Origin of the sequence: Pseudomonas caspiana (genome assembly GCF_040224095.2) — a bacterium.
GTDB lineage: Bacteria > Pseudomonadota > Gammaproteobacteria > Pseudomonadales > Pseudomonadaceae > Aquipseudomonas > Aquipseudomonas caspiana.
Genome location: NZ_CP167995.1, coordinates 3,218,387 through 3,275,154, shown reverse-complemented (window position 1 = coordinate 3,275,154; position 56,768 = coordinate 3,218,387). Strand labels below are relative to the sequence as shown.

The window sequence follows — 56,768 nt, the reverse complement described above, 5'->3', positions numbered from 1 at the left end:
CTAACCCGATGCAGGTTCAAAACCACGCTTCGGTCGATCTCTATGTCGATGAGGTGCTGCGCCACGCCAAAGTGATTGTGATTTCCCTGCACGGCGGGATCGGCTACTGGCGCTACGGCGTCGAGCGTCTTATGGAACTGGCAGCACGGGGCGTGCAAGTGATCATGGTGCCGGGCTGTGATCGTCATGATCCCGAACTGACTGAACGCAGCACTGCGCCCGCCGAGGATTGCCACCGGCTATGGCAATTTCTGCGTCAGGGTGGCATGCACAACGCATTGGATTTCTACCGTTGTCTTGCTACTCGTATGCTGGATCGGGATTATCCGTGGTCCGAGCCAAAAGCCTTGCCGCGTACTGCGGTTTATCATCCCCAAGGCGTCAGCACCGATCCTGAAATATGGTTCGCTGACTGGGTGGCGGATCAGCCCGTCGTCGCGCTGCTGTTCTACCGCTCGCACTTGCAGGCCGCCAATACCGCGTTCATCGACGTGTTCTGCGCTCGTTTGCAGGCGCAAGGCTTGAACCCGTTGCCTATCGCCGTGGCCAGCCTCAAAGAGGCGGGTTGCATGACGGTGGTCGAGGATTGGCTGGACGATGTGGGCGCTGAGCTGATCCTGAATACCACAGGTTTTGCTCAGTCCAGCCCGGAAACCCCGCACCTGCGACCATTCAGGCGCAATGTGCCAGTGATTCAGGCGATTTGTGCCCAGGATAACGAACCCGGCTGGCGCGCAAGCGAGCAAGGCCTGGGTGCTCGCGATCTGGCCATGCACATTGCTTTGCCAGAGCTGGACGGGCGGATTATCAGTCGGCCGATCAGCTTCAAGGATCTGGCCTGGCGCAGCGAGCGTAGTCAGTCGGATGTGGTCTGCTATCGCCCGCAGCCGGAGCGCATGGACTTTGTTGCTGAGCTGGCGCGTCGCTGGGTATTGCTTGGGCGTTTGCCGAACGCCGACAAGCGCGTTGCACTGATTCTGGCCAATTACCCCACCCGCGACGGGCGAATCGGCAATGGTGTCGGCCTCGATACGCCAGCGGCCGCACTTAATATCCTGCGTGCCATGCAGGGCGAGGGCTATCCGGTTGCCGGGTTACCGGAAACCGGCACTGATTTGATTCACCAACTGCTCGGCGGCGTTACCAATGATCTGGACAGCATTGATCTGCGTCCCTGTCACCAAAGCATGGCGCTCGATGAGTACACCGCAGCGTTTGAGCAATTGCCTCTGGCCAACCGTGAAGCGGTGATTGCCCGCTGGGGCGCGCCGGATAAAGACCCGATGTTCCGCAGTGGGCGGATGATGATTGCCGGGATCAGATTTGGCCTGACCTTTGTTGGTATTCAGCCCGCGCGGGGTTATCAGGTGGACGCCAGTGCGGTCTATCACGACCCTGATCTGGTCCCGCCCCATGGTTATCTGGCGTTCTATTTCTGGTTACGTAAAGCCTACGGCGCACATGCGGTGGTGCATGTGGGCAAGCACGGCAATCTTGAATGGCTGCCGGGCAAGGGCGTCGGGCTGTCGGAAACCTGCTGGCCGGATGCGATTCTCGGCGCGATGCCAAACATTTACCCGTTCATCGTCAACGATCCGGGCGAGGGCGCTCAGGCAAAACGCCGCACGCAGGCGGTGATTATCGATCACCTGATGCCGCCGCTGACCCGAGCCGAAACCTACGGGCCGTTGCGCAATCTTGAGCTGCTCGCGGACGAGTATTACGAAGCACAGTTGCTTGATCCTCGTCGTGCTCTGGAACTGCAACGCGACATCCTCAAGCTGGTCCGCGAAACCCATATTGATCGGGAATTGGCGCTGGGTAATTCGTTACAGGATGAAGACGCCGCGATCTGGCTGCCACGGCTGGACACCTATCTGTGTGATCTGAAGGAATCCCAGATTCGCGACGGTCTGCATATCTTCGGTGAGTCACCCACCGGCCGCCTGCGCATCGATACTTTGCTGGCGTTGTTGCGTATTCCCCGAGGCGATGGCCGTGGCGCGCAGTCGAGTCTGTTGCGGGCCTTGAGTAAAGCCTTTGAGCTGGGTTTCGACCCGCTGGACTGTGAGCTTGCCGAGCCCTGGCTGGCAGCCAGGCCGCCAGCGCTTCTCGCCATCAGCGCAGATCCATGGCGAACGGCGGGTGATACCCGCGAGCGTCTGGAACTGTACGCTGCGTGGATGATTGAACAAGTAATCGACGATTTAGATTTTAATATTCCTTTTGAAAACAAAGATCTACTGGATATTGTTGATAGTTTAAAAGAAGTTGTGGCTCCGCGACTCGACGCATGTGGTCCGGCAGAGATTCAGGGTTTGCTGGATGCGCTAAGCGGGCGCTTCGTACCCGCAGGCCCCAGCGGTGCGCCGAGTCGCGGGCGTATAGACGTGCTGCCTACCGGGCGTAACTTCTTTTCGGTCGATGTGCGAAATCTGCCCACCACCACCGCATGGCGTATTGGCTTCCAGTCAGCAAACTTGTTGCTGGAGAGGCACTTACAAGACAATGGTGATCATTTACGTCAACTTGGGTTGTCGGTTTGGGGCACCGCAACCATGCGCACGGGCGGCGACGATATCGCTCAGGCGATGGCGCTGATGGGGGTGCGGCCGGTCTGGGCGACTGGCAGTCAGCGTGTCGATGACTTCGAGATTCTGCCGTTGAGCTTGCTGGATCGACCGCGTGTTGACGTGACGCTACGGGTCTCGGGTTTCTTCCGCGACGCCTTCGCCAACCTGATCCGCCTGTTCGACGCTGCGGTACAGGCTGTCGCTGCTCTGGACGAGCCAGACGACATGAACCCGTTGGCCGCCAAAGTTCGCGAAGAGCGTGCCGCGCTGTTGAAAAACGGCGTTGCTGATGACGAGGCTGCGCGTCAGGCAGGCTGGCGTATCTTCGGCGCCAAGCCCGGTGCTTATGGTGCGGGCGTGCAGGGCGCTATCGACGGTCGTTTATGGCAGAGCCGGGATGATCTGGCCGAGGTTTATCTGAACTGGGGCGGTTACGCCTATGGCGCGGCCGATGAAGGCACGCCCGCGCGTGAGCGCTTTGCCAAACGCTTGTCGCAGGTTCAGGCGGTGGTCCAGAACCAGGACAACCGCGAGCACGACCTGCTCGATTCGAACGACTATTACCAGTTCCAGGGTGGCATGCTCGCGGCCGCTGAAAGCCTCAGTGGCCAGAAGACCGCCAGCTACCATGGCGACCATAGTCAGCCAGACTTGCCGAAGATTCGTACGCTGAAGGAAGAGCTGAACCGGGTCATTCGCTCTCGAGCGGCGAATCCGAAATGGATCGACGGCGTCAAACGCCATGGTTATAAAGGCGCATTCGAGATGGCCGCCACTGTGGACTTCCTGTTTGCGTTCGATGCCACCACCGAATTGATTGACGACCATCAATATGCGCTTTTGGCCGATGCCTATCTGCTGGATCCGTCGACCCGGGAATTCATTCAGCAGCACAACCCTGATGCCTTGCGTGATATGACCGAACGCATGCTTGAAGCCCAGCAGCGTGGGCTATGGCAAGAGCCAGGAAATTATCGTGACGCGCTGGAAAGCTTGTTGCTGGACATAGAAGAGAGCTGATGACGTTGCCTGACACGATTTTGAGTGACACCCCGCATTTCCCGCTGGCTGCAGTGGTGGGTGCCGACGAACTGAAACTGGCGCTGTGCCTGACCGCCATCGACCCGAAAATCGGCGGTGTGCTGATTGAAGGGCCGCGGGGCATGGCGAAATCGACGCTGGCACGGGGGTTGGCGGACTTGCTGGCAAGCGGGCAGTTTGTCACGCTGCCGTTAGGCGCTACCGAAGAACGGCTGGTGGGCACCCTGGATCTGGACGCTGCGTTGGGCGCAGGTCGGACCGAGTTTTCACCTGGCGTGCTGGCCAAGGCCGATGGCGGCGTGCTGTATGTCGATGAAGTGAACCTGTTGGCTGATCATCTGGTTGACCTGCTGCTGGACGTTGCCGCCAGCGGCGTGAATCTGGTGGAGCGTGACGGCATCTCTCATCGTCATCCGGCGCGGTTCGTGCTGATTGGCACCATGAACCCTGAAGAGGGTGAATTGCGGCCACAGTTACTGGATCGCTTCGGCCTGAACGTGGCGCTGAGCGGGCAAACCTTGCCGACCGAGCGTGGGCAAATCATACGCCGGCGTCTGGACTTCGACAGCGATCCGCAGGCCTTTTGCGCGCAGTGGAGTGATCAGCAGCAGGCGTTGAAACTCCGCTGCGAGCAGGCGCGCAGTATTCTGGGCAACATCGCGCTGGATGATCAGTCGCTCACGGTCATCACCGAACGCTGTTTTGCTGCGGGTGTTGATGGCATGCGCGCTGATCTGGTCTGGCTGAGGGCTGCCCGTGCTCACGCGGCCTGGCGCGGTGTCTCGGCGATTGAAGAGCAGGATATAGACGCCGTGGCAGAGTTTGCCTTGCGTCACCGGCGTCGTCACTCTCCTCAAGATCGGCCGCCACCCCAGGAGCAGCAGCCACCGCAGCAACCTGAATCGCAGCAAAACCCGTCTACACACACTCAACAGTCCGCGCCGGATCAAGGGCAGGGCAGTTGGGGGGAATTGCCAGCGCAGGCCATGCCGACAGGCGTGCGTCGTGAAGTGCCGAGCTGGCCAAAAAAGCCTTAGGCATCCGTCCTCGCACAGTTGCGGGGGCGGATGCCAAGCCCCGGCGCGGTAAAGCGGCGGGTGGTCGAACCGGGGCGATACGCAGCGGTGCTAACGGAGCGATTGCCTGGTTGCCGACGCTGTTGCGCGGAAGGCCCAAGGTCCGCGCCGACCTGATCCGTCAACCACGAAGCCAGCACGCCAATGAGCTGTGGCTGGTGATCGTCGATGCATCGGCTTCCACCAAGCGCCATCAAATGCTGCGCGAGGCCAAAGGTCTGCTGGCCGAACTGTTTGATGACGCCTATCGCCGCCGTGTGCGTCTGGCGCTGCTGACGGCCAGCGGCAAAACGCCGCGCTGGCAACATCAAGGGCTCAAAGCGTCGCGGGCATTGCAACCCTGGCTGGATGAACTGGGTGCAGGTGGCGGCACGCCGTTAATCGCTGCGTTTGATCAGGCTCGCCAATGGCTGGATAAACGTCAGAAGCAGCATCCTGCCGAAAAACAGCGTCTGCTGGTCATGACAGATGGGCGGGTGAAAGACTCGGGCGGGTTATCGGCCTTCAACTGTCCGGGCTTGCTGATCGATATTGAAAGCGGACCGATTCGACTGGGGAGGGCGCAACAGATGGCGATGGGGCTGGGGATTGAGTATCAGCACATTAATGAACTGAAGACTCGTTAGGCCCTTAGGACTCTCGAACCGCTGCGATACGATCTATTAACTGTAATGCCATCCCGGTAGGCGCTGCCGAAGGCTGCGAAGCGTCTGTTCTGACACTCCGCCATCGCGGCCTGCGGCAGCTCCTGCCGGGTACTGCGATTGCTTCAGGCTGGCATGGTCCACGGCTCAAGGCGGTGGCCTTCATTGCTGATTTCAGCACGGGCCAGTTCAAGCTCGTTGGCCAGGCGTTTGGCATCCGAATAGGTGCTGCGTGCGATCTGGCGGCGACCAATACGATTGCTGGTACGGTCGATGACCGTCAGGCTCAGCTCGCCGTTACCGTCTTGCGGTGCCCAGGCGACGCATTGGAAAGGTTCAAAAGCGTGTCCAGCGATCAAGAGTGCATCGTTGAAGCGCAATGGGGCGTTCATGGTTATTTCCTCAAAGTGCCCGTATCAAATTTGAGCGCTGTCGGTTGGGCTTACCGTTCAGCGGGTTACTTGTGTTGATGACCCCCGATACCTTTCAAGTCACACAGCTCGCCGATTATTTTCAAATTTTTTTACATGCCCCCTGTATTCACGGCCTCCGGCACCGAGGTTCGACGAATATTCAGCAACCCGCGCCGGATAAAAAACGCCCGCCCGCCATTCATGAACAGCTAATTACCTTTCGATCTGAACCATATAGTCAAACAGTCCAAGCGACTGTCAAATATTTGCTAATGTTCAAATCGTTAGTTGCAACTACCTGTTTATAAAATGATTTTACTCATCTGATTTTCAATCGCGGCGCCAAGGAATCCCCATGCATGAATCGGCACCACCACTGCGACGCTTGTTAATTGTTGATCCGTGCGACGATTGTCATCAGCTTATTCCCGTCCTGCGTGCCGCGGGCTGGGATGTCGATAGCAGTACGGTTGAATCCGCTGTCAGTCGCAGTTGCGACGTGGGGTTGATTCGCCTGATGCCTTATCACTTCGAGCATCCGGAAGTCGTCAAGGATCTGATCACGCGCAGCCACACCGAATGGATCGCGGTGTTGAGCCCGGACGACCTGCGCCGGGAGAAAATCGGTGATTTTGTCTGCGAATGGTTTTTTGACTTTCATACATTGCCGTTTGACGTCGCGCGCATGCAGGTCACGCTGGGTCGTGCCTACGGCATGGCGCGTTTGCGTGCACAGGGCGCCGCCTTTGTATCGGGGCCAGAACACGAGATGCTCGGCGAGAGTCGTCCGATCCGTGAGCTGCGCAGGCTGCTGAGCAAGCTGGCACCTACGGAGTCGCCGGTATTGATTCGCGGTGAGCCGGGCACCGGCAAAGAACTGGTGGCGCGCACCCTGCATTCTCAATCGCAACGGCGCAGCAAGCCGTTCGTTGCAATCAACTGCGCTACTACACCGGAGCACTTGCTCCAGGGTGAATTGTTTGGCTATGAGAAAGGCGCGTTCGAAGGCGCAAACGAGCTGAAAATCGGCAGCATTGAGGCCGCCGATGGCGGTACCTTGTTTCTCGATGAAATCGGCGATTTACCCATGGAGCTGCAAGCCAATCTGCTGCGCTTTCTGCAGGACAAACAGGTCGAGCGCGTCGGCGGACGAGAAGCCATTTCCGTAGATGTGAGGGTTCTGGCGGCGACCCATGTCGATCTAGAGTCGGCCATCCGTAAAAAACGTTTTCGCGAGGACTTGTATTACCGCCTGAACGTTCTTCAGGTGGGGACCGCGCCGTTGCGTGAACGGCACGGTGATCTGGCGTTGCTGGCCAATCATTTTGCGCATTTTTATAGCCAGGAAACCGGACGTCGCGTGCGCAACTTCAGTCAGGACGCATTGGTCGCAATGGGTAAGCATGACTGGCCGGGCAATGTGCGCGAGTTGGCCAATCGAGTTCGCCGTGGGCTGGTGCTTGCCGAGGGCCGGCAGATTGAAGCGGCTGACCTGGGTTTGCTCGGTGAGGACGATATCGTCAGTACCATGGGCACCCTGGAGGACTATAAGTCCCGGGCCGAGCGTCAGGCCTTGTGTGATGTATTGACCCGTCACAGCGACAACCTGAGTGTCGCTGCCAAGGTACTGGGGATTTCCCGGCCGACGTTCTACCGGTTGCTGCACAAGCACCAGATTCGTTGAGCCTCAGGCGCGCTCGAGTAGTTGTTCGACCGCGGCGAAGGCCTGCTCACGGCGTTGCTGCCAGTCACCGCCAATCACTTGCCAGGTCTGCTGATGTTGTTCAAGCCAGTGCAGCGTGTCGCGGAAAAAGGTTTGTCGTGACACAAACTCAGGCTGGCAACGTTGGCCATCGCCGACCCATTCGACACCGCTCGGGTCGAGCAGGAGATGCAAGTGATAGTGTCGCGCCAGCAGGGCAGACTCGATCCACGCCGGGCAATCGCCAAATAACGTCTGACTCCAAAGAATATTGCTCAATAGATGCGTATCGAGAATCAGCAAATGGGGCTCAGTAGCGCGAGCAGCGTTTTCGTTGTCCAGTTGGCCTTGAGCGATTAGAGGAATGTCTGCGTAGGTCGTGTCCCGTTGATTCTGCTCGATGAAGAAACGCACATACTCACCCACCAGAACCCCGCCGAAGCAGCGCTGTATTTCTGCTGCCAGCCAGCTTTTGCCGCTGGACTCAGGGCCTGTCAGCACAACAACTTTCATCAAGTCGCGACCTTTTCCGGAACTAGAATGGCGCCTGCGGCCATTGCGGTGGTTTGGAGTCCGGGCATTGCGATTGCCCGGAGGTGGAAAACGGCCGCGATTGTAAGCGCATAGACCATCAAGCGCAGTGATTCATCGAAAAAACGTCCGATAGCGGCTACTGAAATAACTGCACCCGTTACGTCAATGGTTTCACGTCAAGCTTCAATGGCAGCGTCCGGCTTTAAGGTCTGTTAGGATCGCCACGCCTTGCCTTGGTCAACGATGTAAGCATCCGTTTTTAACGGACTTTTCACCTTTCGACGGGCATATTTGCGCGCTGTTTGAACATGACAATATCAAGAAGCCTGCTTCGAGCAATGCTTCACTTGGGGGAATGATGGATCTTTGGACCGCCGCTCAGGCACTGATTCTCGGGATTGTGGAGGGACTGACGGAGTTCCTGCCTATTTCCAGTACCGGACACCAGATCATTGTCGCGGACTTGATCGACTTTGGTGGCGAGAGGGCGATGGCCTTTAACATCATTATTCAGCTTGGCGCGATACTCGCGGTAGTCTGGGAGTTTCGGCGCAAGATCCTCGACGTGGTGGTTGGCCTGCCCAGGCAACGTCAGGCGCAACGCTTCACCATCAACCTGCTGATCGCTTTTTTACCCGCTGTGATACTGGGCGTAATGTTCGCAGACCTGATCCACGAATACCTGTTCAACCCGATCACGGTGGCGACGGCGCTGGTTATTGGCGGTGTGATCATGCTCTGGGCCGAGCGCCGGGATCACGTGGTGCATGCTGAAAGCGTTGACGACATGACCTGGCGTGATGCGTTGAAAGTTGGCTGTGCCCAATGTCTGGCGATGATTCCGGGGACTTCCCGCTCTGGCTCAACGATCATTGGTGGCCTGCTGTTTGGCCTGTCGCGCAAGACCGCCACCGAGTTCTCATTCTTCCTGGCCATGCCAACGATGGTCGGCGCGGCAGTGTATTCGGGCTACAAATATCGCCACCTGTTCCAGCCTGACGATTTTCCGGTATTTGCTCTGGGCTTCGTTGTCTCCTTCATCTTCGCCATGATTGCTGTACGCGGCCTGCTCAAATTCATCGCCACCCACAGCTACGCGGTATTTGCGTGGTACCGCATCGTCTTCGGTCTGTTGATTCTGGCGACCTGGCAGTTCGGCTGGATTGACTGGACCAGCGTGCAAGGTTGATGAACTCAGAGCAACGCGTCAGAACGAACAAGTCGACGACGGCTAAACAGCAGGCGTTGCGTTATCCGCGACTGAAGCTGGCTATTTTTCTGATGATCTGTGCGCTACCGGGTGCCGGCCTCACGTCGTTACTGCTCAATGGCGTGTGGGTGCCCGGCGCGATCTATGCAGTGATGAGTTTGTTGGCGTTCTTCCTGTATTGGCGTGACAAGCGTCAGGCCAGAACAAATGAATGGAGAACGCCGGAGAAAGCGCTGCACGCTGTCGAACTACTGGGCGGCTGGCCGGGCGCACTGCTTGCACAGCAAGCGTTTCGGCATAAAACCCGCAAACTGTCGTTCCAGCTGGTGTTCTGGTTGATCGTCTTGCTGCATCAGGCGATCTGGATTGATCGCCTGTTTCTCGGCGGCAACTACCTGACCAGGCATTTCTATTAAGCCGTCACAGCCTAAACCCGTCACAGCTTCAGGGCGATCTGCTGTTTCTTCGATAGCTTACTGACCACCAATTGATGAGACCGAGTCAGCAGGTCACGCAACTCGCCGTCGCTCAGGGAGTAGGGTGTAGCGACGCTGATCCAGTAGGCCCGTGCCAGATAGGGCGCGGGACGAATGCCCGGACGGTCGACGTAGCCGAGAAACAGTTCGGGTGCGACCTTGAATGACAAGCCTTTGCCCGCCAGATCCATCACCGCAAACATTTTGTTGCCTGCAATGGAAAACACACGGGTGCCGCCCCATTTGTAATCTTCTCGAGCGCCAGGCAGTTGCAGGCAAAACCCGGCGACCTCTTCAGTGTCCATCTGTCTGCTCCGTTGGTTTCTGGACATCGGTCCAGAGTGGTTCATTCTTGAACGCAAGGCTGACGTGTTCGATCCACGCGCGTACGGCGGGCAGCATGCCGCGGCGCTGGGTGTAAGCAGCTTGAACATTACCGCTCGGCAGTGACCAGTCGGGTAGCAGGCGGACCAATTGACCATTGGCCAGCTCTTCATGGCAGTTCATCAGCGGCAGTAGCGTCATGCCCAGCCCCAGCAGGGCTGCGTTCTTGCGAATCGGAAAGTCATCCACCACCAGACGCGGCTCGATCGCCACCTCACAACGCTCACCATTGCTATGCAACAGTTGAAAATGCACTTTGCGATCCGCCTCGATGGCGCCCAACGCTGGCAAACTGGCGAGGTCTTGCGGATGCTTGATACTGCGTCCGCGAAGCAACGCCGGAGAGGCCACCAGGGCTGCGCTGGCCGGATACAGCTGGCGAACAATCAGGCTTGGATCTTCATCGCCAATGTCACGGACCCGTAGCGCCACATCAATGCCTTCGTTGACCAGATCGACCCGACGATTGACCAGAATCAACTCCAGTTGCACCAACGGGTGGCGGATCAGGAATTCGTTGACCACCTCAGACAGATTCCAATGGGTCATCCCGACAGGGCAGGACACCCGCAAACGTCCTCGAGGTTCTGCTGATAGCGAGGCAACCGCCTCGTCGGCCATTTCCGCTTCCAACAGCATTGCCTGACAGTGGCTCAGGTAACGCTCACCCACAGCGGTCAGCGCCAGTTTGCGGGTGGTGCGCTGCAACAGGCTCGCCCCCAGACGCAACTCAAGTTCGGCAATGCGCCGTGACAGACGTGATTTAGGGATGCCCAGCAGACGCCCGGCCGCCGCGAAGCCACCGAACTCGACCACTTTGGCGAAATAGTAAAGATCGTTAAGGTCTTGCATGCTGATAACCGATTGTCCTGTAGGTAGAACGAACTATCGCATTTATGCCGACTAATCAGCTATTGGTTTGCGCTGTAGGATTATCCCCACTTGATCGCCAGCTGGCGACTTTTCATTTGGGAAGCACGTTATGAAACTTTTGCACATCGATTCCAGCATCCTCGGCGATCACTCCGCGTCTCGCCAGCTCAGCCGTAACGTTGTTGAAGCCTTTACCGCCGTCGAGCAAAACGCTCAGGTGACTTATCGCGATCTGGCCAGCGAATCGCTGAGCCACTTTTCCCCGGCAACGCTGGCCGCTGCGGGCACCCCTGAAGAAGGCCGTGATGCTGCGCAGAAGCAGGAAGTGGCGAACAACGAGCAAATCCTGCAGGAATTTCTCGATGCGGACGTGGTTGTGATTGGTGCGCCGGTTTACAACTTCACCATTCCAACTCAACTGAAAGCCTGGATTGACCGTATCAGTGTGGCGGGTCGTACTTTCCGCTACACCGAAACAGGCCCGGAAGGTCTGGCTGGCGGCAAGCAAGTGATCATCGTTTCCACAGCCGGTGGTGTGCACGTTGGTCAGCCGACCAGCGTCGGTCATGAAGACTATCTCAAAGTCCTGTTCGGCTTCATTGGCGTGACTGATTTGAAATTCGTCTTCGCCCACGGTCTGGCCTACGGCGACGAGCCACGTGCCAATGCACTGACCGCAGCGCAGAAGCAGATCAAAGAAGAGTTGTTCGCGCTGGCCTGAATGCCGCGGCGGGTCTGATGACTTCGCCTGCAACACGTCTGCAAAAACTCCAGCGTCCATTGGGCGCTGGAGTTTTTTGCGTTATAGCCCCCGTTGATCAAACATAAATGCAACGTTTGCCGCCCGTGGCGCTCTTAAAACGGGTAACACATGACTCAATCGGAACAGATGAATTCACTCCGATCGTTTCGCCCGATTCACGAGAAACGGATGATTGGAATTTATGACGACACCGGATAAGCAGTACGTAGAGTGGCTGGTTGAACAATCAATGCTCAATGCCGCACGCCAGCGGGCCAAGTTGTATTCGGGGCAGGGCAGGCTGTGGCAACGCCCGTTCGCCGAATCCCGGCCCAGAGACGCTTCGGCGATTGCTTCCGTCTGGTTTACTGCTTATCCAGCGTCGATCATCACCCGTCAGGGCGGCTCGGTGCTCGAGGCTCTGGGTGATGAAACGCTGTGGCACGCCTTATCGGAAATCGGTATTCAAGGCATTCACAACGGACCACTGAAGACCTCCGGTGGCCTTCAAGGACGGCAACACACACCGACCATCGACGGTAACTTCGACCGGATCAGTTTCGGCATCGACCCTGAACTGGGGACCGATGCGCAGTTACTCAGCCTGAGTCGCATTGCAGCAGCGCATAACGCGGTGGTGATTGATGACGTGATTCCGTCCCACACTGGCAAGGGCTCTGATTTCCGCCTGGCAGAAATGGCGTATGAGGATTATCCGGGCCTGTATCACATGGTCGAGATTCGCGAAGAGGACTGGCAGCTGCTGCCGGATATTCCGGCCGGTCGCGATGCGGTAAACCTGATGCCTGAGGTGGTCGACGCCCTCAAGGACAAGCATTACATCGTTGGGCAGTTACAGCGGGTGATTTTCTTCGAGCCAGGTGTCAAGGAAACCGACTGGAGCGCCACGGGCATTGTTCAGGGCGTGGACGGCAAGGCGCGGCGCTGGGTTTATCTGCATTACTTCAAGGAAGGGCAGCCATCGCTGAACTGGCTGGACCCAAGTTTTGCTGCGCAGCAGATGATCATTGGTGATGCTCTGCATTCCATTGATGTCATGGGCGCACGTGTTTTGCGTCTGGATGCCAACGGTTTCCTCGGTGTCGAGCGCAAGGCTGAAGGCAATGCGTGGTCTGAGAGCCACCCGTTGTCGATTACGGGTAACCAGCTGTTGGGCGGCGCGATTCGCAAGGCGGGCGGTTTCAGTTTTCAGGAGTTGAACCTGACTCTGGATGACATCGCCTCGATGTCTCATGGCGGCGCGGACCTGTCTTATGACTTCATTTCGCGTCCGGCCTATCAGCACGCACTGTTGACCGGTACCACCGAGTTTCTGCGGTTGATGCTGCGTCAGGTTCACGCGTTCGGTATTGATCCTGCGTCGCTGATTCACGCGTTGCAAAACCACGATGAACTGACGCTCGAGCTGGTGCACTTCTGGACGTTGCATGCCCACGACACCTACCACTATCAGGGTCAGACGCTGCCGGGCAATATTCTGCGAGAGCACATCCGCGAGGAAATGTACGAGAAGCTGGCAGGTGAACATGCCCCGTACAACCTGAAATTCGTTACCAATGGCGTGTCCTGTACCACCGCCAGCATCATTACGGCGGCGCTGGGTATTCGTGATCTGGACGCCATCACTGAAGAAGACATTCATAAAATCCAGCACATCCATTTGCTGTTGGTGATGTTCAATGCCATGCAGCCCGGCGTTTTTGCGTTGTCCGGCTGGGATTTGGTCGGCGCGTTGCCACTGCCTGCCGATCAGGTTCAGCACCTGATGCAGGACGGAGATACCCGCTGGATTCACCGTGGGGCCTACGATCTGGTTGATCTGGACCCGGAAGCGGAGGTTTCTGCAGGCAACATGCCGCGTTCACGGACCCTCTACGGCAGCATCGTCAGCCAGTTGCAGCGTCCGGATTCATTTGCTTCGCAGCTGAAAAAAATTCTCGCCGTACGTCGGGCTTACGACATCGCTGCCAGCAAGCAAATCCTGATCCCGGATGTTGAGCATCCAGGTCTGCTGATCATGGTGCATGAGCTGCCAGCCGGGAAGGGCACGCAGATTACTGCGCTGAACTTCAGCTCCGAGCCGATTGTGGAAACCCTGCACCTGCCGGGCATTGCGCCGGGTCCTGTGGTGGACATCATCAACGAGCGGGTTGAGGGCGATCTGACGGAACAGGGCGAGTTCACCATCACCCTGGATGCTTACGAAGGCCTGGCACTGCGCGTGGTCAGTGCAATGCCAGCGTTCTGAGTGGCCGATTCCAGCAGCTCCGTTGACGAAATGACGACATATCTGGCCTGATACTGCCCGGATGTAAAACGTCGACGGAAGTTGCATGGATATCAAACACAGTCTCAAACAGCGCATCGTCATCGTTTTCACGCTGATGAGTACTCTGGTCGCGTTGATATTTGCAGCGGGCATTGTCGTCACCGTGCATCTGGTGGGCAAAAAGCTGACGGCGCTTTCAATGAACGGCGATCTGCACCGGCTGTTGATGATGGATGACGTCGCTAACTGGAGCCACCGACCGGAGAAGGATTCGTTTTTCTACGTGCAGGATGCATCCGGGCTGTTCACCATGCCCGATGTCCTCAAACCGTTGAAACCGGGATTTCACCGGATAAAAAAAGACAACATTGATTATTACGCCATGGTTGATGTGGTTGATGATCGCCAGTACGTGTTGCTCCGTGACCAGACCGCGACCGTGCAGCGCGAACGTATTCTGTTCGCCATCGTATTGGTAGGCTTCGTTCTAAGCGTTCTGTTGGCGTTGTTGTTGGGGAGACTGCTCGCGCAGCGTGTTATGGCTCCGGTGGTAAAGCTGGCTAAGCAGGTGCGTCACAGGGATCAGATCATGGACGCCGCGCCAGCTCTGGCGCCGGATTATGCCCATGACGAGGTTGGCGAGCTGGCGGTGTCTTTCGATGACACGCTCGGTCGCCTGCGTGCCGCGCTGAGCCGGGAAAAAATGTTCACCAGTGACGTCAGTCATGAGCTGCGTACCCCTCTGATGGTGCTGGCCAGCTCCTGTGAACTGCTCCTGGAAAATCCTGCCGTTGATCCGCGCTCGCGTAATCAGGTTCTGCGGATATCCCGGGCCAGCGAAGGCATGCGCCAGCTGGTAGAAACCTTCCTGCTGCTGGCAAGGATCGAAACCGAAGTACCTGGCCAAGGCCCGCGCGCGACACTGGTTGCGGTCGCGGACGAGCTGGTGGATATCTGGCGCAAAGCTATTGAAGAAAAAGGCCTGACCCTGCGGTACGAGCCGGGTGTCGGTTCTGATCGCCTGTACAACGCAACGCTGTTGCATTCGGTGATGAGTAACCTGCTGCGCAATGCCTGGCATTACACCGACGAAGGTTTCATCTCTTTAAGCCTGCACGGTGACCGTTTTTCGGTGCAGGACAGCGGCATTGGCATTCCGCTTGAAAAGCAGCAGGCCATGTTCCAGCCTTTCGTCAGGGGGGATGAGCAGCGTGGGGAAGGTCTCGGCCTGGGTCTTTCGCTGGTGCAGCGCATCTGCCTCCACCAGGGTTGGTCGGTGAACCTGGAAAGCCGTGTGCCCCATGGATGCTGTTTTGAGGTGAGCCTCGCTGCCTCGGCGGTTCGTGCGGACAAGCCCGACAGCATTCGAAAACCTGATTCGGTCAGTCAGCCTGCCTAGGCGCTGATACGTAGTGTCGCCACCTGATCAACTCACTTACCTTGAGAGCAGCTCTGCATGACCACTCTGAAAATCACTGCCGGCGGATACGAGTTTCTCGCTGAAACCAATCCTGATGCCCCGCACACTGTTGCCGCATTTCTGAAATTGCTGCCGTATCGCCAGAAACTGATCCATGTTCGCTGGAGTGGTGAAGGCTGTTGGGTCCCGCTGGGTGAGTACCAGTTGCTATTGGAAAATCAGCCGATCGGTTTTGAAAATCACACCAGTCATCCATCGGTGGGCGACATCCTGTTTTATCCGGGACCGTACAGCGAGACAGAAATCCTCATTGCCTACGGTTCATGCTGCTTCGCCAGCAAGATGGGCCAATTGGCTGGCAACCACTTTCTGACCGTTGTGCAGGGCAAGGAAAACCTGCGCGCACTGGGTGTGAAAACCCTGTGGGATGGTGCGCAAGACGTACTCTTCGAGCTGGCCTGAGTCGATCGGGTCTAGCCGGTAAACATTTTCCAGACGGCCCAGGCGATCAGCAGCCAGATCAATACGATACAGGCGACCATCCAGCCGCGCCCCTTAAGCTTGATTCGCTCGCCTGCCATGGCTTCAGCTTCAGGGCGGCAGCGCTGCTGCAACGTGTCCGGAATCAGGCGCAGGGCGAGGGCGATCCCGAGTGGTAAAAGGATCACATCGTCCAGAAAGCCCAGCACCGGGATGAAGTCAGGGATCAGATCAATCGGGCTCACGGCGTAAGCCACGGTGACCAACGCAACGATCTTTGGCAGCCATGGCATGTCCGGCTGACGGCAGCACAACCAGAGCAGAATCAGATTGGCTTTGAGGTGGCGAGCCCAAAGCTTCAGTTGTTTAATCATAAAGGTTCTCGTTGATCTGGATGGGCTCGGCCGGCTAAAGGCAACGCAAGCCCTGTAGGAGCTCACCGAGGTTACGAGGCCAGCGATAGCGGTCTGTCTGACACTCCCCCTCGCTGGCCTCGTAACCTCGGTGAACGCCTGCTGGGATCGTTGTTTGCGGCTCAGTTGCGTCACCCTTCAACCGGTGTGAAGCAAACCTGCTTATGAAACACAAACGGCATGTCGGGTAGCGAGGTGAATTCGCGGATCAACGTTCGATACTCTGCATCCGGGTCGAGATCAGCAAATTGGTCAGGCCAGAATATTTTCGCCAGCCATTGTGCCCCAACTATGTTGAAGACACTGTTGTAAAACTGGTGATTGAGGCCCTGGACGCACGCTTTTGCTGAGCTCGCCGTGGCGCTGAAGCCGGGGCGGGACATCAAACGCTGCATTTCGCTGTTGATGCGCTCGGCATTGGCGCCGTAGCCAAAAGGGATCGCGGTGACGCCATTGCGCAGGCGCTGAGTGCCGGTCATCAAGTAGACGTCGGGTTTACTCAGGATCAAGGTTTCCAGCGCCACATCGGCGGACTCGCTGCGCAAGTAGCGTGAGCCCAGGTTGATTGCCCCGAGGTTCTCTATCAGCAAGCCCCAACCGGCGTGCGCTTGAGTGTGGCAACAGCCGCCAGCCCCGGCCTGTCCCGCTCGGGCTTCGACGAATACTTTTGGTGCTGGCAGACCCGCAGCTGTCTCTCGCAGTCGGGCCAGTTGCCGCCGATAGACCTGCAAGTAAGCGTTTGCGTTGTCTTCACGGCCCAGCACCTGGCCTAGCAGTTCCAGACTGCGCGGCACGTTCACTAGCGGGTCCAGCTCATTGTCGACGTAGATCAGCGGGATGCCCAAACGCTCAAGAACGCTATTGAGCACCGTGTTCTCGATGGCTGCCCGGCCACTCAGACGAGCAACAATAAGGTCAGGATGGGTACGCAACAGGCTTTCGATGTCCAACTGGCCGGTGTCGGGGAAGTCGAGGTCCTGAATTTTATTCGCCTGTGGCCAACGTTGACGGACCACGTTCCACAGCCCCGGATCGGAGCTGGCCAGATTGTTATCCCAGGCGACGACCCGGGCCAGCGGGTTGTCACGTTCCAGCAGGGCCAGGGACAAAAGAATATTGCTGTCCTGCAACACGATACGTTGCGGGGCATGGGGCAGGGTGACGCTACGCCCGGCGAGATCAGTGACGGTGATTGGGTAGTTGGCAGCTTGAGTGGCCGTGCAGAGTAGAAACAGCAGGCCCGCAATTATCAATGCACCGCTTTTCAGGCAATTGCGCGGAGTCAATGACACCCCGCGCGCCTCCTGTGGGAGCGGTGCTTGCCCGCGATTTGGGCACCGCGTTCCATCCGGTACATCGTGTAATCGTTTATCGCGGGCAAGCTCTGCTCCCACAAGTTCGGCGTCATCCGGCGTCAGGACCTGTAGAAGCAGGGACAGTTGTTGGAGCGAGGCTTTTGAGAGGTTCATGCCACCGACCCATCGACATGAATCTGCACCCGGCCCAGGCTGCAGCGCTCGACTCTGGCCTGAACCCGATAGACCTGCTCCAGCATGCCCGGAGTCAGGGTTTGTTCGGGCGTGCCTGCAGCGTTCAAACGACCGCGTTCAAGCACCATGATCTGATCGGCCCAGCGTGCTGCAAGCCCCAGATCATGGAGGACCACAACCACAATGCGGCCCTGATCGGCCAGTTGCCGGACCATGCTCATGACGTCGTTCTGGTAGCGCAAATCCAGTGCGCTGGTAGGTTCATCGAGCAACAGCAGGCGCGGCTGGCGAATGACCGCTTGCGCCAGGCTGACCATTTGGCGCTGCCCGCCGGACAGACTGTCCAGGGAGTGCAGTGCCAGGTGCAGAATGCCCAATTGCTCCAGCACAGCGCAGGCTTTGTTTTGTTGCTCCTTCGCACTGCCGACCATGGCCAGCGAATCTCCGCCGCGTAACGCGCCGAGCAATGTCTCCAGCACGCTCAAGGCAATGCCGTCCGGCAAGGTTTGCGGCATGAAGCCCAATACGGCGGCCCGTTCGCGACGCTTGCAGCGCAGCAGATCCAGTTCACCAAGACGGATTTCCCCGGTTGCCGACAACAGTCCGGCAAGGCTGCGCAGCAGGGTCGATTTGCCAGCTCCATTGGGGCCGACCAGCGCCACTACCTGACCTGGGGCAATGTCTGGCAGATCAATGCCATGCAACACCGCGCTGCGCTTGTAGCCAACACTCAGGTTGCGTACTTGCAACAGGCTCATGTCCGGCCTCGCTTGAGAATCAGGCTCATGAACAGTGGTACGCCGACCACTGCGGTCACGATGCCGATCGGCAGCACCACGCCCGGAATCAGCTGTTTGCTGACAATTGCCGATAGCGACATGATCAACGCGCCCATCAAGGCGCTGACCGGCAGGAAGAACCGGTGATCTTCGCCAATCAGCATGCGCGCAATGTGCGGTCCAACCAGGCCGATAAAGCCAATGGTGCCGACGAAGGCAACGGCGGTGGCCGCCAGTAGGCTGATACGCAGCAAAGCGCCCAGACGCAGGCGAGCGACATCAATACCCAGTGTGGCTGCACGTTCGTCTCCCAGGCGCAGGGTGGTCATTTGCCATGACGCGCGCAGGCTGAACGGCAAGACCAGAAAGAACACGACGGCCAGTGTCTGCACTGCGGGCCAACTGGCTCGGCTCAGGCTGCCCATGCTCCAGAACACCAATTGCTGCAAGGCATCCGCAGATGCCAGATATTGCAGCAGGGCAACCATGGCATTGAAGCTGAAGACTAAAGCAATGCCGAACAGCACCAATGACTGCACGCCACCGGTAAGGCTGGCGACCGCCTGCAACAGCAACACCGAGGCAAAGGCAAAGATGAAAGCATTGGCCGTGATCAACCAGCTGCCTGGCACCCCGGGAATCCCCAGGTCCAGCACAATCGCCAGCGCGGCACCAAAGGATGCCGCCGACGACACGCCCAGAGTGAACGGGCTCGCCAGTGGATTGTTGAGGATGGTCTGCATCTCCGCACCGGCCAGCGACAGCGCGGCACCCACCAATACAGCCATCAGCGCGAAAGGCAGACGCAATTCGCGGACGATCACCTGAGTATCGGGGTCGACGCTGCCGGGGTCGAATATCGCCAGCAAGACTTCGCTGGCGGCGAACCGGGTAGTACCCAGGGTGATGTCAGCCACCAGACAAGCCAGCAACGTCGCGACCAGCACGCCGCAGATCCACAGACGTTTACGCAGAATGTTGCGGTAGGCGACATGCAGGGTTTCGGCATTCAGTGTGGACGGCGGAGGACTCAAAACTTAGCGCTCACACTGGCAATGAACGAGGCGGGTGCGCCTGCGTAGTTACCATCGGTGCCCGCTGCGGTTTCGATGTACTTACGATCAGTCAGGTTGCGGCCTTTGAGGGAGACACGGATGTTCTCATCAATGTCGTAGAACACACTGGCGTCGATCCGGGCATATCCGCCCACATCATACGAATTGTCGATATTGCCCTGGCGTTCACCCACCGCGATCACGCCAGCACCAAAGCCCAGGCCTTTCATCGGACCGGTCTGCAGTTGATAGCTGGACCAGACTGAACCGCTGAGGATCGGTACGCCGTCCAGGCGGTTGCCAGTTTCGATTTCAGTGTCCTTGGTGACTTTGGCGTCCAGAGCGCTGACGTTGCCGATGATTTCCCAGCCTTCCAGCGGTGTGCCGCTGACATCCAGCTCAACGCCGCGTACGCGTTGTTCGCCGGTTTGCACGGAGTAATTGTCGTCAGTCGGATCGGGCGCCGCCACGTTCTGGCGGGTGATCTCGAATACCGACAGGGTTGCGCTGAGGCGATCAGGAATCAGATCAAATTTTGCGCCGACCTCATATTGCTCACCTTCTTCCGGGTCCAGCGTACTGCCGCTGCGTTGGACATCGCTCTGTGGGGTAAACGATGTGCTGTAGCTGGCGTAGAGCGCGAGCCAGTCAACGGGCTGGTAAACCAGACCTAAGCGCGGGGAAACCTTGGTAGGGTCCAGATTGGTCTTGGTGACTTCGTAGTCCGCATTGGTCGAGGTATTGCGCTGACGAGTGTCGTCATAACGCGCGCCGACAATCAGCTTCCATTGTTCGCTCAGGTCAATCTGATCCTGAAGATAAAAACTGTAGGACTCGACTTTGTAATCGTTTTCCTCATTGAACGCGAACGTATCAGGCCGGGCACCGTAAACTGGATTGTAAATATCGATAGAGCCCAGGGTCGCGCGATCACTGGCGACATTGCGCTTGCCGTCGATGTACTCGAAACCCGCCAGTGCCGTGTGATTCAGGCCACCGGTGGCGAAGCGCGCAATGGCTTCAAACTGCATGTCCAGGGTTCTGATGCGCTCATCACCATCGGTGGCACGACGGCGCAGGGTACGGCCGTCGGCCTCCAGGTCACGCAAATCGACGACATAACGATCTTTGTGAGACTGGTCCCAGCGGGTCATCTGGCGCAGGGTCAGCCAGTCGTTGACGTCATGTTCGGCGCGATACCAGACCGAAACCTTGTCAGCTTTGTCGCGCGACCACGATTCGTGCAAATAACGGTCGGCGCTCATGTTGATCTTGCCGTTGACCGGGATTAGCCCTCTGTCGAACGGACTGGTCTGGTTGATGTATTCCAGGCCAGCATCCACTCGCGTGGTATCGGTGGGTTCCCAGCGCAGTGTCGGCGCAACATAGGTGCGCTTGCTGTCGCGGAATGTGTCGCGAAAACCCCGCTCGGTCTGGGTCGCAACGGTCATGCGCCCGGCCAGGGTTTTAGCTTCGTCCATTGGTCCGCTGGCGTTGGCTTCAAGACGATAGAAGTCATAGGAGCCGGCCTGCGCTGTGACCTCGGCTTCGGGCGTGAAGCTTGGTTGCCGGGTCACCAGGTTGATCAGGCCGCCGGGATTACCACGGCCGTACAGTACGGACGCTGGCCCTTTGAGGACTTCCACACGTTCGACGTTGGCCAGATCACGCAGGGCTTCAGGGCGGGACACCAGCGGATTGATCAGCATGCCATCCACCGCATACGTAGTGGCTTTGAAACCGCGAATGATGAAGCTTTCCGAAGAACCGCCATGGCTGTTGCCGCGCTGCACGCTGCTGACGTTGGTCAACGCATCACCGAGGTTGTTGACTTGCTGGTCTTCAAGCACCTGACGCGAGACCACCTGGATGGATTGCGGAACGTCGCGCAGGGCCGTGTCAGTCTTGGTTCCTGTGGCGCTGCGGGTTGCGCGATAACCCTGGACCGGGCCGTCTGCGTGTTCGACAAAACCAGTGGAGGTAATCGTCGAAGGCGCCAGGTTGATCGATCCGCTGGCAGGCTGCGCGAACAACAATAGCGTGCGGTCATCGGTCAGTGACCAGCCCAGACCTGAGTCTCTGAGTAACTGCGTCAGCGCTTCGCGCTCACTGAGTTCACCGCTGATTGCCGGCGCAGTCTTGCCTGCCGCCAAGGCAGCGTCAAAGCTCAACTGCAATTGATTCTGCCGGGCGAACTGCGCCAGCGCCGAAGCCAATGGCTGTGCGCTCATGCTGTAGCGCAGGGTGCGCGGGCTTTCAGAGGCTTCGGCAGCCCAGCTGTTGCCCATCGGCAGCATGATCAGGAGGGCAAGAGACGGCAATGCAGATAGGCGCGGCATTAATACGATCCTTCATACGTCTTGGTTACGTTTGCGAAAAATTCTCAAACTGACCATCAAAGACGTAACGCTCCGGGATTTTTCTCAAAGCCGGTGAAAAAAACATAAAAAAAATGTCGAGGACGACGATCAGCACTCGTCCTCGTGGGGTTGTCAGTGCGTGGCAGCCTCTGGAATTCTGGCGATTACCTTGATCTCGAAGTCAAAGCCGTACAGCCAGGTCACGCCCACCCCGGTCAATGTCGGGTGCGGCGCATTACCCCAGAACTCCGGTACGATTTTCCAGATGGTCTCGAACCTGGAGGCGGGATCGACGATGAATACCGTGACGTCAATGACATCGTCAAATGTGCAGCCGGCCGACCCCAGAATGGCATTGAGGTTCTCAAAAGCGCGCCGGACCTGGTTCTCCAGATCAGGCTCGGGCGAGCCATCTTCCTGGCTACCGACCTGACCAGAGACGAACAGAAAACCGTTGGAGCGGATTGCCGGTGAGTAACGGTTGCGCTCGTAAAGCGCTTGGCGACCGGGTGGAAATACAACGTCACGTTGGCTCATGGTGGGCTTCCTTCTAGTGGATTGAGTGAGGAGTCGACGAAACAGACTCTAAGCACTTGCACCCACTGGATAAACGAGCAACCTTAGTCAGCACTGTTTGCGAATCCCAAACAATCCAGACGTTTTAGCCGGGGCAGCAATGGACCGTTTTGATGCGATGCAGGCCTTTGTACGGGTCGTAGAGGCGGGCAGCTTTACCAAAGCGGCCGATACGCTGCACATGAGCAAGACCACCGTGACCCAATTGATTCAGCAACTGGAAGCCAGGTTGCGGGTCAAGTTGCTCCATCGCACAACGCGCAAGGTCAACGTGACTGCTGACGGCGCCGTGTATTACGAGCGGGCGGTTAGGCTCCTGGCCGACCTCGATGACGCAGAAACCAGTCTTTCCAGTGCCGCAGCGTTGCCCAGAGGCCGGTTGCGCGTGGACGTGCCGAGCCCATTGGCGCGAATGGTCCTGATGCCAGCGATGCCAGCGTTTCACAGGAAATATCCGGACATTCAGATCGACATGGGCGTCAGTGACCGTGTGGTCGACCTGATTGGCGATAACGTGGACTGCGTCGTGCGCGGCGGTGAACTCACCGATCAGTCGTTGATTGCCCGCCGGGTGGGGGATTTGCAGCTTGGGGTTTATGCCGCTCCCGGCTATCTGGAACGCCTGGGCACGCCCGCGCACCCTCGTGAGCTGGAAGATTCACTGCACCGGATCGTCGGTTTTTTGTGGGCCCGTACCGGCAAAGCCCTGCCGTACGCCATGCATAACAATGACGAGCATCTGCACATCAACGGACAGCACGTTTTGACGGTGGACGACGGCAACGCCTATCTCGCAGCCGGTCTGGCCGGTATGGGCGTGCTCTGGCTGCCCGATTACATGGCAAAGCCGCACTTGGCAGGTGGTGAGTTGGTCCGGCTATTCGAGGGCTGGCAGATGGAGCCGATGCCGTTATACGTAGCGTTCCCGCCCAATCGACACATCAGCATCAAGGTCAGAGTGTTCATTGATTGGGTTGCAGAACTGATGGCGGTGCATGGGCCGGTCGCCGACCGGTATTCGGTTGAAGAGACAGAGAACCCCGCGACATGAACGAGCGACGTCAATTCAGCGGCGGCATGAAGGGCAAGAATTTCCGTTATCTCGGAGATGACTCAACGGCTTCAACTCGCCAGACGAGAGCCGGATTTTTGCTGCTCGAGTACTTCTCGCTGCCTGCATTCACTCAGGCGCTGGACACCATCATCACCGCAAATCTGCTGCGTCCCGGTTTGTTTACGACCCGTACCTTCGGGTTGCAGGAGGGCGAAGTCGTCAGCGATCTAGGGTTAGTGATTCGACCGGATGCGCAGCTGACCTTTGCGGAAATAAAGGGGCTGGACTTGCTGGTTATCTGTGGCGGCTACCGGACTGAGCTCAAGCATTACCCTGAGCTGTCCGCGCTACTGAATCTGGCGGCGGAGCAGGGTACTGCACTCGCGGGCTTGTGGAATGGCGCGTGGTTTCTGGGTGTTGCCGGTTTGCTCGACAGTTACCGTTGCGCGATCCATCCAGAGCATCGTCCTGCACTGGCTGAAATCTGCAAAGTCACCCACGTCACTAGCGAACCGTTTGTAGTGGACCGGGACCGCTTGACGGCCGCCAGTCCTTCAGGCGCTTTTCACATGGCGCTGGAGTGGATCAAGGCGCTGCATGACAAAGCACTGGTTGAAGGCATTGAGGACATTCTTTCTTTTGAGGAGTCCCGTTATCGGCGTATCAAGAGTTCTGCCCATCTGTCGCTCAGCGCACCGTTGCGTGAGGTGGTGAAACTGATGGATGCCAACCTTGAAGAACCACTGGAAATGGAACAACTGGTGAGGTACGCCGGTCGCTCTCGTCGTCAGGTCGAGCGCTTGTTCCGGGAGCAGTTGGGCACCACACCACAGCGCTATTACCTCGAGCTGCGTATCACCGAAGCCCGTCGCTTACTGCAGCACACCGAAATGTCCCAGGTCGAAGTGCTAGTTGCCTGCGGATTCGTCTCGCCCAGCCATTTCAGCAAGTGCTACAACGCGTTCTTTGGTTATCGGCCGTCAAAAGAGAAGCGGCTGGTTCGGTAGATAGCGGCTCATTAGGTTACGTGAGGTTCACAGCAGTGGCTTCAGTCGCGAGGGCGGGGGCAAAATTTCTGAACAGTTATCAGGAATAACCCTCTCCCGGCTAAGCCACTCCCAAGGCATGCCCAGCGACCTGCGCCTTATTAATGTGTGCTGCCGTCCAGTTTCAACAGCGTCTCAACCGCTTCCCCTGCCTGCAAACGTTGTATCAACAACGGTTCTGCAGCATCACTGGCCAGCGCAATATCGATCACTTGTTCAAGTGCTTCACTGCTGGTGATCAACAAGCCATTGTCATCGCCCATCACCCAATCGCCCGGCTCAACCCTGACACCTCCACATTTGATCGGTATCGCCACGGCACTGCCGGTATCACTGCACAACTTGGTGGTCAGCAAACTGGTACCTCGGGCAAATATCGGCAACCCCGCGCCGCGCAGTTCGACGATATCGGTAACGGCACCGTCGACGATGATTGCTTTTGCCCCGCGTGCCGTTGCGGCACTGGAGGTGACCGTGCCGACGCACGCGTGGCGGTGATCGCCTTGCATGTCCACGATCAGCACGTCGCCTTCGGCCAGGCTGGCCAGCGCCCGATTGACGGCGAAGGCATCAGCGTTGGCGACCTTCAACGTAAAAGCGCGACCCACCACCTTCACGTTACTGAGCATTGAACGGATTTCGTGGGAGACGAATCCTTCCTCAAGGAAATGCCCCAACGTAGCGAAGCTGACGCGCTCCAGTTTTTCCCGCAGTTCTTCATCGCTCATCGTTATGCTTCCTTTAATTGCGCAATACAGTCGATTTCCAGTGATACGCCCCACAGCGATACGCAGACCGTGGTCCGTGCCGGTGGCGCATGGCCGAGCACTTCGCTGTAGACCCGATTGAAGGGTTCAAGCTGCGCGGGATCGGTCAGGTAACTGTTGACCTTGATCACATGATCGAAGTCCGACCCGGCCTCGATCAGGATCGCTTCCAGATTGCGCAGTGTCTGGCGCACCTGCTCTTCAAATGTTTCTGGCTGCGAGTCCAGCCCGTCAAAGGCCGGGATCTGCCCGGCGGTGAAGACGAGAGTGCCGCTGATGACTGCCTGGGAGTAAGGCCCGACCGGGCCGATGGTGCCTGGCGCTGAGTTGATGCGTTTCATGCTGATCCTCGTGTTCTCTGAAGGCCCTGACACCGAGTTGTCGAGCGTTGACTGCAGGAGCTGCTGAAGGCTGCGATGACGATGACTCAGGCCAATCGCTTTCGCAGCGTTCGGCAGCCCGTACAGGGTTGTCGGTAGTTCAGGGGGTAGTGGGTCTCAATCAGCCATGACTGGCTGCGTCCTTGGTCAGGTCGCGCTTGAAAGTTTCGCTTAGCAAGAGCAGCGCAATCAGTGAAATAACGGCCGAGCCGATCATGTACCAGGCGACCGAAGAACCTTTGCCGGTCAAGGACAGCAGTGCCGTGGTGATGATCGGGGTTGCAGCACTACCCAGCAAACCGGACAACATGTAAGCAACCGACAGCCCGGAATAACGCACCCGGGTACCAAACAGCTCGGCCAGGAAGGTCGCAATAGGCCCATAGTTGGCGGCGAAGGCAGTCATCAGCAGCATGTAGCCCAGGAACACGAACGGCAGCTCACGGGTGTCCATCAGCCAGAACATCGGGAAGGCCACCACGGCCTCGGCGATAATCCCGCCAATGATCACGGGCTTGCGTCCAATACGATCAGACAGCGCGCCGAATGCGGGCAACAGAAAGACGCAGAGCGCACAGGAGGCCAGAACCACACTGAGCATGATCGTGCGGCTAAAGCCCAGCGTCTGGGTGCCGTAGGTCAGGCCAAACGCAACGATGATGTTGAAAGAGGCGCCGGTGGACATGGTAGCAATGCCGCCCAACAGCACCTGTTTCCAGTATTTACGGCAGATCTCTGCAAGCGGCACCTTGATGTGTTTTTCGGTTTTCTGCGCTTTGTTGAAAGCAGGGGTTTCGCTGATATTGAGGCGAATATACAAACCCACGGCAATCAGCAATGCGCTGGCCAGGAACGGAATACGCCAGCCCCAGGAGAGCAAGTCTTCGGCTGGGAGCAGGGCGGCAATGGCCAGAAATGCCAGGTTGGCAAGCATGGTTCCGGCCGGTACACCGATCTGTACCCATGAACCATAGAGTCCGCGCTGATTAGCCGGGGCGTGCTCCACGGCCATCAGCACTGCGCCACCCCATTCACCACCCAGTGCCAGTCCCTGGATGATCCGCAGCGTCAGCAACAGGATCGGCGCCCAGATACCGATGCTGGCGTAATCGGGCAGTAAACCGATAGCGAAAGTCGCTGCGCCCATTACCAAAAGCGAAATCAACAACATCGACTTGCGCCCCAGCTTGTCGCCGAAGTGACCGAACAGCGCGGCGCCTACGATGCGCGCACCGTAGGCCGAAGCAAAGGTGCCGAACGCCAGCAATGTGCCGATCAGGGCATCAAATGCCGGGAAGAAAATCTTGTTGAACACCAGTGCAGACGCGGTTGCAAAGACGAACAAGTCATACCATTCCACCGTGGTGCCGATGACGCTGGCGATGGCGACCTTTTTCATGTTGACCGGCGTTTCCGTTACCGGCGCCTGGCTTTCTACATACGCAGAGCTGTTCATGCCTTATGTCTCCAAAATGAGCGTATGCCCAAAGGATTGAGTTATTGATTGGCAGTTCTACGAGGAGTTGGCGCGTGCTGATCAGCGAGCGCCTGATTGTTTATCGGGCATCTGCGCGCCCTGCCTGCCGGCGTTGAGGCCGACAGGTGCTTGTGGTGACGGATATCGGGCTAGCGCTGAATCCGCTCAACAATTGCGTTGAGCAGCACATCGCAGCCCATGCGTGCATCTTCAGGGAAAACGTCTTCGGCCTCGTTGTGGCTCAGGCCGCCAACACAAGGGATAAACACCATGGTGGTCGGGCAATGCCGAGCCAGCAGGATGGCGTCGTGGCCTGCGCCGCTGACGATGTCCTGATGTGGATACCCCAGCGCCTCGACGGCACGGCGCACCGCTGCAACGCAATCCTTGTCGAACGGAGTGGCCGGGCTTAGCCAGTGGCGCTGTATGTCCAGGGTCAACCCGCGGGCGTCAGCCACCTGCTGGAAACGCTGTTGGACATGCTGTTCCATGAGCGCAATCTGCTCGTCTTCGTGGTGACGCAAATCGACCGTGAAGTTCACGCTGCCTGCGATGGTATTTCGCGACGATTTGGCGATGCTCAGCTGACCGATGGTGACCAGACCTTTGGGGGCGTATTCGTCCGCCAAAGCTTCAAGTTGCGCAGCCATCTGCGCTACGCCAAACAGCGCGTCCTTGCGCAGTTTCATCGGTGTGGTCCCGGCATGGGCGCTCTGGCCTTTGACCTGCACGTCCAGCCAGCAAATCGCCTGGCCGCCCGTCACCACGCCCACCGGGATGCCGTTGTCTTCAAGAATCGGACCCTGTTCGATGTGCGCTTCGAAATACGCATCGAAAGGACGTTTGAAGGGGTGCTCACCCACATGCCCGGTGGCGTCCAGCGCTTGAGCGACACTGATACCGTCCGCATCGCAGGCGTCCAGCGCGGTCTGTAATTCCAGGCTGCCGGTGAATACCGCAGAACCAAACATCGCAGGTGTGAAGCGCGCACCTTCTTCGTTGGTCCAGACCGCGATCTCGATCGGCCGCTGGCTCTGGATACCTTGTTCGTTCAGGCAACGCACCACTTCCAGCCCACTCAGCACGCCGTAGATGCCATCGAAGCGACCGCCTTTAGGCTGAGTGTCGAGATGGCTGCCCATCACGATCGGCTCAAGCGTGTCGTCCAGTCCTGCGCGGCGGGCGAACAGGTTGCCGATGGCATCGAAGCCCAGGGTCATGCCTGCTTCCCGACACCAGCCCATGAACAGCTCACGCCCGGCTTTGTCTTCAGCGGACAGGGCCAGACGGCAATTGCCGCCTTTGGCTGTGGCACCGACTTTGGCCATGTCCATGAGGCTGCCCCAGAGCCGATCACCGTTGCAGTTGAGTACGTTCATCATTAAACCTCTTGCGCTTGCTTCAGTAACCCAGATCCGGGTCAACCAGGTTATTGAGGGGTTCGCCGTTGATCAGGCGGCGGGCGTTTTCTGCGACCTGCTGCGCAATGCAGTCGTCGGAGGCTGCGGAGGCCATGTGCGGGGTGATGATCACGCCCGGCATCTGCCACAGAGGGTCGTCTACCGGCAGCGGCTCTTGCTCGAACACATCCAGTACCGCGCCGCGCAAATGCTCGCTGACCAACGCCTGTTGCAAGTCATCAACGATCAGATGTTGCCCGCGTCCGGCATTGACGATTACCGCGCCGGGAGCCAGGGCGGCAAACGTCTTGCTACACAGAATGCCTCGGGTGGCATCGGTCAAGGGCAGCAGGTTGACCAGCATGTCCAGCCCGTTGAGGAATGCCTCGAACTGCTCGTCACCGTGATGACAGATCACGTCCGGTATTTCTCGCGGGCTACGTGCCCAGCCACTCACGGCATAGCCAGCCCCGGCCAGATCACTGGCGATGGCGGCACCCAGCGAACCCAGTCCCATTACGCCTACCTTGAACTGACCGGCGGGCCGTTGTGGATGACGCTGCCAGGCGCTTTGGCGTTGCTGTGCAGCCACGCGATCAAAGTCGCGGTGAAAATGCAGCACGGCCCAGCGCACGTATTCGGTCATGCCTCGCCGATGGTCAGGGTCCACCACGCGGCAGGCGGGAAGGTCCGCTCGACTCGGGTCCGTGCGCAAGTGATCGACACCGGCGCCCACCGAATGCACCAGTTGCAGGTTGGGCAGGTTCGCCATGCTGCCTGCGGGTGGATACCAACAGGCAGCGATTTGTGCCTCGACGGCGGCCGGATCATCGGGCAATACCACCTTGAGTTCAGGCGCGTTACGGGCGAATGCGGCTTGCAGTTCGCTGTCTAGAGCGGTGTCATTGGTCAGCAGGACGATGGTGGTCATGAGCAGTAGGACTCGCGTTGGTCTTCGATCAAGGTCAGTGCTGCTTTCCAGCTCAACTGAATGATTTCTGCGGCTTCATCGCGATCAAACTGTTGGGCTGTCAAACGGCACACTTCCTCGCTGGGTTGCACGAGTTTACTGTTACCGGACAGGGCTTGAACCTGTGCCTGACACGCTCGCTCGAGAAAATGTATCTCATGAAACGCTTGAGCCACGCTGCCACCACCCGCCAACAGGCCGTGATTACGCAGGATCATCGCTCTGTGGGGGCCAAGATCCGCCACCAGTCTCTCGCGTTCTTCCAGTGACAGCGCAATGCCCTCATAGGTGTGGTAAGCGAGCTTGCCGTAGAACTTCAAGGCGTGCTGGCTGATCGGTAGCAACCCCTGTTCCTGGGCGGCAACGGCCATGCCTGCGGCCGTGTGGGTATGGATCACGCAGTTCAGGTCTTCACGCGCCATGTGGATCGCTGAGTGGATGACGAAACCCGCAGCGTTGACCCGGCTGTTCTCGATATCGCCATTGACTACCTGACCGTGCTGATCGATGCGCACCAGATCGCTAGCCGTCATCCGGTCGAATATCACGCCGTAACGGTTGATCAGGAAGTGATGCTCAGGGCCCGGAATACGCAGGCTGATGTGGGTGTCGATCAAGTCCGTCATGCGAAAGTGCGCGATCAATCGATACAGTGCCGCCAGTTCGCAGCGGGCTTGCCATTCCACGGCATCAAGAGTGTCTGGGGTGTTCATGAAAGCTCCTTGTTGAAAGCTGGCTGTGCAGCCGGGCTGTTTTCGCCGCGCAGCCGGGCCAGGCCACAGACACCGAACAGCGAAATGCCTGCCAGCACACTGAAGAAGATCGCTAGTGGTAACCACTGTCCCGCGTAGTGAGTTGCCAGCAAGGTGCCGACGATGGGCGTTGTGCCGCCGGCGATGGCACAGATCAACTGGTAGGCAATGGAAATGCCGCTGTAACGCAGGTGCGCTGGAAACGCCTGAGCCATGTAGCCAGCAATCACCGCATACAGCGCCGACAGGGTGATCACGGCCATAGCGATGCCAAGGGTCATCAACGCTAGATTTTGCGTGCCGACCAGTAAAAACATCGGGTAGGGCATGGCCATGGAGAGCAGCGCCGCCAACATCAGGAAGCGGCCTTCGCCAATACGTTCGGCCAGCAAAGCGCTGATGGGCTGGGAAATGAATTGCAGGACGGTCACGATAAACAGGCAATCCAGAATGGTCGCCCGGGAGATGCCCTGATACTGGGTCACGTAAGTAATCATGAAGGTGTTGGTGAAGAAGAATCCTGCCGAGCCAATGGTGACGGCACAGGCTGCGAAGAGAATCTGTCGCCAGCAGGTGCGCAGCACGTCCAGCACCGGGTACTTGGCGGTTTCGCCTTTCTCCGCGACTTCCTTGAATTCCGGTGACTCTTCAACGCCAAAGCGGATCGCCAGGCCAATCATCATCAAGGCGCCGCTGGCCAGGAACGGCAAACGCCAGCCCCAGTCGGCGAATTCAGCGGGCTCCAGAGATGTCACCAGCCTGAATGCAATCAGCGCGAGCAACAAACCGGCCGGGCTGCCCAGTTGTGCGAAAGAGGCATAGAAGGTTTTACGACCCTTGGGTGCATGCTCGCTGGCCATCAACACCGCACCGCCCCATTCGCCGCCGACAGAGATGCCTTGCACGATGCGCAACGCCACCAGCCCGATTGGCGCCCAGATACCGGCGGTGGCGTAGCTTGGCAACAAGCCGATCCCGGTAGTCGCGAGCCCCATCAACAGCATCGTGAACAGCAACATCTTTTTCCGGCCAAGACGATCCCCCAGATGGCCGAACACCATCCCGGCCATGGGCCGTGCGATGAAGCCGACAGCAAAGGTCCCGAAAGCCGCGAGGGTGCTGAGGCCGGGAGTATCACTGGGAAAGAACACTTGCCCCAGAATCAATGCAGCCGCAGTGGCATAGATGTAGAAGTCGTAGAACTCAATAGTGGTCCCAACGAATGCCGCGGCAGCCGCGCGACGAGGCTGATTGGATGAGGTTCGCATGCAAGGCCCTTTTTGGTTTTGGCGTTATGGCAGGGATTGAGGCTGGTCACGTAGCGCTCTGGGGGCGCTTCCCTGCTTTATCGCTCGCGGCCTATAATTAATCAATTTGCTAATACTTATTTTGTGTATTAGCCAAGCTACTAATGGTGCGGTGATGAACAACGACGAATCGGTCGAAGCACAAGGCAAGTGGCAAGGACGGCGCTTTCTCAATGACCGACTGGACTGGAACCTGTTGCGCACGTATCTGGCGATCGGTCAGGAACGCAGTATCAGCCGTGCGGCGGCAAGGCTTTTCGTCACGCAGTCAGCGGTCAGTCAGTCGCTGAAACGCCTTGAGGAACAGCTCGATTGTGCGTTGATCGTGCGCAAGGGCCCGCGCTTCGATCTGACTCAGGCCGGAGAGGAGGTGTTTGGGATTGCCCAGGAAATGTATGGCAATGTCTCGCGCCTGGGCACGGCGGTTGAGGGCGCCGAGGAAAAGGTCGTTGGCAAGGTGCGTGTGCTGTCCATCAGTCATGTTCAGTCACCGCTCTATGACGACTTTCTTGCGGACTTTCACCTGTTGCATCCGCGTGTCGAACTGGAACTTGAAGTCATGCGCAGTTCGGACATTCAGAGTTCGCTGAACCAGAAAACTGCCAGTCTGGGCATCGGCCTGTGCCGCTTCCCCCAGGCGAAACTGGAGCGGGTTTTGTTAATGCGCCAGCGCTACGCATTCTTCTGCGGCAAACGACATCGGCTGTTCGGCAAACGAGGGTTGGCACTGGATGCATTGCAGGGCGAAAACTTTGTCAGCTTCACCAGCGACCAGCTTGGCGGCAATCTGTCGCCGTTGACAGTGTTCCGTGATCAGCAGGGCTTTACCGGCAAAATCGTCGCATCCTCGCCCAGCTTTGAAGAGATTCGCCGGTTGATCATTGCCGGTTACGGCATCGGTTGTTTGCCTGAACACCTGGTGGACAATGATTTGCACAACGGTCTGATCTGGCGTTTGCCACCGGCTGACGGCGTGGTGGATGTCGATATGTTTCTGATGTGGAACCGTGATCAGCGGATGAACCGCGCCGAGACGGTTTTTATCGAGTCGTTTCGGCGAGTCATCGAAGAGACGCTGTGATCAGCAGGTTATTTCGCGTGCCAGCCTAACTGGCTGGAAATCCGCTGCGTGGCTTCCATCAGCTGTTTGACGTAATCCTGCTTGAGTTCTTCGCGAAAGCGGAAGCAGGGAAATGAAACGCTCATGCCACCGATCACATGACCAAAACGGTCGCGGATCGGCGCTGCCAGACAGCGCATGTTGTCTTCAAATTCTTCATGGTCTTCGGCATAACCCTGGTCGCGAACCACCTGTAATTCCTGCAAATAAGCATCGACGGTTGTCAGCGTGTTGGCTGTGCGGCGCTCGAAGCTTTCTTCCTGCAAGTGCGCCAACAATTCCGGCTGATCCAGCCATGCCATCAAGACCTTGCCGATCCCGGTGCAGTAAAGCGGCGCGCGGCGCCCGATACGCGAGTACATCCGCAGGTTGTACTTGGAGTCGATCTTGTGCACGTAGACGATGCTGCCTTCGTCAAGAATCCCCAAATGTACGGTCTCGCCGGTCAACTCGTTGATACGGCGCATGCCTGGCTCAGCCTCGCGGACGATGTCCAGATGGGGCAGGGCCTGAGCACCCAACTCAAACAGTCGAACGCTGAGCCGGTAACGATCTTCGGCGTCCTGCACCACATAGCCACGCGCCTTGAGTGACTGCAAAAAGCGGTAAACGGTGCTTTTGGACATGTCCAGTTTCTGCGCGATTTCCGATACGCCGCTTTCCTCGGGATGTTCTGCCAATGCCTCTAGTACCGCCATGGTCCGGCCTACTGCGGAGACCAGTTCATTGTTCTGGAGAGTGCTGTTGTCCATGAAGGCTCCAACGGGAACGGAAAACCCAAGGATATACGCAAGCGAATCAAAACGCTGTTTCATTTTTCTTGACGGTGAGGAAAATCTGATCAAAACTCGGGCACAAGCTACAAATGAAACGCCGTTTTAAAAATAATAAAGGCGCGTAATGATGAATGCGATTTCAAAACACCGGCCGCAATCCGTTTCACCCAACCCCGTGAAGGTAGCGATGGTGGGTGAGTGCATGATCGAGATGCGTGCCGAATCAGCTTCAGACTTCAGCCAGACGTTTGGCGGTGACACACTCAACACCGCCGTCTATCTGGCCCGATTGAATCCAGCCACGCGCATTGCTGTTGATTACGTGACCGCCATCGGTGCGGACAGCTTCAGCGACGCCATGCGCCAGTTGTGGTGTGATGAAGGCGTCGGAAACCAGAACGTGCGGGTGATCAAGGACGCATTGCCGGGCCTTTACGTCATCCAGACCGATACGCGTGGCGAACGACGTTTTGTCTATTGGCGGGGCCAGGCAGCAGCTCGGCGCATGTTCGACGGGCCTGAGGCAGATGTGTTGCTGCAGGCACTGGCCGATTACGACTACCTCTATTTGAGCGGCATCAGCCTGGCGATCCTCACGCCCGATGGCCGCGCTCGCTTGCTGCAGGCTGTTGCTCAAGCCCGGGCATCCGGCACCCGGATCGTTTTTGATAACAACTTCCGTCCCCACCTTTGGCCAGACGCCAACACGGCGCGTCAGGTCTATAGCGACATGCTGCGCCTGACCGATCTGGCCCTGATCACCTGGGAGGACGACGAAGCCTTGTTTGGTTACGCCGACGTCGAGTCCCTGTTCAGTGCCTATGCGAGCTTCGGCGTGGACGAGGTCGTGCTCAAGCGCGGCGCGGCGTCATGCCTGATCAACTGCGCCGGCGAGCGCTTCGAAGTGCCTGCAGAAGCCGTGCGCAACATCGTCGACACGACGGCGGCAGGCGATTCGTTCAGCGCCGGGTATCTCTCCTGTCGCCTGCAGGGCGGCGCGCCGGATCTCGCGGGTCAGTGGGGACATCGACTGGCCGCTCAAGTCGTTCAGCATCGCGGTGCACTGATCCCCTTGGCCGCGATGCCCAGTCTCGATATGCCTTCTTTTTCTTTTGCCGCAGAGGCCCGCAACTGATGAAAATCATTGAAGCCCGTGTGATCGTGACCTGTCCGGGTCGCAACCTGATCACTCTTAAAATCGTCACGGATGCCGGTATTTACGGCATCGGTGATGCGACCCTCAATGGCCGCGAACTGGCGGTGGTCGCCTACCTTGAAGAACACGTACTGCCCGCGCTGATCGGTCGCGATGCTCATCGTATCGAGGACATCTGGCAATACCTGTATCGCGGGGCCTACTGGCGCCGTGGTCCGGTGACCATGACCGCGATCGCGGCGGTAGACATCGCGCTGTGGGACATCAAAGCCAAGGCCGCCAACATGCCGTTGTATCAGTTGCTGGGTGGCAAGAGCCGCGAGCGGGTGATGGTGTACGGGCACGCCACCGGCAAAGACATCGAGGGTTGCCTGGACGAAGTCGCCCGCCATGTCGAGCTAGGTTACAAAGCGGTGCGCGTGCAGTGCGGGATTCCCGGGATTGCGACCACTTATGGCGTGGCCAAGCGCAGCGGCGAGCGTTACGAACCGGCTGACAGCGATTTGCCTGCCGAACATATGTGGGACACCGCCAAGTACCTTAACTATGTGCCCAAACTGTTTGCAGCCGTGCGCGAGCGTTTCGGTGACGACCTGCACATTCTTCACGACGTCCACCATCGCCTCACGCCTATCGAAGCGGGTCGGTTGGGTAAAGCTGTTGAGCCGTTCAACCTGTTCTGGCTGGAGGACTGCACCCCGGCTGAAAATCAGGCAGCGTTTCGCCTGATCCGTCAGCACACCACCACGCCATTGGCGGTGGGTGAAGTCTTCAACTCGATTCATGACTGCCGCGAGCTGATCCAGGAGCAGTTGATCGACTACATCCGCGCCACTCTGGTACACGCAGGTGGCATTACTCATGTGCGACGCATTGCGGACTTTGCTGCGTTGTTCCAGGTTCGTACCGGCTTTCACGGGGCTACAGACCTGTCGCCGGTGTGCATGGGCGCTGCCCTGCATTTCGATACCTGGGTGCCTAACTTCGGCATTCAGGAACACATGCCCCACGACGAGCGAATCGACGAAGTCTTTCCTCACGCCTATCGCTTTGAAGACGGCCATTTCACCCCCGGCGAAACCCCGGGACATGGCGTCGACATCGACGAGAACCTCGCGGCGAAATACCCCTACAAGCGCGCCAGCCTGCCGGTCAATCGCCTTGAAGACGGCACGCTCTGGCACTGGTAAGCCCGGCTTCGATACCAGTAAAAAACGATTTACCACAACAAGAACATCAGGCGGCGGCCGCCCTGACAGGAGTTATCCGATGAAAGCTTTTCAAGTAAGAGCACCTTTTGAGTTCGGCCTGGCCCAGGTCGAGGTGCCGCAAATCGCACCCGGCGAAGTCAAGGTGGACGTCGCCTATGCCGGTATCTGCGGCTCGGACATGCACATCATCCATGGGCAAAACGCTTTCGTGCGCTTCCCTAGGGTTACCGGGCATGAGTTCTCTGGCGTGGTGCGCGAAGTGGGTGAGGGCGTTGAACACCTCAAGGCCGGCGACCGCGTGTGCATCGACCCGGTGATCAGTTGCGGCACGTGTTACCCGTGCAGGATCAACCGCCCCAACGTCTGCACCAGGCTGCAAGTGATTGGCGTGCACCGTGACGGTGGTTTCAGCGAGCAAGTCTGCGTCCCGGCGGGTAACGCCCATCGCCTGCCTGACTCGATGTCCCTGAGCCACGCGGCGCTGGTCGAGCCTTACTCCATCGCACTCAACGTGCTGGATCGCATGCAGGTACATCCGGGTGACAGTCTGCTGATTTACGGGGCTGGCGTGATTGGCCTGACCCTGGTTCAGATGGCTCGCGCGCTGGGTTTGGCCGACATCACCGTCACCGACGTGATCGACGCGCGGCTGGAAACCGCCAAAGCCCTGGGCGCCAGTCGCACCCTCAATGGTCAGGCGGTCGACGTGGAAGCCACGATGCGTGAGTTGACTCACGGCGAAGGCGTGCCGCTGATTGTCGACGCCGCGTGCATCCCGTCCTTGATGCCGCAAATGGTTCGCCTGGCCTCGCCAGCCGGGCGTATCGGCCTGCTGGGCTTCAATGCAACGCCGAGTGATCTGGTGCAACTCGAAATGATCAAGAAGGAGCTGACCCTGGTGGGTTCGCGCCTGAACAACCGCAAGTTCCCCAAGGTGATCGAGCTGATTGCCAGCGGCAAATTGCAGGTTCAGGAGCTGGTCAGCCATCAGGTGTCTTTCGACGAGATGCCAGCAGCTATCGACCTGATCGAACACCATCCTGAACAGACCCGCAAGGTGCTGGTGCAGTTGGGTGAAGCGCGTGACTAGTCCGATGTAGATACGAGTGCCCCTTTGGGCACCCTCACCGAATAAACATAAAAAGCGGGAGGTTCCAATGTTTGGTCAAGGTCGTACATTAATCATCATCATGCTGTTCCTGGCAGGCGTCATTAACTACCTGGATCGCTCGGCATTGTCCGTTGCTGCCCCTTTCATCCAGAAGGACTACGGTCTGACGACGGGTGAAATGGGCATGATCTTCAGCAGTTTTTTTGTCGGCTATGCGGCGTTCAACTTCATCGGTGGCTGGGCGGCTGATCGCTACGGCGCAAAAACCACGCTGCTGCTGGCGATGGTCCTGTGGTCGCTGTTCAGCGGCCTGACTGTGCTGACCGTAGGTTTCGCCTCGCTGGTGCTGATCCGCATCCTGTTCGGTATGGGTGAAGGGCCGTTGAGCGTGACCACGAGCAAGATGGTCAATAACTGGTACACGCCCAAACAACGCGCGCGGGCGCTGGGTTCATCGATGTCAGGTACGCCGCTGGGCGGGGCGATTTCCGGGCCGGTAGTGGGCTTTATTGCCATCAGCTACGGCTGGAAAGTGTCGTTCATTATCATCATGATCGTGGGCCTGGTTTGGGCGGCAGTCTGGTACAAGTTCGTCAAGGACAAACCGGAAGGCAAGGTTGCCGAAGAGATCCAGCGCGCCGAAGGCACGAGCGAAGTGGCTTCGTTGCCGGTGCATCCGCTGCGTTATTACCTCAAGCAACCCACCGTGCTGTTCACCTCGCTGGCGTTCTTTTCCTATAACTACACGCTGTTCTTCTTCCTGACCTGGTTCCCCAGCTACCTGACCATGGCCCATGGCTTGAACGTCAAGGACATGAGCATCGCCACCGTCATTCCGTGGCTGCTGGGTTTCCTCGGTCTGGCCCTCGGTGGTTTCATCTCGGATTTTGTGTTCAAGAAGACCGGGCGGATGATGTTCTCCCGCAAAGTGGTGCTGGTCACGTGCCTGCTGGCCTGCGCGGCCTGTATTGCGGTAGCCGGTGTGGTCAAGACACTTTATCCAGCGGTCATTCTTGTCGCGCTGGCCGTGTTCTTCCTCTACCTGACCGGCGCCATTTACTGGGCGATCATTCAGGACACCGTGCCTGCCGCACGAGTGGGCGGGGTCAGTGGTTTCATGCACTTTCTGGCGAACACCTCGGGCATCATCGGCCCGACCCTGACCGGTTTTCTGGTGCAGTTCACCGGCTCGTTCACCAGTGCCTTCCTGTTGGCAGGGCTGTTGACCGTAATCGGCGCCGTATGCGTAGCGCGTTACGTAAAACCGCTGAGCGCTGCAGACACGGGTGAAGCGGCTGCACAGATCCCGCAGCCGCAGCATGATTCGGCCTTGAGCCATCCAAGAACATAAGGAGCGATTCGATGCCAATTGTGAACCGTGTGCCTGCTGCCGACCCTGCCTCGGAGATCGGTATCGTGCATCTGGGCCTTGGGGCGTTTCATCGCGCCCATCAGGCGGTCTACCTGCAACGCAATCTCAACCGTCATGGCCAGAGCAGTTGGGGATTATGCAGCGCCAACCTGCGCTCCAATCGCGCCGTGGTTGATCTATTGCGCGAACAGGATGGCCGCTACCACGTTGCCGAGTACCGCGACCGTGAGCACGTGACGCTGCGGGAAATTGCGGTGGTGCGACAGGCGCTGTATGCGGGCGAGGGCGGTGATGAGCTGGAAGTGCTGTTGCAGCGCATGGCCGCGCCGCAAACGCGGATTGTCACGCTCACTGTCACTGAAAAAGGCTATTGCCTGAGCCCGTCAACCGGACAATTGCGCGTTGAAGACCCGACGATTGCCCATGACATCGCTCATCCGCACACGCCGCGTTCGGCGCCCGGCATCGTCCTCGAAGCTTTGCGCCGTCGTCGGGCAGCTGACATCCCGGCGTTCACTGTTCTGTGTTGCGACAACATGCCTGACAACGGCCAGCGTACCCGGCAAGCGGTGCGCGGCCTGGCGGCAGAACAGGATCAAGACCTGGCGCAGTGGGTCGATCAGCACGTAGCGTTTCCAAGTTGCATGGTCGATCGCATTGTCCCGGCCATGACCGCAGAGTCGTTCAGCCGTCTGGAGCAACAACTGGACTACCATGACCCTGCGGCCGTGGTCTGTGAAAGCTTCAGCCAGTGGGTAATCGAGGACAACTTTCCGCTGGGTCGCCCTGACTGGGAAGTCGAAGGCGTGCAGATGGTTGAGGATGTGCAGCCCTTCGAAACGATGAAGCTGCGGATGCTCAACGGCAGCCATTCGTTATTGGCTTACGTGGGCGTGCTGGCGGGTCATGAGTTGGTGTTCGAGGCGGTCAATGACCCACAACTCGCGAGCCTGATCGAACATTACATGGCTCAGGAAGCGGCCCCCACGCTGGACATGCCTGCGGGCATCGATCTTTCCCTCTATGCCCGTGATTTGAAAGCGCGCTTTGCCAATGACAGCCTGCAACATCGTCTGCGCCAGATTGCCATGGACGGTTCGCAGAAGCTGCCGCAACGCTGGCTGCTCGGCGCACAGGAGTTGCTTGATGAGGGACGCGACATTGCCTGCACGGCGCTGGGCGTCGCGGCCTGGATTCGTTACTGCACGCAGCCGACTGAGCAGGTTATCGACGATCCGTTGAACGCCACCTTTGCCGATCTGGCGGGGCGTTTCGAAGGTGCAGCTCTGGTAGACGCATTTCTCGAGCTGGATGAAGTTTTCCCGGCGGCGTTGGCCAATCGCCCGGCGTTTCGTGACGCCGTGCAACAGGCTTACAGCTCGCTGGTTGGCGAAGGTATCAGCAGCGCGCTGCAACGCTTCGCTGCACACCACTAACAAGAAAGGAGAAGCACATGGAACAGACATGGCGCTGGTTTGGCCCCAAAGACCCGATCTCCCTGGCGGATGTCCGGCAAACCGGCGCGACCGGCATCGTCACCGCACTGCATGAAATCCCCAACGGCGAAGTGTGGCCAGTAAAGGCCATCGCGGCGCGCAAAAAAATGATTGAAGACACTGGCTTGACCTGGTCAGTGGTGGAAAGCATCCCGGTACATGAAGACATCAAGCGCGGCTGTGGCCGACGTGATGAGTACATCGCCAACTACCAGCAAAGCGTGCGTAACTTGGCCAGTTGCGGCATCGATATCGTCTGCTACAACTTCATGCCGGTACTGGACTGGACACGTACCGACCTGGCCTGGGAACTGGCAGACGGTGGGTGGGCACTGCGTTTCGACCAGACCGCGTTTGCCGCCTTCGACCTGTTCATCCTCAAGCGTCCGGGGGCAGAAGCCGAGTACAGCGCCGAGGATATTCAGCAGGCCAAAACCTATTTTGAAGGGCTGACCGAAAGCCAGCGCCAGGCGTTGGTCAATACGCTGATTGCAGGTTTACCGGGCGCCGAGGAGCATTACACTCTGGAAGATTTTCGGGCCTTGCTGCGTACTTACGCGGACATCGACGAAGCCCGGTTGCGTGAGCATCTGGGGTACTTTCTGCGTGCATTGATACCGGTAGCGGAAGAAGTTGGCGTGCGGATGGCGATTCACCCGGACGACCCACCTCGTGCGCTGCTGGGGCTGCCACGCATCCTGTCTACCGCCGCCGATGTCCAATGGTTGCTGGACGCCGCGCCTAGCCAAGCCAATGGTCTGACGTTCTGCACCGGCTCTTACGGTGTGCGCGAGGACAACGATCTTGTGGCCATGGCAAAGCACTTTGCGCCATATATCTACTTCACGCATTTACGCTCAACCCGCCGCGAGGCCGACCCGCGCAGCTTCCACGAAGCCCATCACCTGGGCGGCGACGTTGATATGGTCGGCGTTATCCGCGAACTGGTCACCGAGGAGCGCAGACGCGAACGCGAAGGCGGCCCACGCCTGCCATTGCGTCCGGACCATGGTCATCAATTGCTCGACGATCAGCATCGCAAGAGCAATCCTGGTTACTCGCTGATTGGTCGGTTAAAAGGTCTGGCAGAGATTCGCGGGGTGGAACTGGCGGTGCGGGAGCAGTTGGGCTGAAAGACCTTAGCGCCTGCATCGCGGGCAAGCCCAGCTCCCACAGGGGGAATGTGATCTCATGTGGGAGCCGGGCTTGCCCGCGATGCAGGCGCTACACATATATCGCTCGAGTGCAGCCCAGACCAAGCCCGGCTCCCATGTGAGACCGTGTTCCCCTGTTGGAGCGAGGCTTGCCCGCGAAGAACGATTAAGCGGTTCTTCTGCCATACCGCTGTCGACTGGTTCTTGGGCAAGCCCAGCTCCCACAGGGGAATGTGATCTCATGTGGGAGCCGGGCTTGCCCGCGATGCAGGCGCCATAGACATCAAGCCAACCCTAACGCCCCCAATCCTCCGGCTCCAGCGCTTGCAGCCAGCGTCCTTCCGAGCGACTTAAATGCTGGCGCATCGAGGTTTGGGCGCCGAGTACGTCCTTGCTGGCAACCGCACGCAGAATCGCCTCATGCTCAATGACCGCCGCTTCCCAGGTCGACGCATTCTCAGAATGCTTGCTCAAGTGAGCCGAAATTGGGTTGTGTCTTTCATCAAAGAGCGCAGTGATAATTCGCACCAGCGCCGAATTGCCGCTCATTTTGGCCAGACGATGATGAAACTTGCGGTCGTCCTCCAGCGGCGGCAGGCCATTGGCAATGCTTGCGCGCATGGCGTCGATGCGGTCCTGCAAATAGCGGTAGTCACTTTTCTTGCCATGCAAACAGGCCAGAACCACGCTTTCGCCTTCGATCAACGCCCGGGCCTGCATCAGCTCCGAGGGGCTCTCGCCCAAGGTCACAGGTTTGCTGCTGCCATCCTTGGGAGTGGCGCGCACATAAACACCTGAGCCCATCTTGATTTCGACGGCGCCTTCGATCTCCAGTGCAATCAACGCCTCGCGCAGCGAAGGTCGCGACACACCCAACAGCCGCGTCAGGTCACGTTCAGGGGGAAGCCTTGCACCGGTTTTGAAGTCCGCCTGCGCAATGTAATTGCGCAATTGATCGGCGATTTTCTGATACGGCTTTCGCTCAGCGGCGTTGATCGGTGAAACCATGGCGACGGCGTCCCTCGGAAAGTTGGCGAAGGCTACCATAGCGACCGATTGCCCCGCCGCTGGTGAAAGCGTCCATATTCTCTGAATTCAAGCCGTCATCACATCACCGCGCCGATCTGCCATGGCAAAAACTCGTTATCCCCCAAGCCATTTTCTTCACTGCAGGTTTGCCGTCCGGAGGCGGTATCAAGCATCAACTGGAACAACCGTTGACCTGACTCGGCCACGGACTCAACCCCGTCGACAATCCCCCCGGCATTGAAATCCATGTCCAGCTCCATGCGTTGGAACAGCCCCGTATTAGTAGCAATCTTCAGCGAGGGTGTGGGCTTGCAGCCATAAGTCGAACCCCGGCCGGTGGTGAAGCAAATGAGGTTCGCACCGCCTGCCACCTGACCTGTCGCAGAAACCGGGTCGTAGCCAGGCGTGTCCATGAACACCAGCCCACGGGCTTCAATGGTTTCAGCGTACTGGTAAACCCCCATCAAGCCGGTAGCACCTGCTTTGGCCACGGCACCCAGGGATTTTTCCAGAATGGTGGTGATGCCCCCGGCCTTGTTGCCGGGCGAGGGATTGTTGTTCATGTCACCGTCGTTGTGGCGCACATAGGCTTCCCACCAGTGAATCCGTTCCATCAATTGCGCTGCGATTTCCGGGGAGGCGGCGCGGGCCGTGAGCAAGTGTTCAGCGCCATAGATTTCCGGGGTTTCCGAAAGTATTGCCGTACCGCCTTGCTGCACCAACAGGTCCACGGCTGCACCCAGTGCCGGATTGGCGGTGATGCCTGAATAACCGTCCGATCCGCCGCATTGCAGACCAACGCACAGGTGGCTGGCCGCTACGGTTGTACGCTGGAATTTATTAATGATTGGTAACATCGCCTCTATATGGGCGATGCCGCGCTGCACGGTTTCACGTGTGCCGCCCGCATCCTGGATGATCAGACTGGCCTTTAAGAGGGCTGCGCGGTCGTCAAGTTCATCCAGCAACGGGGTCAGCTGGTTGACCTCACACCCCAGGCCGATCAACAGCACACCGGCGAAGTTGGCGTGATTCGCGTAGCCGCTCAACGTCCGCTTGAGGATGTCGATGCCTTCACCTTTGGCGCCCATGCCGCAACCGCTGCCATGGGTGATGGCAACCACCCCATCGACATTCGGAAAGTCCTTCAGACGTTCGGCAGTGAACGCCTGGGCAATGTGTTTGCAGACAGTCGCGGAGCAATTCACGCTGGAAATGATACCGATGTAATTGCGGGTACCGACCCGCCCATCATCGCGCAGGTAACCTTCGAACGTGGCTGGCTCGTGGCTCAACGCAGTCGGCGAATAGACGTTCTGCACGCTGTGTTCCGAGTTAACGGTCGGCATGTCCAGATTATGAACGTGTACATAATCACCGGGCTCGATGTTCTGCGTTGCCTGGCCGATGGGCTGGCCATACTTGAGTACTCGTTGTCCGGCCGATACGCCTCTCAGGGCAATCTTGTGGCCGGACGGAATCGACTGCCTGGCGATCAGCTCAATGCCGTCGGCGCTGAGCTGCCGGCCTTCGGCGATGTCACCTCGGGCGACAGCGACATCATCCCCGGGTGATAAAACGAGCAAGGAGGGCTGGTTCATGGTGCGTCCTCTAAATGCGTTTTTTCAGCACTCGATGATGGCTTTGACGACGCCCTGTTTCGGGTCGAGCAGTGTGGTGAACGATTCGGCAACATCCTTGAGCGTCAGCCGATGGGTGTTCAGCGCTGCATCCGGGATCAGGCCGTTGCGCAAGCATTCCTCCACATAGTGGAAGTCTTCTTTGGTGGCGTTACGGCTGCCCATCAAGGTGGCTTCACGCTTGTGAAACTCAGGGTCGGAGAAGGTGATGGAGTCCCGAACCACTGAAATCATGACATAGGTGCCGCCGTGCGCGATGAACTCGAAGCCGCGTTCCATGGCCCGGGCATTGCCGGTGGCGTCGAATACCACGTCGAAAAAATCACCTTCTGTGAGGTCAGCCAAAGCCTGCTTGTCGCCTTCGCCGATTTGCACCGCTGCTTGAATGTTCAGGTATTGGCTACAAAAGGCCAGACGGTCTTCACGGGTATCCAGTACCGTGACCTTCGCGCCTCGAAGACTGGCGAAGATCGCCGCGGCCATGCCAATCGGACCGGTGCCGACCACCAGCACGCGCTTGTCCGCCTGCACATTTGAGCGGCGCACCGCGTGCGCTCCGATCGAGAGAAATTCGATCATCGCGGCTTGATCAAGAGAAACACCCGCCGCTTTGTGGACGAATGCCTGGGGGATACTCAGGTATTCGGTGAACGCCCCGTCGCAGTGAACCCCCAGCACCTGGATTCGGGTGCAACAGTTGGTTTTGCCTTGGCGGCAAGCGATGCATGTCCCGCATGAAAGGTAAGGCATCACGTAAACCACGTCGCCAGCAGCAAGCTCGCTGGTGCTGTCGGCGTCTTCGACGACCCCGGAGAACTCATGGCCCATGACTCGTGGGTATTCGAGGTAAGGCTGATTGCCGGTGAAGATATGCAGGTCGGTGCCGCAGACACCCACGCGCTTGACGCGGATCAGGACTTCTCCGGCTTTTCTGAGCGGCTTATCGCGTTCGATAGCGGTTAACGAGCCGGGTTCGTTACAGATGACGGTCAGCATGCTGATGCTCCTTGGTGAGGGGAAGGGCACCGAGCGCGCTGCAGGCGGGATATCTACACATCAGGAGGATCTCTTTCTGTTGATCTCTTTTTGTTGTAGTCGGGCAGGTGCCCGCTCGGATGATCACGCCTGAAAAACTACACGCCGGGAATTTTATTGGCAAGACCAATATTTAATAATGTTGAATTGGACCGACCAATTTGTATTTCTCGTTCTATCTGTTGGGTGTCGCAGAGCTGACTTGTAAAAACGGTGACCGGCCCTTCATGATGGTCAGCGGGATTCATCCGGCCCGTGCATTTCAAGGACAAGAGCATGTTTGAACTGGACTACGCGCTGGCACAGGAAATTGTCGACCGCGCGATGGCCATCCTGCCCTGCAACGTGAACGTGATGGACAGCCAGGGCCTGATCCTCGGTAGCGGCGAAGCCGGGCGCATCAACACCCGTCATGAGGGTGCCCAGCAGGTTCTGGCCACTCAGCGAGTGGTGCTCATCGACGCGCAAGCTGCGTCGAGCCTCAAGGGTGTGCAGCCGGGCATCAACGTGCCGCTGATGCATGACGGGCGCTTGATTGGTGTACTGGGCCTGACCGGTGATCCGCAAGCGCTGGAGACTTACGCGCAGTTGCTGCGCATGACCGCTGAAATGCTCGTCGCGCAGCGTCAACGAGAGGACGAGCGTCAGTGGCGCAAACTGCGCATTGATGAACTGCTGTCATTGTTGCTGAGTGAAAGCGGCGACCCGGCCAGGCTCCTTGATGAAGCGCAGCGTCTGGGTCTGAAGCCTCAGCTCTCGCGCACCCCGGTCTGGATTGAACTCACCTCGGATCAAACGATGGCAGCGGTGTGTGAATGGCTGCACGGACGAACGCCAGACAGTTGGTGCCTGAGCTTTTCTGACAAAACCCTGCTGTGGTGCTATCCCTCAACAGCGGTGTTCGACCCTGACAAACTTCTACAAAAAATGCAGGCGCAGGGCTGGGCGATAGAGCGTCTGGCCTTTGGGGTGCCTGCACATAACATCGCGCAACTGCGCAACGTCTGTGCCCGCGTGAAGACGTTGGCCGCTTACGGTCTGGCGGTGAAGACGCACGAGAGCGTTTTATCGCTGACGCGTTATCGCCTGCCGGTGATGTTATGGGCACATCGCGACGAGGGCGCGACGGAGGAATTGCTGGCGATTATCGAGAAGGTGCGGGTCAAGGACAGCAATGGTCAATTGCTGCAGACTCTGCGCAGCTGGTGTGAACACAGTGGGCAAGTTCAGCAGTGCGCCGCGGCGTTGGGTGTGCACCGCAACAGTCTGCGGTACCGGATGGACCGGATCGCCGAAATCACCGGGCTGGATCTGGACCGGCTGGATGACTTGATTGCGTTATACCTCGGCGTGCAATTGCTGCCTGAAACCGATTAATTGTGCGGGAGAACAATTTAATAACTTTAATATTGTGCAAAGGACTAAAGCGCACCCAATGGGTAAGGTGTCAGCCTGAAGGCACAACAAATAGATCGCCGGAGAGCGTCAATGAAGATCGTCATAGCACCCGATTCGTTTAAAGACAGCCTGAGTGCTGCCGATGTCGCTCAAGCTATTGCGCTGGGACTGGCCGAAGTTTTCCCTTGCGCAGAACTGGTCCAATGCCCCATGGCCGACGGTGGTGAGGGCACCGTGGATGCGATCCTGGCAGTGCTCGACGGTGAACGACGTCAGCACATTGTCACCGGCCCACTGGGCACTGACGTTACTGCCCAATGGGGTTGGTTGCCCGAGTCGCGCACTGCAATCATCGAAATGGCTGAAGCCAGCGGCCTGCAACTGGTTGCGGTAGCGCAGCGCAACGCCTGCATCACGTCTACTGTCGGGACCGGCCAATTGATTGTTGAAGCCCTTGATGCAGGTGCTGAGAAAGTAGTATTGACCATCGGCGGCAGCGCAACCAACGACGGCGGTGCGGGCATGCTCACTGCATTGGGGGTGCGGTTTTATGATGCGCAAGAAAAACCGTTGGCTCCCGGAGGTCTCGCGCTGGCCGATCTTGCGCGTATCGACCTGAGTGGTATGGATCCACGTTTGCAGTCCGTCAGCTTTGAAATCGCCGCCGATGTCGATAACCCGCTGTGCGGGCCACAAGGGGCTTCCTTCACCTTTGGCCGCCAAAAGGGCGCTAGCCCTGAGCAAATACAATCGCTGGATCACGCACTGGCGCGCTACGCCGATTGTTGCGCTGCCGTGCTCGAACGCGATGTGCGAGACGAACCCGGCGCGGGTGCCGCCGGCGGCATGGGGTTTGCCGCGAAAGCATTCCTGAGGGCAGGGTTTCGACCGGGGGTTGAAGTGGTGGCTGAGCTGGTCGGCCTTGCGGAAAAAGTCCGGGACGCTGACCTGGTGATCAGCGGGGAGGGCTGTTGCGACTTCCAGACCCTGAGAGGCAAAACCCCCATGGGCGTGGCCCGCGTCGCCCAGAAGCATGGCGTGCCGGTGGTGATACTCGCGGGCACCTTGGGCGAAGGCTATGAAACGCTGTATCAGCACGGCATTGCCGCCGCGTTTTCGGTGGTTTCCGGTCCGATGACCCTGGCGGAAGCCTGTCAGGACGCACCGCGTTTATTGCAGGCGCGGGCAAGGGATGTTGCCCGGGTCTGGCAACTGGGACGCACCGCAGGCTAATTCTCCTCGACGTTATCGATGTGCTTGAAACGCTCGATCAGAAAGTCGATCAGGCTGCGCACCCGTGCTGACAAATGCAATTGCTGCGGGTAAACCGCGTACACGTCAGCACGGGTCGGCGTCTGGTCCTCCAGCACCAGACGCAATCGGCCACTGCGCACATAGCGGGCGATGTCCCATTCAGCTCTGAGCAAAATGCCGAAACCCTCCAGCGCCCAGTTCAGGGCGACCTCACCATCGTTGCAGCCCAGTGCGCCATGCACTTTGACGTTGTCTGTGCGACCACCGTTGGTGAAGCTCCAGACACCGTAAGGTGATTCGTTCTGGCGAATAAAAATGCAGTTGTGGTGCTGCAGCTCACTGAGTTTCTGCGGTGTGCCGTATTTCTCCAGATACAGCGGTGACGCGCAGAGCAAACGACGGTTGGAGGCAATCTTTCGCGCATGAAAGGCGGCGTCCGGCAGTGTTCCGAAACGAATACCCAAATCGAAACCATGCGCCGCCAGGTCCAGGGGATGGTCACTGATCTCCAGCTGGATTTCGACTTCTGGATAGTGCGCGAAGAACGCCGCAAGGGCAGGGCCCACATGACGGCGACCGAACCCCAGCGACGCGTTCACCCGAATCAGCCCTTTGGGCGTCGCACGGCTACTGCTCATCAATTGTTCGAGATCATCAATCTGGGTGAGGATCCGCGCCGCATGGGAGAAATACAGCTCGCCTTCGGACGTCAGGCTCATCGAACGCGTGGTGCGATTAACCAGGCGAATGCCCAGCCGCGCCTCTAGCGCGGTCAGGCGTTTACTCACGGCTGGCGGGGTGACGCCAAGCTCGCGCGCAGTCGCCGCGAGGCTGCCTTTATTGGCCAACAGATAGAAAAAGGACAAATCCAGCGTCTGGCTCATTCGTAACTCAAAGTTATTTATGTAGTGATTTGGAGTAACTCACGCCTCTTGATTCACTACATATACTCCGACCACACCCCGTTTGGACAGCCCGGTTCGACGGGAACAACAAGAAAATGACGAGAGTGGAGTTAACGATGAGCGCATACAAAATTGCTGCGGTTCCAGGTGATGGCATCGGTGTCGAAGTCATCGCCGCTGGCGTTGAAGTGCTGCAAGCCCTGTCTAAAAAATCCGGTTTTGAGCTGAATTTCAAACACTTCGACTGGAACTCGGACAACTACCTGAAAAACGGTTACTACATTCCGCAAGGCGGCCTTGAAGAGCTGAAGACCTTCGATGCGATTTTCTTCGGCGCGGTGGGCGCCCTCAATGTGCCGGACCACATTTCTCTCTGGGGTTTGCGTCTGCCGATTTGCCAGGGTTTCGATCAGTACGCCAATGTGCGCCCGGCGCGTGTATTGCCAGGGGTGAAAAGCCCGCTGCATAACGGGGACCAGATCGACTGGGTCGTGGTTCGTGAAAACTCCGAAGGTGAATACTCCGGCAACGGCGGCCGTGTACACCGGGGCTTGCCGGAAGAAGTCGCCACTGAGGTTTCGGTATTCACTCGTGCCGGGGTCGAACGCATTCACCGCTTTGCGTTCGAACTGGCGCAAAGTCGGCCACGTAAACACTTGACCATGGTCACCAAGTCCAACGCCCAGCGCCACGGCATGGTGTTGTGGGACGAGATCTTCTACGAAGTTGCCAAGGACTTCCCGGACGTCAAAATCGACAAGGAACTGGTCGACGCAGTGACCACGCGAATGGTGCTCAAACCTTCAACACTGGACGTGATCGTTGCCACCAACCTGCACGCTGACATTCTCTCCGACCTCGCGGCTGCCTTGTCGGGCAGCCTGGGGATTGCACCCACCGCCAACCTCAACCCATCGCGCAAATTCCCTTCGATGTTCGAACCTATTCACGGCTCTGCCTTCGACATCACCGGCAAAGGGGTTGCCAATCCGATCGCCACGTTCTGGACTGCCGCGATGATGCTCGAGCACTTGGGTGAAGCCGATGCGGCCAGGCAGTTGATGTCGGCCATCGAAGCCGTGACCGAGAGCGGTTTGCATACCCCGGATCTGGGTGGCAACGCCACCACCCGGCAGATCACCGACGCGGTGATCGCGCTGATCAACCGCTGATTCAAAGTAGTACTGCGGCACAACGCCGAGGGGCAGTTCACTGGAGCTGACTTCTCGGCATTTCCTGACAACAATAAAAATCAGGGCCCTGTCATGAAAAGAATATTTGGCAAGCTATACGTGCAAGTGCTCATCGCCGTCATCCTCGGCGCGCTGGTGGGCGTACTGGTTCCCGAGACCGGAACCGCGCTCAAACCGTTGGGCGACGCGTTCATCAAACTGATCAAAATGCTCCTGGCCCCGGTGATCTTCCTCACCGTGGTGACGGGCATTGCCAAGATGGAAAACATGAAAGAGCTGGGGCGCGTCGGCTTTCGCGCACTCATCTATTTCGAAGTGGTTTCCACGCTGGCGCTGGTCGTCGGCCTCGTAGTGGTAGACGTGTTCAAGCCCGGCGCAGGCATGAACATCGATGTGGCGACACTGGATGCCTCCAGTCTGGCCAACTACACCACGGCGGCCAAGCATACGACGTTCATGGATTTCTTCATGAACATCATCCCCGACACCATCGTCGACGCGTTCGCGAAAGGCAACGTCCTGCAGATCCTGCTGTTTTCAATCCTGCTAGGCGTGGCACTGGCTCATGTCGGCCCCAGGGGCAAACCCTTTGTCGACATGCTGGATAGCCTGATGCAGGGCATGTTCCGCATCGTCAACATGGTCATGCGTCTTGCCCCGATCGGTGCGTTTGGCGCTATTGCGTTTACCATCGGCAAATACGGCTTCGGTTCGCTGTTTTCGTTGGGCAAATTAATGGCCTGCGTTTACCTGACCTGCATTGTCTTCGTGATCTTTGTCCTCGGGCCTATCTGTCGCTACAGCGGTTTCAGCCTGTGGAAATTCCTCAAGTTCATCAAGGAGGAGCTGTTCACTGTGTTGGGCACCAGCTCGTCGGAGTCAGTGCTGCCACAGATGATCTCCAAGATGGAAAAAGCCGGGGTCTCGAAACCCGTGGCTGGCATGATCATTCCGTCCAGTCTGACTTTCAACCCGGATGGACAGGCGATCTACTACACCATTGCGGCCATCTTCATCGCCCAGGCGACGAACACACCGCTGACGCTGACCGACCAGTTGATCGTGCTGGCGGTGCTGATGTTCACCTCCAAAGGTTCGGCCGGCGTGACCGGTTCGGGCTTCATCATCCTTGCCGCAACGCTTTCCTCTTTAGGCACCATTCCGGTGGCGGGGATGGTCTTGCTGTTGGGCGTCGACCGCTTCATGTCCGAAGCGCGGGCGATCACCAACACCATCGGTAATGGCGTCGGCACCATGGCCATCGCCAAATGGGTGGGGGCGCTGGATACCGTCAAGATGCACAAGGCGCTCGATGGTGAAACCGAGCCGGTGTTGCCGGCCAAGGCTGAGTCCGACGCTGCACCGATCCTCTCAAGTTGAACCCAGCCCTGTAGGTGCTGCCCTGGAGTCCATGACACCGCGCTTTCGCCAAACAAGCCAGGATCTGTAGGAGCTCACGAGTACCGCGAGGCAGCGATGGCGTCCTGTCTGATACACCGCTATCGCTGCCTCGCGGTACTCGTGAGCTCCTACAGGTTCTATGCGCGAGGCGATCCGCCGCGGTCGTGTTGTGAAAACACTTCCCTGGCAGCAAACAACCCGTTCAGCGCTGCAGGGAAGCCGGCATATACAGCCATCTGCATAATGACTTCGATAATCTCCTGCTCCTTACACCCAACATTGAGCGCACCGTGGATATGCACCTTGAGTTGCGGTGCGGCGTTGCCCATTGCGGTGAGCGCCGCGACGACTGCGAGCTCTCTGCTTTTGAGGTCCAGACCCGGTCTTGAATAGATATCGCCAAACGGGAACTCTATGAGTAACCGTGCGAAATCAGGTGCGATGTCTTTCAGGCTTTCAATAACGTTTTCGCCCGCTTGGCCATCAATCTCTCTGAGCTTTGCCAGGCCTCTGGCATACCGTTCGTTTTCCATAAATCCCTGCTCCACTTAGGTGTGTAACCCACCTTAGGACTGCCGTTGAGCTTTGATCCAATACCTTTTGGGTGATACCTTTTCGGTATGAACGAAGCCATTGATCTGCGACAGTTCCGTTACTTCCTTGCACTCAGCGAGGAACTCAACTTTGGGCGCGCAGCAACGCGCTTGCACATTTCCCAGCCGCCACTGAGCAGGCAAATCCGTCAGTTGGAAAATCAACTTGGCGTCGAACTGTTTTTGCGGACGAAAACCGGGGTAACGCTTACCGCGGCGGGCCTGGCATTTTTGCCTGAGGTCAAGCGAACACTGGCACAAGCGGCCAAGGCCGTAGCAATTGCACAGGCAACGCGCGAGGAGGAGTGCGGTCAGTTCCGCGTGGGATACACGACGGTGTTTGATCGCAGCGTAATTCCCGATGTGTCGGGGCTCTTACGGCTGCGCCATCCGGGTTTGATGATCAAGACTACCGGTAAGCACTCGATCAGCCTCGTGCGGGACATCAAGAACGGCACGATGGATGTGGCTTTTATCGGCTTGCATACCGAGGCCAAAGGGCTGAAGGTCGAAACGCTCCTGGAGGAGCCGTTACTGATCGCTCTGCCGGCCAGTCACCCCCTCACGCGTAAGCGCAAGCTAGGCTTTGCTGACCTGAACAACGAGGCGATATTCCGATTCGAGCGGCGGCTGAACCCGGGATTTTATGACCATTGCCAGGCAATCTTTGAGCGTCATAACTTCAGGCCTCGTACGGTCCCTGAACCCGACGACCATCACATATTGCTGGGCTTGATTGCTGAGGGGCAGGGCATGGCGTTTGTCTCGGCGTCACTCAAAAATGTCACGCGGCACGGGGTTGTCTATCGTCAGCTCAGGGATGAAGCGAGCCAGCTCTCAAGCGGGATCGCAATGGCGTGGTCCGACAGCAATCCCACGGCAGTTCTGGATTGTTTTCTGGACCTTGTGCGCATCAAGATCCAGTCACAATAAGCCTTATTTTCCCCAGCATTTGCGCAGATTGCGCCAGCGTGGTTCATTCACGGCACTTGATTGGTGCGCAGCGTGTTTTCCACAAGAAAAACTGATCGTTGCCGTGTAAAAAACCCGTTTGTCAGGCATTAACGTGCCGACAGATCATTTCTTCATTGTTGATCAATGGAGAATATGATGAGTACGACGCAAAACACGCAGGCGCTGTCCGACTCCACGCCTGGCTCCTCGGCACCGGTCGCCTCGGGCAAAAAAATGAGTCGCCTGGCGGCTGCCAGTACCATTGGTACGACGCTGGAGTGGTATGACTTCACGGTCTATAACCTGATGGCGGCGTTGGTCTTCAATGCGATTTTCTTCCCGTCGTTCGACCCGCTGACCGGCACCATTCTCGCGTTCTCGACCTATGCCGTTGGCTACATCTCCCGGCCTTTGGGTGGCATCGTCTTTGGCCATCTGGGCGACAAGCTCGGTCGTCGTTTTGTGCTGGTCACTACGCTGGTACTGATGGGTGTGGCCACAGGGCTGATGGGCCTGCTGCCTACTTATGCGGCGTGGGGGATCTGGAGTCCGATCTTGCTGGTCGCGTTGCGCTTCGTCCAAGGCGCTGCCATTGGTGGTGAATGGGCGGGGGCTGTATTGCTTTCCATGGAACACGGTGCGCAGCACCAACGGGGTCGCAACGCTTCATTCACACAAGTCGGTCCGTCGTGTGGCACCTTGCTCGGCACCGGCTTTATTGCGCTGGTTTCATGGGGGCTGAGCCCGGAAGACTTCCAGTCATGGGGCTGGCGCATCCCGTTCCTGTCCAGCGTTGCGCTGGTGATCTTCGGTCTCTGGTTACGCCGCGGAGTGGAAGAGACGCCGGTTTTCAAGGAAATCGAAGCCCACAACGCAACCGCAAAAACACCGATCAAAGAAGTCTTCAGCAACCACTGGCGTCGACTGCTGCTGGCCGGTGGCGCACGTGTGGGCTCGGATGTTCTTTATGCGCTGGTCGTGGTGTTCACGCTGACGTACGTGACGACGGTTTTGCACTTGCCGCGACCTCTGGCGCTCACTGCGACGATGATCGGTGCCGGGTTGAACGCGATCTGCGTGCCGCTGTTCGGCATTCTCTCGGACAAGATCGGCCGCAGACCGGTATACATCGGTGGCGCGTTGTGTGCGATGGCCTGGGCGTTTGTGTTCTTCAAGCTTATGGATACGGCTCAGCCACTGTCGATCTGTGTCGCAGTGGTCGTGGGCCTGGTGATTCACGCTGCGATGTACGGTCCGCAAGCGGCCTTCGTCACCGAGCAATTCCCGACGCGGGTACGTTATGCCGGCTCGTCGCTGGCCTACACACTGGCCGGTATCATCGGCGGCGGCTTCGCGCCGCTGATCATTGCCAGCCTGTACAAGTCTTATAACTCGACACTGGCCGTTTCGCTGTACGTGTGTGCAGCGTTGGGCATCACGTTGATCGCACTGATCTGCGCCAGGGAAACAGCGGGCAAGCCGTTGGAAAAATAGGTTATAGCTAGATCAGTAAAGAGAAAGCCCCCGACCGAATGGTTTGGGGGCTTTTTTGTGGGCAGTTCCGCGCAACAGATCAACTCAACCCTGTGGGAACCGGGCTTGGTTTGGGCGGTATTCCGACGATAAACGATAACGCGCAATGGCTTCCGGTTGCGTCTCATGCATCGCGGGCAAGCCCGGCTCCCACAGGTCAATCCGCGGCGGCTTAGCTCCGCTGATCTGCGCCAGGGAAACAGCGGGCAAGCCGTTGGAGAAATAGGTTATAGCGGGATCAGTAAAGAGAAAGCCCCCAACCGGATGGTTTGGGGGCTTTTTTTGTGGGCAGTTACGCGCAACGGATCAACTCAACCCTGTGGGCGCCGGGCTTGGTCCGGGCGGCATTCCTAGGATAAACGATAATGCGGAATGGCTTCTGGTTGCGTCTCATGCATCGCGGGCAAGCCCGGCTCCCACAGCTCATTTCGTACGGCTGACTTTCACATCCTTGAACAGGCAGAACACCAATACTGCTGCAAGAATCTCCAAAGCCGCTACGAAGTACAGGCCAGCCGCAAGGCTGCCGGTCAAGGTACGCAGCCAGCCAATCATGTAAGGCGCGATGAATCCAGCCAGGTTGCCGATGCAATTGATCAGCGCAATACCGCCCGCTGCCGCGGTACCCGCCAGGAACGCACCGGGGATTGACCAGAAGACCGGGAACGCCGCCAGAATCCCGGCTGCTGCAATGGTCAGTGCGATCAAGGCCATGGTTGCGTTGCCCAGGCACAGGCCCGTCGCGATGAGGCCCAAGCCTGCGAGCAATGCTGCCATTGCGCAGTGGATGCGACGCTCGGCGGTTTTATCGGAATGGTGGCCGTTCCAAAGCATGGCCAGAGTGCCGACTATAAAAGGGATCGCTGCCAGCAAACCAATGCTCATGGTGTCATTGACACCCAGTGACTTGATAACCGAAGGCGTCCAGAACGCAATGGTCGCGTTACCCGAGACAATGCAGAAATACACCAGCGTACACAGCCAGACCTTGGGGTTGCGAACCAGTGCTTTCAGGTCACTGTGCTTTTCCGGCTCCGCATCTTCGCGGGCAATCACCGCGCTGACCATCTGCTGTTCAGCAGGGCTCAACCATTTGGCGTTGACCGGTTTTTCCGGCAAATAGCGCAGTACGGCAAAACCGGCCAGCACCGAAGGGATGCCTTCGAGGATGAACAACCATTGCCAGTTCGCCAGACTCCCGACACCGACCATGCGACTCATGATGAAGCCGGCAATCGGGCCGCCAACCACACCGGCAATGGCGAACGAGGTCATGAACATGCCGTTGATGCGTGCCCGTTGCGCTGCCGGAAACCAGTAGGTGAGGTACAGCACCACGCCAGGAAAGAAGCCCGCTTCGAATACCCCGAGCAGGAAGCGCAGGATGTAGAACGACATCGGGCTGGAGACGTAGGCCATCGCCATCGACGTCAGGCCCCAGAGGATGGTGATCCGGGCCAGAGTGCGGCGCGCACCGATTTTTTCCAGCAGCAGGTTGCTGGGTACTTCGAACAGGAAGTAACCGATGAAAAAGATACCGGCTCCGAGTCCATAAACGGCCTCGCTAAAACCCAGGTCATCAAGCATCGCCAGTTTGGCAAAGCCGACATTGACCCGGTCGATCCAGGCCAGTACGAACAGGAAAACCAGAAACGGCAGCAGGCGCCAGGCAATCTTGCGGTAGGTCGCGGCGGTTGCGGCCTGATCGGGCGCGACGTCAGCAGCGCTGCTATTCAGGGCGGGATTGTGGTTCATGTTGCATCTCCATCGATCAAGAGATGGCAGCCTGAAGAGGGCCGCCATACCGGTTCGCTCGCGGCAAAGGCCACGAGCGCAACGACAATCACGCTCAGGGTTACGGGGTACGCAGCAGGGCTTCGACACTGCGGGCGATTTGCAGCACCCGGGCGTCCTGACCATTCAGACCCGCAATGGACAAACCCACCGGCAGTTCGCCGGGTACATGGCAGGGCAGACCGATCGCACAGCCGTCGAGGAAATTGATCACGCTGGTGTTGCGCAACACCAGGCCGTTGGTGGCGAAGAAGTGCGCATCGTCTTGCTCCAGCGGAGCCAGTTCCGGTGGTACGACAGCAACACTCGGCATGAGCCAGGCATCGGCATCTGCCAAACGCTCGCCCGCCAGCGCAATCATCGCCTGCCGTTGCGTGAGCAAATGCAGGTAATCGGCAGCACTCAAGGCTTCACCCCGACGAATGCGCTGTGCGACGCGCGGGTCGTAATCGGCAGCACGATCCCCGCTGAGCCACCCCTGATGCAAGTACCACGCCTCGGCGGCCGTCAGGCCACCTGCGGCATTGATCTTCGGCAGGTCGTGCAACTCGGGGAAGTCAAACCAGCGAATCGCTGCCCCTGCGTCACTCAGGCGTTGCAAGCTGCGCTCGAAGGCGGCGGCCACCGTGGCGTCGACATTGTCCATGACAAAATCACGAGTGACGGCCAGACGCAGGCCTTGTAGCGAAGCCGCACGGGTATCGAGTGTGTCGCCTGACAGAACGCTGTCCAGCAGAATGCTGTCGTCGACAGTGGCGGTAAGCGCGCCAATCGAGTCCAGGCTTGTGGCAAGAGGAAATGCCCCTTGGGTAGAGACACGACTGGCGCTGGGCTTGAAGCCCACCAGCGAGCAGAACGCTGCGGGGATTCGCAGTGACCCACCCGTGTCAGTACCGAGCCCGGCTACCGCCATGCCTTCAGCCACGCTGACTGCGGCACCGGAACTGGATCCGCCAGCT

The 56,768-nt window shown here is 58.3% G+C and carries 50 protein-coding genes (2 of these 50 running past the window's edge); 25 read left to right on the top strand and 25 right to left on the bottom strand.

Annotation, left to right across the window (positions count from 1 at the left end; translation table 11 throughout):
• From cobN to ABRP31_RS15025, 3 genes are all read left to right on the top strand, one after another.
• Positions 1 to 3,593, top strand: partial view of a cobaltochelatase subunit CobN gene (gene cobN, locus ABRP31_RS15035; protein ID WP_349972843.1) — the 3' portion only. Its footprint begins 169 nt before the window's first position; only the last 3,593 of its 3,762 coding nucleotides appear in the window; the start codon falls outside the window, past its left edge; it ends in the stop codon at positions 3,591 to 3,593.
• A gap of 20 nt (positions 3,594 to 3,613) precedes the next feature.
• A complete protein-coding gene (locus ABRP31_RS15030; RefSeq protein WP_372489443.1) occupies positions 3,614 to 4,651 on the top strand; it encodes an ATP-binding protein in 1,038 nt (345 codons plus the stop codon).
• 77 nt (positions 4,652 to 4,728) lie between these two features.
• Positions 4,729 to 5,316 (top strand): VWA domain-containing protein, encoded by a 588-nt coding sequence (locus tag ABRP31_RS15025; RefSeq protein WP_349972916.1) that lies wholly within the window; start codon positions 4,729 to 4,731, stop codon positions 5,314 to 5,316.
• Positions 5,317 to 5,459: 143 nt separating this feature from the next.
• Here ABRP31_RS15025 and ABRP31_RS15020 read toward each other — a convergent pair whose 3' ends face one another.
• A complete protein-coding gene (locus tag ABRP31_RS15020; protein WP_027901210.1) occupies positions 5,460 to 5,726 on the bottom strand; it encodes a hypothetical protein in 267 nt (88 codons plus the stop codon).
• A 376-nt stretch (positions 5,727 to 6,102) separates the two neighbouring features.
• On the opposite strand from ABRP31_RS15020, the gene ABRP31_RS15015 reads away from it, so the two are divergent.
• The gene (locus ABRP31_RS15015; protein ID WP_349972846.1) at positions 6,103 to 7,431 is read left to right on the top strand and encodes a sigma-54 dependent transcriptional regulator; all 1,329 of its coding nucleotides are present in this window, start codon (positions 6,103 to 6,105) and stop codon (positions 7,429 to 7,431) included.
• 3 nt (positions 7,432 to 7,434) lie between these two features.
• Here the strand turns inward: ABRP31_RS15015 and ABRP31_RS15010 are convergent, their stop codons facing one another.
• Positions 7,435 to 7,962: an AAA family ATPase gene (locus ABRP31_RS15010; RefSeq protein ID WP_349972848.1), complete on the bottom strand. Its 528-nt coding sequence runs from the start codon at positions 7,960 to 7,962 to the stop codon at positions 7,435 to 7,437.
• Between the two features lie 379 nt (positions 7,963 to 8,341).
• Here ABRP31_RS15010 and ABRP31_RS15005 point away from each other — a divergent pair, with 379 nt between their 5' ends.
• Together ABRP31_RS15005 and ABRP31_RS15000 are read left to right on the top strand one after the other, a co-directional pair.
• Complete coding sequence (locus ABRP31_RS15005; protein WP_349972850.1) at positions 8,342 to 9,172, top strand: undecaprenyl-diphosphate phosphatase; 831 nt, start codon at positions 8,342 to 8,344, stop codon at positions 9,170 to 9,172.
• Positions 9,172 to 9,609 (top strand): DUF1294 domain-containing protein, encoded by a 438-nt coding sequence (locus ABRP31_RS15000; RefSeq protein WP_349972853.1) that lies wholly within the window; start codon positions 9,172 to 9,174, stop codon positions 9,607 to 9,609. The genes ABRP31_RS15005 and ABRP31_RS15000 overlap by 1 nt, the downstream gene beginning before the upstream one ends.
• A gap of 20 nt (positions 9,610 to 9,629) precedes the next feature.
• Here ABRP31_RS15000 and ABRP31_RS14995 read toward each other — a convergent pair whose 3' ends face one another.
• Positions 9,630 to 9,974 carry an MmcQ/YjbR family DNA-binding protein gene (locus ABRP31_RS14995; protein ID WP_349972855.1) on the bottom strand — a complete coding sequence of 115 codons (345 nt, stop codon included), beginning with the start codon at positions 9,972 to 9,974 and terminating at the stop codon, positions 9,630 to 9,632.
• The gene (locus ABRP31_RS14990) at positions 9,964 to 10,905 is read right to left on the bottom strand and encodes a LysR substrate-binding domain-containing protein (RefSeq protein ID WP_349972857.1); all 942 of its coding nucleotides are present in this window, start codon (positions 10,903 to 10,905) and stop codon (positions 9,964 to 9,966) included. Before ABRP31_RS14990 ends, ABRP31_RS14995 begins: the two co-directional genes overlap by 11 nt.
• 130 nt (positions 10,906 to 11,035) lie before the next feature.
• On the opposite strand from ABRP31_RS14990, the gene ABRP31_RS14985 reads away from it, so the two are divergent.
• From ABRP31_RS14985 to ABRP31_RS14970, 4 genes are all read left to right on the top strand, one after another.
• The gene (locus tag ABRP31_RS14985) at positions 11,036 to 11,647 is read left to right on the top strand and encodes an FMN-dependent NADH-azoreductase (RefSeq protein WP_349972860.1); all 612 of its coding nucleotides are present in this window, start codon (positions 11,036 to 11,038) and stop codon (positions 11,645 to 11,647) included.
• Positions 11,648 to 11,870: 223 nt separating this feature from the next.
• Entirely contained in the window at positions 11,871 to 13,937 is a 2,067-nt protein-coding gene (treS, locus tag ABRP31_RS14980) for a maltose alpha-D-glucosyltransferase (RefSeq protein ID WP_349972862.1), read from the top strand.
• Between the two features lie 85 nt (positions 13,938 to 14,022).
• Entirely contained in the window at positions 14,023 to 15,357 is a 1,335-nt protein-coding gene (locus ABRP31_RS14975; protein ID WP_349972864.1) for a HAMP domain-containing sensor histidine kinase, read from the top strand.
• 57 nt (positions 15,358 to 15,414) lie between these two features.
• A complete protein-coding gene (locus ABRP31_RS14970) occupies positions 15,415 to 15,840 on the top strand; it encodes a DUF3830 family protein (RefSeq protein WP_087264214.1) in 426 nt (141 codons plus the stop codon).
• Between the two features lie 11 nt (positions 15,841 to 15,851).
• On the opposite strand, the gene ABRP31_RS14965 is transcribed toward ABRP31_RS14970, so the two are convergent.
• The 6 genes from ABRP31_RS14965 to ABRP31_RS14940 all read right to left on the bottom strand — a co-directional run bounded on the left by ABRP31_RS14965 (position 15,852) and on the right by ABRP31_RS14940 (position 22,492).
• On the bottom strand, positions 15,852 to 16,232 hold the full coding sequence (locus ABRP31_RS14965; RefSeq protein WP_349972867.1) for a YkvA family protein: 381 nt from the start codon (positions 16,230 to 16,232) through the stop codon (positions 15,852 to 15,854).
• A 170-nt stretch (positions 16,233 to 16,402) separates the two neighbouring features.
• Positions 16,403 to 17,563 (bottom strand): ABC transporter substrate-binding protein, encoded by a 1,161-nt coding sequence (locus ABRP31_RS14960; RefSeq protein WP_349972869.1) that lies wholly within the window; start codon positions 17,561 to 17,563, stop codon positions 16,403 to 16,405.
• Positions 17,564 to 17,736: 173 nt separating this feature from the next.
• Complete coding sequence (locus ABRP31_RS14955) at positions 17,737 to 18,519, bottom strand: ABC transporter ATP-binding protein (protein WP_349972870.1); 783 nt, start codon at positions 18,517 to 18,519, stop codon at positions 17,737 to 17,739.
• Positions 18,516 to 19,574, bottom strand: a complete 1,059-nt coding sequence (locus ABRP31_RS14950) for an iron ABC transporter permease (protein WP_087264222.1) — start codon at positions 19,572 to 19,574, stop codon at positions 18,516 to 18,518. Before ABRP31_RS14950 ends, ABRP31_RS14955 begins: the two co-directional genes overlap by 4 nt.
• Positions 19,571 to 21,934 (bottom strand): TonB-dependent receptor, encoded by a 2,364-nt coding sequence (locus ABRP31_RS14945; RefSeq protein ID WP_349972873.1) that lies wholly within the window; start codon positions 21,932 to 21,934, stop codon positions 19,571 to 19,573. Before ABRP31_RS14945 ends, ABRP31_RS14950 begins: the two co-directional genes overlap by 4 nt.
• Before the next feature lie 153 nt (positions 21,935 to 22,087).
• Positions 22,088 to 22,492, bottom strand: a complete 405-nt coding sequence (locus ABRP31_RS14940; protein WP_087264225.1) for a RidA family protein — start codon at positions 22,490 to 22,492, stop codon at positions 22,088 to 22,090.
• Between the two features lie 139 nt (positions 22,493 to 22,631).
• On the opposite strand from ABRP31_RS14940, the gene ABRP31_RS14935 reads away from it, so the two are divergent.
• Positions 22,632 to 23,582, top strand: a complete 951-nt coding sequence (locus ABRP31_RS14935) for a LysR substrate-binding domain-containing protein (RefSeq protein ID WP_349972876.1) — start codon at positions 22,632 to 22,634, stop codon at positions 23,580 to 23,582.
• A complete protein-coding gene (locus ABRP31_RS14930) occupies positions 23,579 to 24,592 on the top strand; it encodes a GlxA family transcriptional regulator (protein WP_349972879.1) in 1,014 nt (337 codons plus the stop codon). The genes ABRP31_RS14935 and ABRP31_RS14930 overlap by 4 nt, the downstream gene beginning before the upstream one ends.
• Before the next feature lie 140 nt (positions 24,593 to 24,732).
• Here ABRP31_RS14930 and ABRP31_RS14925 read toward each other — a convergent pair whose 3' ends face one another.
• The 7 genes from ABRP31_RS14925 to ABRP31_RS14895 form a co-directional block, all read right to left on the bottom strand.
• Positions 24,733 to 25,359, bottom strand: coding sequence for an RraA family protein (locus ABRP31_RS14925; protein WP_349972881.1), 627 nt, complete (start codon positions 25,357 to 25,359; stop codon positions 24,733 to 24,735).
• A 2-nt stretch (positions 25,360 to 25,361) separates the two neighbouring features.
• Entirely contained in the window at positions 25,362 to 25,739 is a 378-nt protein-coding gene (locus ABRP31_RS14920) for a RidA family protein (protein ID WP_349972883.1), read from the bottom strand.
• Positions 25,740 to 25,899: 160 nt separating this feature from the next.
• Positions 25,900 to 27,234, bottom strand: coding sequence for an MFS transporter (locus ABRP31_RS14915; protein ID WP_349972885.1), 1,335 nt, complete (start codon positions 27,232 to 27,234; stop codon positions 25,900 to 25,902).
• Between the two features lie 170 nt (positions 27,235 to 27,404).
• The gene (locus tag ABRP31_RS14910) at positions 27,405 to 28,634 is read right to left on the bottom strand and encodes a Zn-dependent hydrolase (RefSeq protein ID WP_372489442.1); all 1,230 of its coding nucleotides are present in this window, start codon (positions 28,632 to 28,634) and stop codon (positions 27,405 to 27,407) included.
• A 22-nt stretch (positions 28,635 to 28,656) separates the two neighbouring features.
• Positions 28,657 to 29,586, bottom strand: a complete 930-nt coding sequence (locus tag ABRP31_RS14905) for a glyoxylate/hydroxypyruvate reductase A (RefSeq protein WP_349972889.1) — start codon at positions 29,584 to 29,586, stop codon at positions 28,657 to 28,659.
• A complete protein-coding gene (locus ABRP31_RS14900) occupies positions 29,583 to 30,338 on the bottom strand; it encodes a class II aldolase/adducin family protein (RefSeq protein WP_087264236.1) in 756 nt (251 codons plus the stop codon). Before ABRP31_RS14900 ends, ABRP31_RS14905 begins: the two co-directional genes overlap by 4 nt.
• Positions 30,335 to 31,645, bottom strand: coding sequence for an MFS transporter (locus tag ABRP31_RS14895; protein WP_349972891.1), 1,311 nt, complete (start codon positions 31,643 to 31,645; stop codon positions 30,335 to 30,337). Before ABRP31_RS14895 ends, ABRP31_RS14900 begins: the two co-directional genes overlap by 4 nt.
• 154 nt (positions 31,646 to 31,799) lie before the next feature.
• On the opposite strand from ABRP31_RS14895, the gene ABRP31_RS14890 reads away from it, so the two are divergent.
• Positions 31,800 to 32,765, top strand: coding sequence for a LysR family transcriptional regulator (locus ABRP31_RS14890; protein WP_349972893.1), 966 nt, complete (start codon positions 31,800 to 31,802; stop codon positions 32,763 to 32,765).
• Positions 32,766 to 32,773: 8 nt separating this feature from the next.
• Here the strand turns inward: ABRP31_RS14890 and kdgR are convergent, their stop codons facing one another.
• On the bottom strand, positions 32,774 to 33,556 hold the full coding sequence (gene kdgR, locus ABRP31_RS14885; protein ID WP_087264242.1) for a DNA-binding transcriptional regulator KdgR: 783 nt from the start codon (positions 33,554 to 33,556) through the stop codon (positions 32,774 to 32,776).
• Between the two features lie 151 nt (positions 33,557 to 33,707).
• On the opposite strand from kdgR, the gene ABRP31_RS14880 reads away from it, so the two are divergent.
• The 6 genes from ABRP31_RS14880 (at position 33,708) to uxuA (ending at position 41,059) form a co-directional block, all read left to right on the top strand.
• Entirely contained in the window at positions 33,708 to 34,715 is a 1,008-nt protein-coding gene (locus ABRP31_RS14880) for a sugar kinase (protein ID WP_349972895.1), read from the top strand.
• Positions 34,715 to 35,926, top strand: coding sequence for a D-mannonate dehydratase ManD (manD, locus tag ABRP31_RS14875; protein ID WP_095101480.1), 1,212 nt, complete (start codon positions 34,715 to 34,717; stop codon positions 35,924 to 35,926). Before ABRP31_RS14880 ends, manD begins: the two co-directional genes overlap by 1 nt.
• 79 nt (positions 35,927 to 36,005) lie before the next feature.
• Positions 36,006 to 37,037, top strand: a complete 1,032-nt coding sequence (locus ABRP31_RS14870; protein ID WP_349972898.1) for a Zn-dependent oxidoreductase — start codon at positions 36,006 to 36,008, stop codon at positions 37,035 to 37,037.
• A 67-nt stretch (positions 37,038 to 37,104) separates the two neighbouring features.
• On the top strand, positions 37,105 to 38,409 hold the full coding sequence (locus ABRP31_RS14865; RefSeq protein WP_087264248.1) for an MFS transporter: 1,305 nt from the start codon (positions 37,105 to 37,107) through the stop codon (positions 38,407 to 38,409).
• A gap of 11 nt (positions 38,410 to 38,420) precedes the next feature.
• Positions 38,421 to 39,866 (top strand): mannitol dehydrogenase family protein, encoded by a 1,446-nt coding sequence (locus tag ABRP31_RS14860; RefSeq protein WP_349972901.1) that lies wholly within the window; start codon positions 38,421 to 38,423, stop codon positions 39,864 to 39,866.
• A 17-nt stretch (positions 39,867 to 39,883) separates the two neighbouring features.
• The gene (gene uxuA, locus ABRP31_RS14855; protein ID WP_349972904.1) at positions 39,884 to 41,059 is read left to right on the top strand and encodes a mannonate dehydratase; all 1,176 of its coding nucleotides are present in this window, start codon (positions 39,884 to 39,886) and stop codon (positions 41,057 to 41,059) included.
• Positions 41,060 to 41,374: 315 nt separating this feature from the next.
• Here the strand turns inward: uxuA and ABRP31_RS14850 are convergent, their stop codons facing one another.
• From ABRP31_RS14850 to ABRP31_RS14840, 3 genes are all read right to left on the bottom strand, one after another.
• The gene (locus tag ABRP31_RS14850) at positions 41,375 to 42,088 is read right to left on the bottom strand and encodes a FadR/GntR family transcriptional regulator (protein WP_349972906.1); all 714 of its coding nucleotides are present in this window, start codon (positions 42,086 to 42,088) and stop codon (positions 41,375 to 41,377) included.
• A gap of 98 nt (positions 42,089 to 42,186) precedes the next feature.
• On the bottom strand, positions 42,187 to 43,710 hold the full coding sequence (locus ABRP31_RS14845; protein WP_349972908.1) for an altronate dehydratase family protein: 1,524 nt from the start codon (positions 43,708 to 43,710) through the stop codon (positions 42,187 to 42,189).
• 24 nt (positions 43,711 to 43,734) lie between these two features.
• Positions 43,735 to 44,745 (bottom strand): zinc-binding alcohol dehydrogenase family protein, encoded by a 1,011-nt coding sequence (locus tag ABRP31_RS14840; RefSeq protein WP_349972911.1) that lies wholly within the window; start codon positions 44,743 to 44,745, stop codon positions 43,735 to 43,737.
• A gap of 315 nt (positions 44,746 to 45,060) precedes the next feature.
• Between ABRP31_RS14840 and ABRP31_RS14835 the strand changes: the two genes are divergently transcribed.
• Entirely contained in the window at positions 45,061 to 46,161 is a 1,101-nt protein-coding gene (locus ABRP31_RS14835) for a sugar diacid recognition domain-containing protein (protein WP_349972912.1), read from the top strand.
• 111 nt (positions 46,162 to 46,272) lie between these two features.
• Positions 46,273 to 47,415, top strand: coding sequence for a glycerate kinase (locus tag ABRP31_RS14830; protein ID WP_349972913.1), 1,143 nt, complete (start codon positions 46,273 to 46,275; stop codon positions 47,413 to 47,415).
• Here the strand turns inward: ABRP31_RS14830 and ABRP31_RS14825 are convergent.
• Positions 47,412 to 48,320: a LysR family transcriptional regulator gene (locus ABRP31_RS14825; protein WP_087264262.1), complete on the bottom strand. Its 909-nt coding sequence runs from the start codon at positions 48,318 to 48,320 to the stop codon at positions 47,412 to 47,414. The genes ABRP31_RS14830 and ABRP31_RS14825 overlap by 4 nt on opposite strands.
• A 137-nt stretch (positions 48,321 to 48,457) precedes the next feature.
• Here ABRP31_RS14825 and ABRP31_RS14820 point away from each other — a divergent pair, with 137 nt between their 5' ends.
• Both ABRP31_RS14820 and ABRP31_RS14815 read left to right on the top strand, forming a co-directional pair.
• Complete coding sequence (locus ABRP31_RS14820; RefSeq protein WP_349972914.1) at positions 48,458 to 49,513, top strand: tartrate dehydrogenase; 1,056 nt, start codon at positions 48,458 to 48,460, stop codon at positions 49,511 to 49,513.
• 93 nt (positions 49,514 to 49,606) lie between these two features.
• Positions 49,607 to 50,914 carry a dicarboxylate/amino acid:cation symporter gene (locus tag ABRP31_RS14815; protein WP_087264265.1) on the top strand — a complete coding sequence of 436 codons (1,308 nt, stop codon included), beginning with the start codon at positions 49,607 to 49,609 and terminating at the stop codon, positions 50,912 to 50,914.
• Between the two features lie 158 nt (positions 50,915 to 51,072).
• On the opposite strand, the gene ABRP31_RS14810 is transcribed toward ABRP31_RS14815, so the two are convergent.
• Positions 51,073 to 51,468: a carboxymuconolactone decarboxylase family protein gene (locus tag ABRP31_RS14810; protein WP_349970164.1), complete on the bottom strand. Its 396-nt coding sequence runs from the start codon at positions 51,466 to 51,468 to the stop codon at positions 51,073 to 51,075.
• 87 nt (positions 51,469 to 51,555) lie between these two features.
• Here ABRP31_RS14810 and ABRP31_RS14805 point away from each other — a divergent pair, with 87 nt between their 5' ends.
• Both ABRP31_RS14805 and ABRP31_RS14800 read left to right on the top strand, forming a co-directional pair.
• Positions 51,556 to 52,461, top strand: a complete 906-nt coding sequence (locus ABRP31_RS14805) for a LysR family transcriptional regulator (RefSeq protein WP_349970163.1) — start codon at positions 51,556 to 51,558, stop codon at positions 52,459 to 52,461.
• A 177-nt stretch (positions 52,462 to 52,638) separates the two neighbouring features.
• The gene (locus tag ABRP31_RS14800; RefSeq protein ID WP_087264269.1) at positions 52,639 to 53,976 is read left to right on the top strand and encodes an MFS transporter; all 1,338 of its coding nucleotides are present in this window, start codon (positions 52,639 to 52,641) and stop codon (positions 53,974 to 53,976) included.
• Positions 53,977 to 54,438: 462 nt separating this feature from the next.
• On the opposite strand, the gene ABRP31_RS14795 is transcribed toward ABRP31_RS14800, so the two are convergent.
• Both ABRP31_RS14795 and ABRP31_RS14790 read right to left on the bottom strand, forming a co-directional pair.
• Positions 54,439 to 55,770 (bottom strand): MFS transporter, encoded by a 1,332-nt coding sequence (locus tag ABRP31_RS14795; RefSeq protein ID WP_087264271.1) that lies wholly within the window; start codon positions 55,768 to 55,770, stop codon positions 54,439 to 54,441.
• Positions 55,771 to 55,870: 100 nt separating this feature from the next.
• Positions 55,871 to 56,768: the 3' portion of an amidase gene (locus ABRP31_RS14790; protein WP_349970162.1), read on the bottom strand. Its footprint extends 443 nt past the window's final position; the window shows 898 of its 1,341 coding nt (coding positions 444–1,341); its start codon lies beyond the right edge, outside the window; it ends in the stop codon at positions 55,871 to 55,873.

Excerpts from the sequence above, each read along its gene's own strand:
- ABRP31_RS15020 (WP_027901210.1), bottom strand. The coding sequence starts at position 5,726 with ATGAACGCCCCATTGCGCTTCAACGATGCACTCTTGATCGCTGGACAC.
- ABRP31_RS15015 (WP_349972846.1), top strand. The coding sequence starts at position 6,103 with ATGCATGAATCGGCACCACCACTGCGACGCTTGTTAATTGTTGATCCG.
- ABRP31_RS15010 (WP_349972848.1), bottom strand. The coding sequence starts at position 7,962 with ATGAAAGTTGTTGTGCTGACAGGCCCTGAGTCCAGCGGCAAAAGCTGG.
- ABRP31_RS15005 (WP_349972850.1), top strand. The coding sequence starts at position 8,342 with ATGGATCTTTGGACCGCCGCTCAGGCACTGATTCTCGGGATTGTGGAG.
- ABRP31_RS15000 (WP_349972853.1), top strand. The coding sequence starts at position 9,172 with ATGAACTCAGAGCAACGCGTCAGAACGAACAAGTCGACGACGGCTAAA.
- ABRP31_RS14995 (WP_349972855.1), bottom strand. The coding sequence starts at position 9,974 with ATGGACACTGAAGAGGTCGCCGGGTTTTGCCTGCAACTGCCTGGCGCT.
- ABRP31_RS14990 (WP_349972857.1), bottom strand. The coding sequence starts at position 10,905 with ATGCAAGACCTTAACGATCTTTACTATTTCGCCAAAGTGGTCGAGTTC.
- ABRP31_RS14985 (WP_349972860.1), top strand. The coding sequence starts at position 11,036 with ATGAAACTTTTGCACATCGATTCCAGCATCCTCGGCGATCACTCCGCG.
- treS (WP_349972862.1), top strand. The coding sequence starts at position 11,871 with ATGACGACACCGGATAAGCAGTACGTAGAGTGGCTGGTTGAACAATCA.
- ABRP31_RS14975 (WP_349972864.1), top strand. The coding sequence starts at position 14,023 with ATGGATATCAAACACAGTCTCAAACAGCGCATCGTCATCGTTTTCACG.
- ABRP31_RS14970 (WP_087264214.1), top strand. The coding sequence starts at position 15,415 with ATGACCACTCTGAAAATCACTGCCGGCGGATACGAGTTTCTCGCTGAA.
- ABRP31_RS14965 (WP_349972867.1), bottom strand. The coding sequence starts at position 16,232 with ATGATTAAACAACTGAAGCTTTGGGCTCGCCACCTCAAAGCCAATCTG.
- ABRP31_RS14955 (WP_349972870.1), bottom strand. The coding sequence starts at position 18,519 with ATGAGCCTGTTGCAAGTACGCAACCTGAGTGTTGGCTACAAGCGCAGC.
- ABRP31_RS14945 (WP_349972873.1), bottom strand. The coding sequence starts at position 21,934 with ATGCCGCGCCTATCTGCATTGCCGTCTCTTGCCCTCCTGATCATGCTG.
- ABRP31_RS14940 (WP_087264225.1), bottom strand. The coding sequence starts at position 22,492 with ATGAGCCAACGTGACGTTGTATTTCCACCCGGTCGCCAAGCGCTTTAC.
- ABRP31_RS14935 (WP_349972876.1), top strand. The coding sequence starts at position 22,632 with ATGGACCGTTTTGATGCGATGCAGGCCTTTGTACGGGTCGTAGAGGCG.
- ABRP31_RS14930 (WP_349972879.1), top strand. The coding sequence starts at position 23,579 with ATGAACGAGCGACGTCAATTCAGCGGCGGCATGAAGGGCAAGAATTTC.
- ABRP31_RS14925 (WP_349972881.1), bottom strand. The coding sequence starts at position 25,359 with ATGAGCGATGAAGAACTGCGGGAAAAACTGGAGCGCGTCAGCTTCGCT.
- ABRP31_RS14920 (WP_349972883.1), bottom strand. The coding sequence starts at position 25,739 with ATGAAACGCATCAACTCAGCGCCAGGCACCATCGGCCCGGTCGGGCCT.
- ABRP31_RS14915 (WP_349972885.1), bottom strand. The coding sequence starts at position 27,234 with ATGAACAGCTCTGCGTATGTAGAAAGCCAGGCGCCGGTAACGGAAACG.
- ABRP31_RS14910 (WP_372489442.1), bottom strand. The coding sequence starts at position 28,634 with ATGAACGTACTCAACTGCAACGGTGATCGGCTCTGGGGCAGCCTCATG.
- ABRP31_RS14905 (WP_349972889.1), bottom strand. The coding sequence starts at position 29,586 with ATGACCACCATCGTCCTGCTGACCAATGACACCGCTCTAGACAGCGAA.
- ABRP31_RS14900 (WP_087264236.1), bottom strand. The coding sequence starts at position 30,338 with ATGAACACCCCAGACACTCTTGATGCCGTGGAATGGCAAGCCCGCTGC.
- ABRP31_RS14895 (WP_349972891.1), bottom strand. The coding sequence starts at position 31,645 with ATGCGAACCTCATCCAATCAGCCTCGTCGCGCGGCTGCCGCGGCATTC.
- ABRP31_RS14890 (WP_349972893.1), top strand. The coding sequence starts at position 31,800 with ATGAACAACGACGAATCGGTCGAAGCACAAGGCAAGTGGCAAGGACGG.
- kdgR (WP_087264242.1), bottom strand. The coding sequence starts at position 33,556 with ATGGACAACAGCACTCTCCAGAACAATGAACTGGTCTCCGCAGTAGGC.
- ABRP31_RS14880 (WP_349972895.1), top strand. The coding sequence starts at position 33,708 with ATGAATGCGATTTCAAAACACCGGCCGCAATCCGTTTCACCCAACCCC.
- manD (WP_095101480.1), top strand. The coding sequence starts at position 34,715 with ATGAAAATCATTGAAGCCCGTGTGATCGTGACCTGTCCGGGTCGCAAC.
- ABRP31_RS14870 (WP_349972898.1), top strand. The coding sequence starts at position 36,006 with ATGAAAGCTTTTCAAGTAAGAGCACCTTTTGAGTTCGGCCTGGCCCAG.
- ABRP31_RS14865 (WP_087264248.1), top strand. The coding sequence starts at position 37,105 with ATGTTTGGTCAAGGTCGTACATTAATCATCATCATGCTGTTCCTGGCA.
- ABRP31_RS14860 (WP_349972901.1), top strand. The coding sequence starts at position 38,421 with ATGCCAATTGTGAACCGTGTGCCTGCTGCCGACCCTGCCTCGGAGATC.
- uxuA (WP_349972904.1), top strand. The coding sequence starts at position 39,884 with ATGGAACAGACATGGCGCTGGTTTGGCCCCAAAGACCCGATCTCCCTG.
- ABRP31_RS14850 (WP_349972906.1), bottom strand. The coding sequence starts at position 42,088 with ATGGTTTCACCGATCAACGCCGCTGAGCGAAAGCCGTATCAGAAAATC.
- ABRP31_RS14845 (WP_349972908.1), bottom strand. The coding sequence starts at position 43,710 with ATGAACCAGCCCTCCTTGCTCGTTTTATCACCCGGGGATGATGTCGCT.
- ABRP31_RS14840 (WP_349972911.1), bottom strand. The coding sequence starts at position 44,745 with ATGCTGACCGTCATCTGTAACGAACCCGGCTCGTTAACCGCTATCGAA.
- ABRP31_RS14835 (WP_349972912.1), top strand. The coding sequence starts at position 45,061 with ATGTTTGAACTGGACTACGCGCTGGCACAGGAAATTGTCGACCGCGCG.
- ABRP31_RS14830 (WP_349972913.1), top strand. The coding sequence starts at position 46,273 with ATGAAGATCGTCATAGCACCCGATTCGTTTAAAGACAGCCTGAGTGCT.
- ABRP31_RS14825 (WP_087264262.1), bottom strand. The coding sequence starts at position 48,320 with ATGAGCCAGACGCTGGATTTGTCCTTTTTCTATCTGTTGGCCAATAAA.
- ABRP31_RS14820 (WP_349972914.1), top strand. The coding sequence starts at position 48,458 with ATGAGCGCATACAAAATTGCTGCGGTTCCAGGTGATGGCATCGGTGTC.
- ABRP31_RS14815 (WP_087264265.1), top strand. The coding sequence starts at position 49,607 with ATGAAAAGAATATTTGGCAAGCTATACGTGCAAGTGCTCATCGCCGTC.
- ABRP31_RS14810 (WP_349970164.1), bottom strand. The coding sequence starts at position 51,468 with ATGGAAAACGAACGGTATGCCAGAGGCCTGGCAAAGCTCAGAGAGATT.
- ABRP31_RS14805 (WP_349970163.1), top strand. The coding sequence starts at position 51,556 with ATGAACGAAGCCATTGATCTGCGACAGTTCCGTTACTTCCTTGCACTC.
- ABRP31_RS14800 (WP_087264269.1), top strand. The coding sequence starts at position 52,639 with ATGAGTACGACGCAAAACACGCAGGCGCTGTCCGACTCCACGCCTGGC.
- ABRP31_RS14795 (WP_087264271.1), bottom strand. The coding sequence starts at position 55,770 with ATGAACCACAATCCCGCCCTGAATAGCAGCGCTGCTGACGTCGCGCCC.